Source organism: Bacillus sp. B4EP4a, from assembly GCF_006680105.1.
GTDB classification, from domain to species: Bacteria; Bacillota; Bacilli; order Bacillales; family DSM-1321; genus Peribacillus; species Peribacillus simplex_E.
The window spans coordinates 57,672-115,342 of sequence record NZ_VHIK01000003.1 but is presented as its reverse complement, the minus strand read 5'-3'; the positions used below and the strand labels follow the sequence as shown (position 1 = coordinate 115,342).

Genomic DNA, 57,671 nt, shown 5'->3' with positions numbered 1-57,671 from the left:
AGGGACGGTACTGATCCATGGAAAAGGAAAAAAGGATCGCTACGTTCCGGTTGGTAGCTATGCACAGGAAGCGATAGATTTATACATACGTACAGCCAGGATGGAATTGACTTCGTCTGACGCCAAGGCGCATGTTTATTTATTTGTTAATTTTCGTGGAGACCCTCTGACACCTAGGGGAGTTCGCTATATATTGAATGAATTGATTAAAAAGTCAGCCGCAGATGGAAGTCTTCATCCCCATATGCTAAGGCATTCGTTTGCTACACACCTATTGAATAATGGGGCGGACATTCGCACGGTTCAAGAATTGCTTGGTCATTCTAAAATTTCATCAACGCAAGTGTATACGCATGTTACAAAAGACCAATTGAAAAAAGTCTACAATGCATCACATCCGCGGCCTTAAATGTTGAAAGGGGACACTTTATGACAACGATATTTGCAGTGCATCATAAAGGTGAATGTGCCATGTCCGGTGATGGGCAGGTTACTTTAGGAAATTCAGTAGTGATGAAGCATACGGCGAGGAAAGTAAGAAAAATCTTTAATGGTAATGTCCTTGCAGGTTTTGCAGGTTCCGTTGCAGATGCATTCACTTTATTTGAGATGTTCGAAGCTAAACTTGAAGAGTATAATGGCAATCTTCAGCGCGCTGCCGTCGAAATGGCAAAGCAATGGAGAAGTGACAATGTGTTGAGAAAGCTGGAAGCCATGCTAGTCGTGATGGATAAGAACCATTTGCTGCTCGTTTCTGGCACCGGGGAAGTAATTGAACCGGATGACGGGATTCTCGCCATAGGATCGGGTGGGAATTATGCACTGGCTGCCGGCAGGGCATTAATGCGGTTTTCCAGTGACCAATTATCGGCAAAGGAAATCGCTAAATCATCTTTACAAATTGCAGCGGAAATTTGTGTATTTACGAATACGAATATAATCGTGGAAGAGTTGTAAGGAGGAGCGCAAATGTCAAAAAAAGCTAATTTAACACCGAGGCAAATCGTTGAAAAACTGGATCAGTATATCGTAGGGCAGCGTGAGGCAAAACGGGCAGTGGCAGTGGCTCTTCGGAATCGCTACCGACGTTCCCTTCTCTCGGATCAACTTCGTGATGAAGTCGTTCCGAAGAATATATTAATGATTGGACCGACAGGCGTTGGGAAAACAGAAATAGCTCGGAGAATGGCTAAATTGGTAGGTGCTCCTTTTGTAAAAGTTGAAGCAACGAAATTTACGGAAGTCGGGTATGTCGGCCGGGATGTTGAGTCGATGGTTCGTGATTTGGTGGAGACTTCCGTCCGCCTCGTGAAGGAAGAAAAGATGGCCAGCGTAAAGGAGCGGGCAGAAGAAAATGCAAATCGCCGCTTAATAGAACTTTTAGTGCCATCAACAAAAAAACAGAGTAATTTCAAGAATCCTCTTGAAGTCTTTTTTGGAGGCAATAATAATCAAGACGAACAGGATTCTGAAGAAAATTCCGAAGATTTAAGTTTGCAGGAAAAAAGAAAAACCGTCGCTGAAAAGCTGGCTAACGGTGAGTTAGAAAGTGAAATGATAACGGTCGAAGTGGAAGAACAGGCTGCTTCGATGTTTGATATGCTCCAAGGTTCGGGAATGGAACAAATGGGGATGAACATGCAGGACGCTTTAGGAAGCTTGATGCCGAAAAAAAGCAAGAAGCGCAAATTGAAAGTAAGTGAAGCAAGAACCGTTTTAACAAATGAAGAAGCGGCAAAATTGATTGATATGGATGAAGTCACTTCCGATGCAGTATACGGGGCTGAGCAAAATGGGATTATCTTCATCGATGAAATAGATAAAATTGCCAGTAAGCAATCTGGAAGTTCATCAGCGGATGTATCAAGAGAGGGTGTCCAAAGGGATATCCTGCCAATTGTTGAAGGTTCGACAGTAGTGACTAAATATGGTTCAGTTAAAACGGATCATGTCTTATTCATTGCTGCAGGGGCCTTTCACATGGCTAAGCCATCCGACCTTATCCCTGAATTACAAGGCAGATTCCCAATTCGTGTAGAATTGAAAAAACTGACTGTAGATGACTTTGTACGGATTCTTCATGAACCGGATAATGCCTTGTTAAAACAATATGTTGCTTTATTAGAAACTGAAGGTATAGAAATTGAATTTTCTGACGATGCTGTTCGTAAGATAGCTGAAGTGGCCTTCGAAGTAAATCAAAACACAGACAATATTGGTGCAAGAAGACTTCATACCATTTTGGAACGGTTGCTTGAAGACTTATCTTTTGAAGCTCCGGAAATAACGATGGAGAAGATTACAATTACGCCCCAATATGTCGAAGGTAAGCTTGGTTCTATCGCCCGGAACAAAGATTTAAGCCAGTTTATCCTTTAATTAAGAAACAATCTTGGCAATGATTTGCCTACGCAATGAACATAAAATTACGGAAATACAACTTCATAGTTATTGTGAACCATGGTATTTTTAGGAGGAACAAATCAAATGAACTTATTAGCAAAAACAAGAAAAATCAATGCAATGCTCCAAAAAGCAGCAGGTAAAGCAGTTAACTTCAAGGAAATGGCTGAAAGTTTAAGTGAAGTTATCGAAGCGAATGTATTCGTCGTCAGCCGCCGCGGGAAATTACTTGGCATAGCGGTAAGTCAGCAAATTGAAAACGAACGCATGTACAAAATGTTGGAAGATAAACAATTCCCTGAAGAGTACACAAAAAACCTGTTCAATATTCCTGAAACCTCTTCGAATCTTGATATCGAAAGCGAATATACTGCTTTCCCAGTCGAAAACAAAGAGCTTTTCGCAACTGGATTAACGACGATCGTACCGATTATGGGTGGGGGAGAACGTTTAGGAACATTGGTTCTTGCCCGATTACAAGAAAAATTTCATGATGATGATTTAATTTTGGCTGAATATGGTGCGACAGTAGTCGGTATGGAAATCCTGCGTGAAAAATCAGAAGAGATAGAAGAAGAAGCTCGTAGTAAAGCTGTTGTTCAAATGGCAATTTCCTCGTTATCTTACAGCGAATTGGAAGCTATTGAGCACATTTTTGAGGAGCTTAAAGGTAATGAAGGTCTGCTTGTAGCATCCAAAATTGCAGACCGTGTCGGCATCACCCGTTCCGTTATCGTAAATGCTCTACGGAAACTGGAAAGTGCCGGAGTCATTGAATCCCGCTCACTAGGAATGAAAGGTACTTATATTAAAGTATTGAACGATAAATTCCTTCTTGAATTAGAAAAGCTTAAAAATAATTAACATACTAAAAAAGCAGTCCTTTAAAAAGGGCTGCTTTTTTTTTGTGGTATTTGGATCTGTTGCTTTCTGGGACTAATAAGCAAAAGCGGGTGAATGTCAGGGGGAGAAAGGAAAAAGGGGTAATTCGAATTAAATGGAAATATGAATATAGGCTTGGTTTCTATTAGAATTGAAAAAATAGTTAAATTTTTCTTAAAAAGAGGAATTATATTATTATAACTGTTGCAATAGTGAAAATGAACGTTGTTATAACTTTTAGATTGCTAAAACTCTATGGATAACGGGTTTAAGCTATTAGGGAATTTTGTCGAATAAATCAGCGTTTTGAAAAAAACGTTTTTTTTCAAAAAAGAAAAAAGGCAGTAAGCCTTTGTTTTCTTATAAATCCTTTATTTTAAAGGGTGAAATCAACTAAATTGAAATAATCAATTGAAAGTAAATGTGAAAATTAGATCTAAAGTATCAGGTATATAGGTTTGTTTTTCGATATGATATAAAAGCTAATAGAAGTAAACTTTGGTTAATATGTAGAATATCATATTAAAATGTAATATTACGTAATATTAACCCTGTAATCATACTAATAAAAACGACAAACTTGAACAAGTTATGACAAATTTCGACGATAATAGGTCTAAAGTCTATGTATTGTTTATGGACATAGTTATAATGTTTCTTTAAAATTAAAAACGTAATGTACTGGGTTAATTTATTGATAATGTAATTATTTGTAAATTATAGAAAGAGGTGATCGATGTGGAGTTATTTTCAAATACTTTTCAATCACTAGAAAATGCCCTTAATTATTCTAATGTAAAACAAAAAGTCATTTCACAGAACATAGCCAACTCGGATACGCCTAATTATAAAGCCAAAGAGGTCAACAAAACACAATCCTTTAAGGCAGAGCTGGAATCTTACCTGGAGTCATATCGTACCGATGAACGGCATTTTACTTTCAAGTCAGAGGGGAGTCATACTTCTCAGGTCGTGATGCAGAAAAATGTCCGATATAACAATAATGGAAATAGCGTGGACGTTGATAAGGAAATGACGGAGCTTGCAGCCAATCAGATTTATTATAATGCAGTAACCGACAGGCTTTCAGGTAAGTTTCAATCATTGCAGAATGTAATTAGAGGAGGTAAGTGATGGGAATCTTCCAAAGTATAAACATGACCGGATCCAGCCTGACGAGCCAAAGGGTAAGGATGGATGTAATCTCTGCTAATATGGCTAATGCTGATACGACCAGGGCGGAATATGACGCGGAATCGAAAACATGGAAGCCGTATACAAGAAAATCGGTTGTGCTGCAAAGTAAGGAAAATGGTTTTTCAAGTTTCTTAAACGCAGCATCCCAAAAAACGAGCGAAGTAGGGAATGGAGTGAAGGTGACTGGAATAGTAAAAGATAAAACACCTTTTGAACTGGATTACAATCCCGAACATCCTGATGCCAATGAAGATGGTTATGTTGAAATGCCAAATGTCGACCCGCTTCGGGAGATGGTTGATTTAATGAGTGTCACACGTTCATACGAAGCAAATGTGACAGTTTTAAATGCATCAAAGGGAATGATGATGAAAGCTTTGGAAATTGGAAAATAAAAGTTTGAAAGGAGATTGTTGATATGGAGGGGATTTCTCTTTCTACAGTGAACAATGCAAGTAATGTATTGAAAAAAGATCAAAACAATACTAATACACCATACGAAGCACACCGGAATTTTGCGTCGGTATTAAAAGAATCAATTAATAAAGTCAACGAAACACAAGTGGCATCTGATGATCTTACAACCAAATTGGTTAATGGAGAGGATGTTGAGCTACATTCGGTGATGATAGCTTCACAAAAAGCCAGCGTTACCATGCAGGCTACATTAGAGGTTCGGAATAAGGTTGTGGAAGCCTACCAGGAAATGATGAGAATGAGTATATAGCATTCATTTTTTAACCTCATTATATAGAGAAAAATGACCAGGGGGAAAAAATCCCCCAATCATAAATTCATAGACTGACCGGGGGATTTAAATGAATGAAGTACTAGTGAATTTTAAAAACAAAATAACTGCTTATTGGACGGGCCGCAGTAAAAAACAAAAATTCATGATGATTGGTTCAGCAGCATTAATTATCACCATCATTACGGCAGTTTCAATTTTAACCACGCGTACGACGCTGGTGCCCTTATATTCCAACTTAACTCCATCGGAAACGGGGAGCATTAAAGAAAATTTAGACAGTCAAGGGATTATGAATGAAGTTTCTGAAAATGGAACGACCATAAAAGTTCCAGAAGAAAAACTGGATTCTCTTAAAGTGGAACTGGCAGCAGAAGGAATTCCGGAATCTGGCAGTATCGACTATTCCTTTTTTAGTCAAAGTGCTGGTATCGGAATGACTGAAAATGAATTCAATGTCATTAAACTGGACTCGATGCAAACGGAATTGGCCAGTTTAATAAAAAAGATTGATGGAGTAGAAGATGCCAGTGTTATGATCACTCTTCCTGATAAAGGAGTTTTTGTCAGTGATTCAGCTGGGGAAGCTTCAGCATCCATTGTATTGAATACGAAGCCCGGCTATAAATTTGAAGAAAGTCAAATCAATTCCCTTTATCATCTTGTCTCAAAAAGTGTTCCGAATCTCCCTACAGATAATATCGTCATTATGAACCAAGAGTTTGAGTACTTCGATCTTGAAAATGAAAATTCTTCTTTCGCGTCCGCATTTGCCACCCAAAATGAAATAAAAAAAGAAATAGAACGTGATATTCAAAGACAGGTGCAAAATATGCTTGGAACGATTATTGGGAGAGACAAAGTGGTTGTTTCAGTCACGACAGACATTGATTTTACTCAAGAAAATCGGGAAGAGAATTTAGTTGAACCGGTCGATGAAGAAAATATGGCTGGAATTGAGATTTCTGCGCAAAGGATCAATGAATCGTATAGTGGGGACGCAGCGGGTGCAGGAGGCGTTCCGCAAAGTGAGGATTCCTCAGATTCATTGGGATCCAGTTACGTTGAAGGCACTAACGGATCCGGTGATTATGAAAAAGTGGATGAAACGATAAATAGTGAAGTGAACCGAATCAAGAAAGAAATAGTCGAAAGCCCATATAAAGTTAAGGATTTAGGTATTCAGGTCATGGTCGAACCGCCCACCGCTGACGATCCGAATTCTTTATCTCAACAGAGTGTGGAGGATATTACACAAATCCTTGGTACGATAATACGCACGACAATCGAGAAAAAAGCTGAAGGGGAAGAACTGACGGACGAGGAGCTTAATAATAAAATTGCGATTTCCGTCCAGCCGTTTAACGGGAAAATGACGTTGCAAAAAGGTGAAACGAATCCTTCGTTACCAATATGGGCATACATCGTAGGCGGAGTGCTAATACTTGCCATTATCATTCTCTTAATCTTATTCCTCCGATCCCGAAAGCAAGCTGAAATGGAAGAGGAGTACGTGGTTGAAGAGGAAGAAGTCGTATTCGATGTTCCGGATTTGAACAAAGAGAAGGAAACGGAAGCATCTTTAAAAAGAAAACAACTGGAGAAGCTTGCAAAAGAAAAGCCAGATGAATTTGCAAAATTATTAAGAAGCTGGATAGCAGAAGACTAGGAGGCTTAAGAAAGTGACAGATAGAAAAAAAAAGGCCGGATTGACTGGCAAACAGAAAGCTGCCATCCTCCTTATTTCCTTAGGCCCGGATGTTTCTGCATCCGTATATAAGCATCTTTCTGAAGAGGAAATTGAGAGATTGACCCTTGAAATTTCGGGAGTGAGAAAAGTGGACTCCCATGATAAAGAAGAAATTCTGGAAGAATTCCATAATATTGCTTTAGCACAGGATTATATCTCGCAGGGCGGGATAGGATATGCGAAGCAGGTACTTGAAAAGGCATTAGGTACTGATCAGGCAACCGCCATCATTAACCGTTTAACATCATCCTTGCAGGTTCGGCCATTCGACTTTGCACGAAAGGCAGATCCTGGACAGATCCTGAATTTCATCCAGAACGAGCATCCGCAGACCATTGCATTAATCTTGTCTTATCTTGATCCCACACAGGCTGGACAAATATTGTCTGAACTTCCGCAAGAGGTGCAGGCTGATATTGCAAGAAGGATTGCTTTAATGGATAGCACTTCTCCGGAAATCATCAATGAAGTGGAGCAAATACTCGAAAGGAAACTTTCTGCGACTGTAACCCAAGATTATACACAGACAGGTGGAGTGGAAGCTGTAGTAGATGTGTTGAATGGTGTTGACCGCTCAACGGAAAGAACGATTTTGGAGGCACTTGAAATCCAAGATCCGGAGCTTGCTGAGGAAATCAAGAAACGAATGTTTGTTTTTGAAGATATCGTTACCCTTGATGGCAGAGCGATTCAGCGAGTAGTCAGGGAATCTGAAAACGAAGATCTTAAACTTTCTCTTAAAGTGGCTAGTGATGAAGTGAAGGAAATCGTTTTCAAAAACATGTCAAAACGTATGGTTGAAACCTTCCAGGAAGAAATGGAATATATGGGGCCAGTACGATTGCGTGATGTAGAAGAAGCACAATCAAGAATTGTTGCCGTCATTCGGCACCTGGAAGAAACTGGAGATATCGTGATTGCCCGCAGCGGAGGGGATGATATCATTGTCTAGGATTATCAAATCCCAGCAGGCTAACCAGGAGAAAAGCAAAAAGATTGCAATAAAAGTTCGCCCTTTCGACTTTCTTCAAAATGATGATGCAGCTGAGCGGAAAAACCTTCATTATATTCAATCTGATGAATTTCTCAATGATGCTAAACAGGAAGCGGAAACGTTATTGCTCGAAGCTAAACAAAAAGCCCAAGCAATTGCTGCTGAAATCCAGCAAGACCGAGAACAATGGGAGAATCAAGAAAAAGCAATGTTTATTGAACAAGCTCAAAAAGAAGGGTATCAGCAGGGAGTCGAAGATGGGATCCAAAAGGGTTATAACGAGATTGCAGCGGAAATAGCCTTCGCAAAAGAAGTGGTAGAGTCCTCTAAAAAAGATTATCGGCACAATATCGAATCATCTGAAACCGTTATTCTGAATCTTGCCCTGAAGGTGGCAGAGAAAATTATCGGGCAACAGTTTGAAAAAGATGAAGAGTCTTTTTTATCCATAGTCAAAAGAGCCATCAAAGAGGTGAGGGATTACCGTGAAGTGCAATTGCATATCCATCCGATCCAATATCAATCGATTCTTTCTCATAAAGATGAGTTGATGGCAATCTTTCCGAAAGATACTGAGTTGTATATCTTTCCGGATGATGAGCTTGAAGCAGGCAGCTGTATCATCGAATCGGAAAACGGAAGGATGGACGCCAGTGTCGACAGTCAGCTGAAGGAAATAAAAGTGAAACTAACTGAATTGCTGGAAGGGGAGTAAAGATGAAAACTAGAGACCTATTGCCCTTAGTTGATGAAGTTGATCCATTCAAACACTATGGACGGGTCAAATGTGTCGTGGGGCTAATGATAGAATCTCAAGGCCCTGAAAGCTCTGTAGGTGATGTTTGTTATATCTATACAGGTATACAAAAAAAGAAAAATCGAATCTTAGCTGAAGTTGTCGGTTTCCGTGATGAAATGGTTATTTTAATGCCATTTACAGCAGTTAGTGATATTGCACCGGGTTGTATCGTGGAAGGGAGCGGACGGAGCCTTGAGATAAAGGTGGGAAGCGGGCTAATTGGCAAAGTAGTCGATCCATTGGGACATCCCATTGATGACTCACTGCTTCCAAAAGGTCTCGCGACAATTTCTGTGGATCAAGATCCGCCGAATCCGATGAAACGACCTCCCATTAATGAACCGATAGATGTAGGAGTTCGGGTGATTGATAGTTTATTAACAGTTGGAAAAGGACAGCGTGTTGGTATCTTTGCAGGGAGCGGTGTCGGGAAAAGCACGTTGCTTGGTATGGTAGCAAGGAATACGACGGCTGACTTAAACGTAATCGGTCTTATTGGAGAACGCGGCCGTGAAGTTCGAGAATTCATTGAGAAAGATCTTGGACCAGAAGGGCTGGCACGATCAATCGTTGTAGTGGCGACATCTGACCAGCCAGCGTTGATGAGGATAAAGGGTGCTTTGACGGCAACTGCCATCGCGGAGTATTTTCGTGATAAGGGATTGAATGTGATGCTGATGATGGATTCGGTCACGAGGGTTGCGATGGCCCAGAGGGAAATTGGGCTTGCTATCGGGGAACCGCCGACGACCAAAGGGTATACGCCATCCGTTTTTGCCATCCTTCCAAGGTTACTCGAAAGAACGGGAACAAATCAGTTGGGGACCATTACAGCTTTTTATACGGTACTAGTCGACGGTGATGATATGAATGAACCGATTGCTGATGCTGTCAGGGGAATTTTGGATGGTCACTTCATTCTAGACCGTAACTTGGCCAATAAAGGACAGTTTCCAGCGCTCAATATATTAAAGAGCATTAGTCGTGTCATGAACAATATTGTTGGTGACAAGCATAAAAATGCCGCAGAAAAATTGCGGGCAAGTTTATCAACCTATATGGAGTCGGAAGATTTGATTAATATAGGAGCTTATAAGAAGGGTTCTTCCAAACAAATTGATAACTCGATTACACGCTATCCGGAAATCATTTCATTTTTGAAGCAAGGAACCCATGAAAAAGCTTCCAAAGATAATAGTATCAACGCCCTTGTCGAATTGATGGAGAAAGGTGATTAATAATGATTTATCAATATAAATTCGAGAAGATCCTGACCATCAAAGAAAAAGAAAAAACCGATGCACTAGCTAAATATAATGCTGCTTTAAAAAAATTTGAAGAAGTGGCAGAAAAGTTATATAAGCTTTTAAAGAAAAAAGAAGAGTTGCTTGAGTTTCAACAGGAAAAGCTGCGAAATGGATTATCCGTTCAGGAAATTCGTCATCATCAGTTATTTATGGACAACTTGGAAAAACTCTTAAGCCACTGTCAACAGGAAGTCATTGAAGCGCGATATAAGATGAATAATCAACGGGATATATTAATGGAAAGAAATATTGAGGTTAAAAAGTACGAGAAATTGAAAGAAAATGGTTTTCTTAAATTCCTCGATGTCATTAAGGAAGCTGAAAACAAACAAATGGATGAAATATCTATCCGGCAATTCTTAAGCAAAGGCGTAAGGTGATGGAATGCGTAAAAAAAGTGAATCTAATGGATTGGAAGAATTGGAAGAAAGCAAGATAAGTAAGTTTCAATGGTTTCTTGTCATCTTCATTCCATTAATCTTTGCGGTAACTGTAGCGTTGATCGTTTTTACAGTTGCAGGGGTGAATGTAGTGGAAAAGGCAAAGGAAATGTCTGCGAAAATACCCTTCATTGAATCGGATCAAAAGGATGAAGAGAAGGGGAAGCCAGCCGAGAATGATGAGAAAGTTTCCATGAAACTCGAAAAATTAGAAACCGAGATTGAAAACAAGGAAAAAGAGATAGAAAAGCTTGAGGGCATCATTGATACACGTGACAAGGCCATTGCAAAGGCAGAAGCGGAAAAACAGCAGCTTCAAACAGAAATGAATCAATTTAGGGATAGTCAGAATAATAGTAAACAAGCTTTTAAAGATATAATCCGTACTTATGAAACTATGGCTCCCAAGAAGGCTGCACCTATCATTATGGAAATGAATGATGAAGATGCAGTGGAGATTCTCTCAAGTATGAAAGCAGTCACTTTAGCTAAGGTTTTGGAGCAAATGAATACGGCTGATGCTGCAAGGTTAACGAAGAAACTAACGGAACAAAGTTCTTAAGTGGAAAGAGTGAGAAGGTGAATATATGAATTCAGCGATTAATTCTTTACTTCCCTTGGCATCATTAGGTCTAAAGGTACCAGTTAAGCCAAATCAGCAAACTGATTCAGAGTTTGGTTCAGTCCTTCAATCAACCATTGGGACAGAACCTCCCATTCCATCGGATATAGGCGCCATCACCGAAGGACGAATGTCTGTAATAAAGGATTTGCTTGGTTTTTTGAAACTTGAAAGGCTAAGTGAAACAGGGGAAGAGAGAGTTGCTGAAGCCCCTTCTGTAAATCAACAAGACCACAACCTTATTTTACAGGTCCTAAAAAATGTAGGCGGAAATGATGAGGGTGCCCTTGATGATTTCTTTGGGAGCATCGAGGATCTGGATTTAGAACAAGAAGTGGATGACTTCAGCCTGAATCCACAAAGTTTGTTATCAGCCAATGTCATGGATCTGTATACCATCCTGAAAAAAATTACTGTTTTGAGCGAAGAAAAATGGCATGACCCCTCATTATCCGGTGTGGTGAATCTTTTGAAGCTGGTGAAAATTCAAGATCTTCTCTCGGAAAATAAGGATATGACCCTAGATGAAGCGGCCATCCAGAAACAAATGAAACACCTGCTTGAAGGGTTAACGGGAAAGTTGGAGAGATGGCTGTCCAATCAGTCAAAAGCAGAACCTGATCAATCCTACACTCTGGAGAAAGGGCAAACTAAAACATTAGAAACATTGAAAAGTGCATTCTCGCAATTATCCGGGAGTGACAAGGGAAATAAAGACGGGACAGTAAGCAGCGGTGTGACTTTGCAAAGTCCGGATAGTGGTAAACATCAAGGGACTGGTATGCCTTTTCTCATGACAAAGCTGGAGCAATTCGCCTTGGCAGCTCCCAAAGGTGAGCAAACTGTCAGTCAAGAAGAGTTTGTTAAACAATTTGAAAATATTTTGAGTAAGGCGAACTTTAGCGGAACTAACGGTGTAAATAAACTTTTGATCAGAGTGACTCCTGAACATTTAGGGTCCCTAAGAATCGAGTTGATTCAAAAGGATGGTATGCTGTCAGCCAAGATTATGGCCTCTACTGCTCAGGCCAAAGATATGCTGGAGAATCAGATTCATGGCTTAAAACAAGCCTTTAGCGGACAAAACATTCAAATTGAAAGAATTGAAATATCACAGGCCTTCAATGCTTTTAACTCTGAGAAATTCAGCCATAAAGATGCTGATGAACATAATGAACAACAGGAGAGTAAGGAAGAAAGCAATGATGAAACGGAAAGCGAGTTTACGGGATCCCTTGCCGATGCTCTGTTAAATCTGGAAGTGTAGGTGAAAAAATGACGACCATCGATACGTCACTATTATTATCAAAATCTCAAACTGAAAACAGAAAAACTGGGGATGCATTGGGAAAGGATGATTTCTTGAAATTGTTGCTTACCCAGCTTCAAAATCAAGATCCGTCAAGTCCGATGGACAATACGGAATTTATCGCCCAAATGGCCACTTTTTCTTCTCTCGAACAGATGATGAATATGGGAGTCCAAATGGAAGAAATTATCGGGATCAATCAACAAAATAGTTTAATGAACTATAACTCTTTTGTCGGTAAGGAAGTCACTTGGCACAAATTGGATGAAGGCGATGATGACCTTGCGATAGAAGAAGGGAAAGGCATCGTTAAATCGATCCAATATAAGGGTGATGGTGTTTATTTTCTTTTAGAAGATGGCACAAAGCTTGAACCCGCAAATATTTCAGCAATGAAACAACCAAGTTCCACGTCGAATAGCTTGACGGCGGCAAGTGAATTAATAGGCAAGCGTGTTTCCTGGATGGACGATAAAAATGGTGAGTCGTCTGCTGTCGTAATCTCGGTATCCATGAGTAATGGCAAGCTGGAAATTGAAGTGGATGATGAAAACAACACCAAGTTATCATCAGAGCAATTGATAAAAATCGCTGAAGCTTAAGGGACGGGAATATGAATGAACTTGGTTTTCAAGCAAATTCCGCTCAGCTTTTGCCACACCTCATTGGCTTAATGCTTTTGAAAGTCTTGCTGGATCATCTGCCTTTGCCTTAACGGTAATTTGGTTAGTAAGCAAGAAAAACAACAAGGTCATCACGGTCATGGACAGGGATGAAGCAACATCACAAATCTTCACGAACATCAATGGAACCATAATTTTAGATAAATAGGCTGGACCTGTAATAGGGAGTCTGGACTGTGGAATGACGGAAGCAGTCGATATATGAAAGGGGAGCTTTTACATGCTTCGTTCAATGTATTCGGGAATAAGCGGATTGAAAAACTTACAAACAAAATTGGATGTAATCGGTAATAACGTCGCCAATGTCAATACATATGGTTTCAAAAAAAGCCGTGTGACATTCAGCGATGCGATGAACCAAACGGTATCTGGTGCAAGTGCAGCAATAGCCAATAAAGGCGGAACCAATTCTAAACAAATTGGATTGGGCTCCACGATAGCTACAATCGATACGATCCATACACAGTCAAGCCTGCAAACCACCGGCCGCGATCTTGATTTAGGAATATCTGGTGATGGCTATTTTGTCGTCAAGCAAGGCGATTCTCTTTCATATACACGTGCAGGAAACTTTTATCTGGATGATAACGGTACACTTGTCAACGCGAATGGGTTGAAAGTACAGGCTTACAAGGTTGATGAAAACGGTAAACGATCAAAAACGATTGGCGACGTTGCTGTTAACGTCAATGCGATTTTACCTGCCATTGCCACTACTAAAATATCAGTAAGTGGAAATCTAGCTGCTGACGCAATTGATGGTACCGTATTTAGCCAGCAAATGAAAGTTGTGGATGAAAATGGTAAAGAACAAACGGCAAATATTTATTTTCAAAAAAACGGTGATGATAAATGGGAGCTTTTTGATGAAGAACCTGCTGCTTTGGGAGATACATCAACAACTAAACCAAAACCGTTCACTTCGGTGAATTTCGATGCAAATGGTCAGATAGTGGCAGCTGATAAAACCCAGTCAGGTCAAACCATTAACATTTCAAGCGGCAAAGAGGATGACTCGGATACAGCAGTTGATGAAAGCGTGCAAAAAGTTAATTTGGATTTTGATTTCTCGAACCTTACTCAAGTTAAAGGTTCCACTACAGCTCTTGTCAATCCAGATGGTAATAAAGAAGGAAAACTGGAAAGCTTTAATATTGGCGCATCAGGGGAAATAAATGGCGTTTATTCCAACGGTCTGATCACAACCTTAGGCCAACTGGCCGTCGCCAAGTTCTCCAATGCATCAGGCTTGACGAAAACGGGTGGTAACACTTTTCAGGAATCAATCAATTCAGGTACTGCAAACATCAATATCGCAGGTGAGGGGCGTGGTGTGATTGCATCAGGTTCATTGGAAATGTCCAATGTGGATTTATCCGAAGAGTTTACTGAAATGATCGTTGCACAACGTGGTTTCCAGTCGAACTCCAGGATCATCACGACGTCGGATGAAATTTTACAGGAATTGGTTAACTTAAAACGATAGGTTAAGGGAGGGAGGAGCCAGGTGCTTTTGCTCTGGCTCCTAAATATCATTATCAAAGTCACAAGGCTCAATGGAAAATGCTTTCATATCAATGCATTGTACATAGACACAGTCGAGTCATTGCCAGATACGACCATTACTTTTACAAATGGTAAGAAAATCGTTGTGCTAGAGAAGGAAGAGGAACTGGTTGGAGCTATTATACAATTTTACCGTACCGTTAATATTCTCGGTCTTCGTAAGGATGTGGAGGAAAGTTCATGAAAAAAAACCTAATGACTATTATGTTGATTATACTCGTGGCTATAACGCTTGTAGGTGTCATAGCGGTCGTGGTTGTGACAAAGTTATCTGATCCCACATCTGCCGAAGATAAACCTAGCATTGACGAAATTGTCAAATCATCCGTTGAGATTCCTGAAATTACTACGAATCTTGCCGGCAATGATTATATCAAAATCTCATTTATGTTCCAAACTGAAAGCAAAAAAGCGAAAGAAGAGTTGGAAAAAAGAAATTTTCAAGTGAAAAATATAATTATTACCGAACTATCCGAAATGAAAACGGAAGAGTTAACCGGTAAAAAAGGCAAGGAAAAGCTTCAAGAAGCTTTAAAAACTAGAATGAATGAATTAATGGAAGAAGGAAAAGTTGAAAAGGTTTATATTACTTCCTCGATTCTGCAATAAGAACATCCTTGCTTCATTAAATAAGAAGGGGAAGCTTTGGAGGTGAGTGTTAATGTCCGGGGAAATATTATCGCAAAATGAAATAGATGCACTGTTATCGGCCATTTCCACAGGTGAAATGGATGCAGATGATTTAAAAAAAGAAGAAGTAGAAAAAAGAGTGAAAGTTTACGACTTTAAAAGGGCGCTTCGGTTTTCAAAGGACCAAATCCGCAGTTTGACTAGAATACACGAGAACTTTGCGAGGCTGCTGACCACATACTTTTCTGCTCAACTTAGAACCTATGTCCAAATATCCGTTGCTTCGGCAGATCAAATACCATACGAAGAGTTTATCCGATCAATTCCAAAAATGACAATCATGAATGTTTTTGAGGTACCGCCCTTGGATGGCCGAATCATTCTTGAAGTCAACCCGAATATCGCCTATTCCATGATGGATCGTGTTTTGGGCGGGCGGGGCATAAGCGTGAATAAGGTAGATAGTTTAACCGAAATAGAAACGAAAATCATGTCGAATTTATTCGAGAAGGCTTTTGAAAATTTACAGGAGGCTTGGGGAACGATTGTTGAAATCGAACCGGTAATGACAGAGTTCGAGGTGAATCCACAATTTCTGCAACTGGTTTCACCCAACGATACTGTTGTGGTCATTTCCTTGAATACACAAATCGGAGAAACGAGCGGAATGATTAATGTTTGCATTCCTCACGTCGTATTGGAACCAATCATACCAAAGTTATCCGCTCATTATTGGATGGAAAATTCCCAAAAGGAAAAAATTCCAGAGGAAATCATGATTTTGGAAAAGCGTATCCGAAACGCAGATCTTCCCATTATTTCCGAACTTGGTTCTACGGATATCACCATCCACGACTTTTTGCTGCTTGATGTTGGCGATGTCATCGATTTGAATAAGGCAATCGATGAACCTTTGACGATTACAATTGGGGGGATCCCAAAATACAGTGGGCAGCCAGGAAAAGTAAGAAAAAAACACGCTATCCAGATTCTTGATATTTTGAAAGGGGGAGACGAAGATGGTAAGTGATGGAATGCTTTCACAAGACGAGATAGATGCCCTTTTAAAAGGTACAAGTGATATAGAGGATGAGGTGTTCCCTCTCTCGATTGACGATTATTTATCAATGATGGAACTCGACGCTCTCGGTGAAATTGGTAATATCTCCTTCGGAAGCTCGGCCACTGCCCTATCCACTTTGTTGAATCAGAAAGTGGATATCACCACCCCGACGGTTACTTTAATTGAAAGGGGACATATCGCGGAAGAATTCCCGCATCCGTATGTAGCGATTCAAGTGCAATATACAGAAGGTTTTTCAGGTATAAATATGCTGGTCATCAAGCAGAGCGATGCTGCTATCATTGCAGATTTGATGCTTGGCGGAGATGGGGAGAATCCTTCTGACCTGCTTGGGGAAATTCAATTGAGTGCTGTTCAGGAAGCAATGAACCAAATGATGGGTTCCGCTGCGACATCCATGTCGACCATTTTTAGTAAAAAAGTGGATATTTCTCCACCTAGCATAGACTTACTTAATTTTTTAAACGGTGTAGGTGAAAATGCGATACCTGACGAGGATTTATTTGCAAAAATCTCGTTCCGCCTCCGTGTCGGCAACTTAATTGATTCCAGTATTATGCAATTGTTACCATTAGAGTTTGCTAAAGGGTTAGTTTCTGAATTATTAAATGGGACGAGCGAAAGCGAACCTACCGATATTAAAACGCAAAAAGTACTAAGTGATCCAGTAACAAACATTCCAAATCAGGAGCCTGCATCATTCCAGGACACCAGGTCAGATCGATCGGCAAACGAAATTTATGGACAAAGCGGTCACCAAACCCAACCTGCGAACCAAATGCCGAATGTTCCACAACATTTTGGAGTTTCATCCGTACCAACAGGACAGCCGGTAAATGTTCAGCCTGCCAGTTTCACTAGTTTTCAGCCTTACCAGCTTCAGGAGTCTGAAACGAAAAATCTCAGCATGCTGATGGATATCCCTTTGCAAGTAACTGTGGAGCTTGGAAGAACGAAACGCTCCGTCAAGGATATTTTGGAGCTGTCCTCCGGATCGATCATTGAATTGGATAAATTAGCAGGAGAGCCAGTGGATATCCTGGTAAACAGCCGCTTGATAGCAAAAGGTGAGGTAGTGGTAATTGATGAAAACTTTGGGGTACGTGTTACGGATATCATGAGTCAAAGTGAACGATTAAATAAAATAAGATAATTTGGGGGACGAGAATAATGGCTAATAGAATTTTAATTGTGGACGATGCAGCATTTATGAGAATGATGATAAAGGATATCCTTTCTAAAAATGGTTTTGAAATAGTCGGGGAAGCAGCAGATGGCGCCCAAGCAGTGGAAAAATATAAAGAAACCCATCCGGATCTTGTAACGATGGATATTACAATGCCTGAAATGGATGGGATTACAGCGTTAAAGGAAATTAAAAAGGTAAATCCTCAAGCTAAGGTCATTATGTGTTCTGCGATGGGGCAGCAAGCCATGGTCATTGATGCGATCCAGGCGGGTGCAAAAGACTTTATCGTGAAGCCATTCCAGGCAGACCGGGTATTGGAAGCCATAAATAAAGCATTAAGTTAAGAGGGTGTCTTCATATTGTTTTTAATTAAAAAATGGCTTCAGGTCTTACTGTTGATAGCAGTATTCTTCTCTGGGGCCATACAGGCCCATGCGGAAGACCTTGATAAAACAGTGAAGGATGTTTATGAGCAGCCAGATGATTTAAAGGTGGATAAAGATGAATCAATAGACTCGAAATCTACCGAACAGGCTTCTAATCCTGACAAAGTGGGGATAACCGTTTGGGAGTTTCTGAGGATGATATTTGCTACTATTTTTGTTGTGGCCCTTCTATATATCCTATTGAAATTAATCAATAAAAAAAATAAATCGTATCAAAAGGCAAATTCAGTGGAGAATTTAGGCGGTACGGGCCTTGGGGCAAATCGTTCAGTCCAGCTTGTTAAAGTAGGCGGGCGAATATTGGTGATCGGAGTTGGCGAAAATATTCAGCTCTTGAAAGAAATAGATGATCCCGAGGAATATGAACAGCTTTTGAAAGATCACAACGATAAGATCGATCAAATGATCCAGCCTGGGGAATTTGCCATGAAGTTGAAAAATAAGTGGTTGAAGAAAAGCGAATCCGAAACTGCCAGTTTCTCTGCAGAGTTCAAAAATCAACTTGATCAAATGTCCGATAGCAGGAAAAGGCTGTTAAATGAGCTTGGTAGGAAAGGAAGAGACAATGAATGAATGAGTTCATGGAGTTTTTTAATAACAGTGATCCCACTAATGTCTCTACTTCCGTAAAACTTGTTCTTCTAATGACTGTCTTATCGCTGGCTCCAAGCATATTGATCTTGATGACCTGTTTTACAAGAATCATCATTGTCCTGAGCTTTGTGAGAACATCGCTAGCCACCCAGCAGATGCCGCCGAACCAGGTGCTGGTCGGCCTGGCACTTTTCATGACTTTCTTCATAATGGCACCGACTTTTCAGGAAGTGAATGAAAAGGCATTAACCCCGTTATTTAATGAAGAGATAGATTTAGAAGAGGCATATGTACAGGCCTCGATACCATTTAAGGAATTCATGAGTGCCCATACAAGGCAAAAGGATCTGGCGTTATTCTTGGAGTATGCCAAGGTGGATAAGCCGGAAACGATACAGGACATACCCTTGACTGCCTTTGTACCAGCTTTTGCTATCAGTGAAATCAAAACGGCTTTTCAAATAGGTTTTATGATTTTCATTCCATTTTTGGTTATCGATATGGTCGTTGCAAGTGTCCTGATGTCGATGGGGATGATGATGTTGCCCCCAGTCATGATTTCCCTGCCATTTAAAATCCTCCTTTTCATTCTTGTTGACGGATGGTATTTAGTAGTGAAGTCTTTATTACAGAGTTTTTAAGCAGGTGAGAGAATATGAGTGCAGAGCTTGTTATTGATATAGCAGAAAAAGGAATTTATATGGTATTGATCATCGCTGGTCCATTGATGGTAATCGCTCTTATTGTAGGACTGCTAGTAAGCATCTTTCAGGCGACTACACAGATTCAGGAACAAACCTTGGCATTTGTTCCAAAAATCGTCGCAGTCTTATTGGGACTCATTTTGTTGGCTCCATGGATGCTGAGCCACCTATTATCATATGCAAATGAAATATTCGGTAATCTGAATCGATTTGTAGGGTAGGGCATGGAGGAACTTTTTCCGCACTTTCCCGCCTTTTTATTAATTGTGGTACGGGTCACTACGTTTTTCGTGGCCATGCCGATTTTTTCGTACCGTTCAATACCGGTACAACATCGGGTAGGGCTTGGGATTTTCCTTGCCTGGATCATGTACTACACCATCGATGCTCCGGTTCTGGAAGTGGATGTAACATTTTATTTATTGATCATGAAGGAAGCGCTGGTTGGGCTTTTCATCGGGTTTGCAGCTTATATGATTTTATCAGCCGTTCAAATCGCTGGTGGATTGATTGATTTTCAAATGGGTTTTTCAATTGCGAATGTCATCGATCCCCAAACGGGGGCACAAAGCCCATTGATGGGACAATACCTTTATACAATCGCTTTATTATTCCTATTGAGTACCAACGGCCACCATTTGCTTTTGGATGGAATTTTTTATAGTTATCAGTTCATTCCGATTGACCAATTATTTGTACCATTCGGAGATCATACACTGATAGAATATTTGGCCAAAACTTTCAGCAAAGCTTTCATGATTGCTTTTCAAATGTCCATACCTGTAGTGGGAAGCATTTTTTTAGTGGATGTCACGTTAGGGATCCTTGCCAGGACGGTCCCTCAATTAAATGTGTTCGTTGTCGGGATTCCAGTGAAAATCATTGCCGGCTTAGCGGTTATCATACTGGTGATGGGGATGATGATGACAGTTGTCACACAACTCTTCAATTTCTTGCTTTTGACAATGCGTCAACTAATGCAGTTGATTGGAGGCGTTTGATATGGAGAGTTTTCAGCTGGATTTACAGTTTTTCGCTGGAGAGAAGACCGAAAAGGCGACTCCAAAAAAACGTCAGGATTCGAAGAAAAAAGGTCAGGTGGCAAAAAGTCAGGATGTAAATACCTCTGTGAATTTAATTGCGGTGTTTTCTGTGCTATTGCTTATGGGACCATACATGTATAATCATCTGCGCGGTCTCATGAAAGAATACCTGCAACATTTTACCTTGTCTGGATTCAGCGAGGAGAATATGCAAATTATCATGATTGAGGTTTTAAAGGAGATGGGCCTTATCCTAGGACCAGTTTTCGCAGCAGCGATAGTGGCTGGGATATTGGCTAATGTCATGCAAATCGGGTTTTTGTTTTCGACTGAATCCATTCAGTTCAAACTTGATAAATTGGATCCCATTAAAGGATTCAAACGTATTTTTTCAATGAGGGCCATTGTTGAATTATTGAAATCCATTCTTAAAATATCATTTGTTGGTTTTGTTGCCTTTTATGTACTATGGCAGCGCATGGACGAGATTATGATTTTATCACAGATTTCTGTGGAAGAAGCGATGGCAACATTGGCGGATATTACGATTAAAGTGGGATTTTATGCTGCCGTGGCTTTATTGTTCATTGCTCTATTAGACTATTTGTACCAAAAATATGACTTTGAAAAAAACATCCGGATGTCCAAACAGGATATTAAGGATGAATATAAAAATTCCGAAGGGGACCCGCTCATCAAATCCAAGATAAAGCAAAAGCAAAGGCAGATGGCCGCTCAAAGAATGATGCAGGAAATTCCCAATGCGGATGTCGTCATCACTAACCCGACGCATTTTGCTATTGCTTTAAAATATGATGAAGAAAAAGCTGAAGCTCCGTACGTAGTGGCGAAGGGCGTTGATTTTGTTGCTCAGAAAATTAAATTCATTGCTAAAGAAAACGATGTGGTCATGGTGGAAAATCGGCCTTTGGCCAGGTCTTTATATGATCAAGCTGAATTAGGCCAGGCGATACCTGAAGAGTTCTTTAAGGCGGTCGCTGAAATACTGGCCTTTGTATATAAAACCAAAGGTAAACTGTAAAGAAGTAATAGGGTAACCCGCTAGTTAGGAGAGAAGAAACATGCGAGCAAGGGATTTAGTTGTTATATCAAGCGTCATCATGATCGTTGCCATGTTGGTCATTCCATTGCCAACATGGTTGTTAAGTGTTTTACTCCTTTTAAATATCTCTCTTGCGTTGCTGGTTCTATTGACTACGATGAATATGAAAGAACCCCTCGAATTTTCAATCTTTCCTTCCTTGCTCCTTTTACTGACATTGTTCAGGCTGGGGTTGAATGTTTCGACGACTCGTGCCATTTTGACCTATGGTGATGCTGGAGGAGTTGTAGAAACCTTTGGGTCGTTTGTAGTCGGCGGTAACGTGCTTGTAGGATTAGTTGTATTCATCATTTTGGTCATTATCAATTTCATCGTCATCACGAAAGGCTCCGAACGGGTCTCGGAGGTAGCGGCAAGGTTTACGCTGGATGCGATGCCAGGTAAACAGATGGCCATAGATGCAGATTTAAATGCTGGGATGATCTCCGAAAACGAAGCACGTGCCAGAAGGGAAAAAATCAGTAACGAAGCAGACTTTTATGGATCCATGGATGGAGCGAGTAAGTTTGTTAAAGGGGACGCCATAGCTGGCATCATCATTGTCATCATTAACTTGATTTTCGGTATGATTATTGGCGTCATGCAATTGGATATGAGCTTTGGAGAAGCAGCCGTCCATTTTTCCATGTTATCGGTTGGAGACGGTATCGTGAGTCAGGTACCTGCTTTATTGATTTCTACAGCTACGGGTATTGTCGTAACCCGGGCAGCCTCGAACGGAAACCTCGGAGCGGATATTGTTGAACAGTTATTCCAATTTCCCAAAATGCTTTACCTGACAGCAGCAACCATTTTCCTTTTAGGGTTATTCACTCCCATTTCCGACTTATTCACGATTCCGATCGCTGCTTTATTAGTCGTTGGAGGGTATACAATTTCAAGGATACCAAAGCAGGACGAAAGTGAATTACAAGAAATGGAAGAAGTGCTGGAAACCGATGAAATGAAAAGTCCAGAAAGTGTCGTTAACCTTTTAAGTATCGACCCGATCGAATTTGAGTTTGGATATGGATTGATTCCGCTTGCGGATGCCAATCAAGGGGGAGACCTGCTGGACCGGGTTGTCATGATCCGCAGGCAGCTTGCAATTGAATTGGGGCTCGTGATCCCTGTCGTCAGAATACGTGACAACATTCAGTTGAATCCCAATGAGTATAGGCTGAAGATTAAAGGAAGTGTCATGGCCAAGGGGGAATTGCTCCTTAATCATTTCTTGGCAATGAGTCCAGGGATGGAGGATGATTCAATAGAGGGAATCGATACGATAGAACCGTCTTTCGGTTTACCGGCCAAGTGGATCACGGATGATATGAAAGAACATGCCGAGATGTTGGGTTATACAGTTGTGGACCCGCCAAGTGTTGTATCCACTCACTTGACGGAAGTCATAAAGGCCAATGCGCATGAATTATTGGGCAGGCAGGAAACGAAACAATTGATCGATCATCTCCACGAATCGGCACCTATACTAGTAGAGGAAGTCACTCCGAATCCCTTGTCCATAGGAGATGTACAAAAGGTATTGGCAAAATTATTGAAGGAAAAAGTTTCAATAAGGAACTTACCGATCATTTTCGAAACACTTGCTGATTATGGCAAGCTATCGACTGACACAGATTTGCTTACTGAATATGTAAGGCAGAATTTAGCCAGACAAATAACGAATTCTTTTATTTCGGATGAAAATAGAATTAAAGTCATAACATTATCGGGGAAAGTGGAAAAGACCATCGCGGATGGTGTACAGCAAACCGAACATGGTAATTTTTTATCATTGGATCCAACTATATCGCAATCCATATTGGAGGCAATTGCAGCCAAATTGGAAGAGCTGACCCTAATGGATCATCAACCGATCTTACTCTGCTCTCCAGCAGTAAGGATGTATGCCCGGCAATTAACTGAACGTTATTTTCCTCATGTACCGATTCTTTCATACAATGAACTCGAATCCAATGTAGAAGTACAAAGTGTAGGGGTGGTGAATTTCGATTGAAGGTAAAGAAATATTTGGCACAATCAATGAACGAGGCAATAAAGCGAATAAGGGAGGAACTAGGCAGTGATGCGGTAATCTTAAGTTCAAAGGCTGTATATACTGGTGGTTTCTTAGGATTATTCAAAAAGAGGAATATTGAGGTCATTGCAGCCATAGACCCCGTGTCCCAGCCTGTCCAAACCGTAACCAAACAAAAATCGAAGAAGTTGCCATCAAAGCTGGAAGTGGCAAGTGATGCCTCTGAACCTAATGAAGGCAATAGGGAAAGTGCTGTCTTAGTAAAAGAAATCGAAGGTTTGAAAGATATGATAAAGAGTTTGCAAATCTATTCACCTGATAGAAAATATCCGGGGAAACTGCAGAAAATCCACGAATACCTAACCGAGCAGGAAGTGGATATATCACTTCGGTGCCAAATCATGGATGAACTACTTGAAAAATGGTTCGTTTTTAAACAGCAATCCACTGATGAAGAGGTTCAAGTTTGGTTGGAAGAAGCCATGTTCGCGATTTTGGAAAAGGTCGAAAATGGAAAAAACAGGCTGCAAAAAAAGTATATTAATATTGTTGGCCCAACAGGTGTGGGAAAGACAACGACTCTGGCAAAAGTAGCTGCGGAAACCATGTTGAAGCATGATAAAAAGGTGGCTTTCATTACGACGGATACGTACAGGATCGCCGCAATAGATCAACTTAAGACATATGCCAAGATTCTAAACGTTCCCATTGAAGTCGCTTATAATCTGGAAGACTTCAAAAGGGCGGCTGAACGTTTCTCCCATTATGATTTTGTTTTTATTGATACGGCAGGAAGGAATTTCCGTAACCCGCAATATGTTAAGGATCTTAATGAAATCATCCATTTTACAGATGAGATGGAAACCTATTTAGTGTTGTCATTGACTTCTAAACAAAAGGATATGGAAGATATTTATCGACAGTTTGCTACCATACCGATTAAACAGGTCATTTTTACAAAAGCGGACGAAACCTCCACTTTCGGGCCGATATTCAATTTTATACACACTCATAAATTGGGAGCGGCCTATATAACAGATGGACAGAATGTGCCAGACGATATTGAAATAGCTACATCATCACAGCTATTGAAAATGGCTTTCGGGGCTAAAAAATATGAAAGATCAAGCTGAGAATTTACGAAAAAGATTGGAAGCTCGCCAAAATAAATTAATCGCCAAAACGATTGCCGTTTTAAGCGGTAAAGGTGGAGTGGGAAAATCAAACTTTACTTTGAATTTTTCCATTGCCTTATCCCAAAGAGCCAAAAAGGTACTGTTGTTCGACATGGATATCGGTATGGGGAATATTGATATTTTGATAGGTGAACACTCTCCCTGCAGTATTATTGATTTTTTTGAAAAAGATTGTAGTTTGAAGGATATCATCATGCCAGGACCGGGAAATATTTCAATCATTACAGGTGGAACAGGGTTGACGGATCTCTTTTCACTTGATGAAGATAAGTATACCCGTTTTAATGAAGAATTCAGTTTATTGTTGGCGAATTACGATTATATCTTATTTGATATGGGGGCAGGCATCACTAAGGATTCCATGAAATTCCTGTTATGTGTGGATGAATTAGTCGTTATCACGACGCCTGAACCTACTTCTATCATGGATGCATATTCCGCAATGAAATATATCCATTCAGTAAATAAAGAGATTCCATTGTTCCTAGTTTGCAATCGGGTTTTCACGAGTAAGGACGGCAAAGAAACGATTAAGCGGCTCCAAAATGCACTAGTGAAATTTTTGGGACTGGAAACTGTAGCTCTAGGGTACTTGCCAGATGATAGAACCGTTCCCAAGTCTGTTACCAAACAAATGCCCTTTCTCCTTTTCGATTCTGAAGCCGATGTATCCAAAGCCATTGTGGACATTGCTTCGAGATATGCAAATCATTCATTTGGGGAAGAATTGACTTTGCAAAAAAGCCATTTCCTCCAAAATATGAAGAGATATTTTTTTGGAAAGTAGGTCTCCTTATATGGGTAAAGTAAAAGTGCTGATAGTGGACGATTCTGCGTTTATGAGAAAGTTAATTTCAGAGTTTTTAGCAGAAGATAGCAGGGTGGAAGTCATCGGGACTGCCAGGAATGCAAGAGATGCCATTGACAAAATAAAGGCTTTAAAACCCGATGTCGTGACTTTGGATGTGGAAATGCCGATTATGGACGGATTGGAAGCATTAAACCGGATAATGAATGAATGTCCAACCGCTGTAGTCATGTTATCAAGCACCACGAAAAAAGGAACGGAAAATACATTTGCCGCCATGAACAGTGGAGCCTTTGACTTTGTGGCTAAACCTTCGGGAGCCATTTCATTGGATTTACATAAAATCAAGAAAGAACTCCATGAAAAAGTTATGGCTGCCAGCAGGGCAAATGTTCACAAACTAGAAAAAAATGCGAAAAATATTGAAAGAAGCTCATCCGTTTGGGAAAAATATAGTAAAATAGATTCAACTGAATTGTCAAAAAACGAAAAAAACCAAAAAAAATGGTCCTATGGATACAAGAAGATAATAGTCATCGGTACATCAACGGGAGGCCCGAGAGCTCTGCAGACTGTCTTGACAGAACTCCCAGAAGAAATTGATGCACCCATACTCATTGTCCAGCATATGCCCCCCGGTTTCACAAAATCCTTGGCAACACGCCTGAATTCATTATGCAAGATTAAAGTGAAGGAAGCTGAAGAGGGAGAACTGATTCAAAAAGGTGTCGCTTACATCGCACCTGGAGGTTTTCACTTGAAAGTGAGGAAGGTAGGGATGAGCTGGGCAATCCTTTTGGATCAATCCGAAGTGCGTCATGGACATCGCCCGTCGGTTGATGTGCTATTTGAATCGGTAAGTGAAATGAATGATTCTGCGAAAATAGCCGTTATCATGACCGGGATGGGGATGGACGGGTCGAGGGGGCTTACCAATCTTAAACAAAAGGGTCCTTTAAAAGCGATAGCCGAATCACAGGAGACATCAATCGTTTTTGGTATGCCTAAGGCGGCAATCAATACCAAGTTAATAGATAGCATAGAGGATGTAGAAAAAATAGCTAAAGCGATAATAAGCTATTGTTAACACGTGGAGGTGTGAGATTGTATGGATATGAATCAATATTTAGAGGTATTTATAGAAGAAAGTAAAGAACATCTTCAAACGTGCAGCGAACAGTTGCTGGTACTCGAAAAGAACCCGGAAGACCTCTCGATCGTAAACGAAATCTTTCGTTCCGCCCATACCTTAAAAGGGATGTCGGCAACTATGGGATATGAGGATCTAGCCAATTTAACTCATAAAATGGAGAATGTGCTGGATGCGATCCGAAACAGTCAAATCGCCCTTTCGCCTGAATTGTTTGATGTGATATTTTTAGCGGTTGATGATTTAGAAGCAATGGTCATGTCCATTGCTGAAGGTGGAGATGGAAAAAGAAATGTGAAGGATGTTGTCCATCAGCTGGAAATGATTGAAAAAGGGGAGTCGCCCTTTTCTTCCACCATTGCAGAGATTGCAGCAGCTTCTGCCATCCTAGAAAAGAAGGAAATGTTTGCGGGAGAGTACGATGAATTTGAATGGACAGTACTTCAACAGTCCAAAGATCAAGGCTTTAACAGCTTCGAAATTTCGATAGGGTTGCGTGAGGACTGTCTTTTAAAAGCTGCCAGGGTGTTTATGGTTTTCGAAGTGCTTGAAAAGTCAGGTGAAGTAATCAAGTCACACCCACCCGTCGAACTTTTGGAAGAAGAGCAATTCGATCGGCAATTTATGGTCACGATGGTAACAACAGAATCGGGTGAAGAGATAAAGAAAAAAATCATGAAGGTTACCGAAGTGGATCAAGTTGTTGTAAATGCACTTGATCTAGAAAGCATGCTGCATGCAGCCAATTCTAACGAGGATAAAGTTACTGAAATTCTAAAACAAGAGTCAAATAATGCCTTGCTTCCAACTGATAACGATGATAAGAAAAAACAGGCACCCGTTAAGCCGGCATCAAGCAAGACCATTCGGGTGAACATTGAGCGGCTTGATATATTAATGAACTTATTCGAGGAACTAGTAATCGATAGAGGCAGACTTGATCAAATTTCCAGCGATTTGGATAATCAAGAGTTGCATGAAACAGTAGAAAGAATGTCCCGTATAACAAGTGATTTACAAACAATCGTATTGAATATGCGGATGGTGCCCGTGGAAACTGTATTCAATCGTTTTCCTAAAATGGTTCGTCAATTGGCAAGGGATTTAAACAAGAAAGTCAATTTGGAAATCAACGGTGCCGAAACGGAACTTGATCGTACAGTCATTGATGAAATCGGTGATCCTATCGTCCATTTAATAAGAAACGCCATGGATCATGGAATTGAAACAACTGAAGAACGTTTGGCGAAAGGAAAGAATGAAGAAGGTAAAATCCTGTTAAAAGCATATCACAGCGGTAATCATGTTTTCATTGAAATCGAGGATGACGGCGCAGGCATCAATAAAGATAGAGTCTTGAACAAGGCCCTATCCAATGGAATATTAACTAAGGAAACTGCCGCCACCCTAACGGATAAGCAAATCTATGAATTGATATTCGCTTCTGGTTTTTCGACAGCGGAAACCATTTCAGATGTATCGGGACGGGGTGTGGGGCTGGATGTGGTTAAAAATACTATTGAGTCCCTCGGTGGATCTGTCACGATTGATTCCAAAGAGAATGAAGGATCCATCTTCCTTATTCAACTTCCGCTTACATTGTCCATTATTTCTGTCATGCTGGTTGCAATCCAAAACGAAAAATATGCCATACCGCTTTCTTCCATTATTGAAACAGTAATCATAAAAAAAGCAGATATCATGAATGCCCATAATCAACAAGTTATTGACTACAGGGGGAAGGTTCTACCGCTTCTGTTCTTGAAAGATATATTCGAAGTGCCTATCAGTCAGGAAGAAGAAGAGTCCCTCTCTGTGGTCATTGTAAGAAAAGGCGATAAATTAGCTGGATTAGTCGTTGATTCATTTATCGGGCAGCTGGAAATCGTTCTGAAGTCACTAGGTAATTATTTAACTAGTGCATTTGCAATATCGGGGGCAACGATACTTGGTGATGGTCAAGTTGCTTTAATCATAGATTGCAACACATTGATTCATTGAATGATAGATAAATGGGGCAGGGTCATGGGACGTTGGTTCGACCGTGCCGATTCGTATTTCGTCAAGGCTTCACAATCATCATGAGTTTTTTTAAAAGGAGGGGAATAGATGTCGGAGGATATGAAAGTCATCGTATTTCAAATTAAGGATAAAGAATATGCAATTCCAGTGGATAAGGTCAGTGGTATTGAAAAGCTTCTGCATATTACCAGAGTTCCAAAGGCAGTAAAATTTGTTAAGGGAGTCATAAATTTAAGGGGTGTAATCACTCCAATTATTGATTTACGGGTTCGTTTTGGTTTCGAAGAGGTGGAATACGATGAATCAACAAGGATTATCGTCGTCATTCTGGATGATATGGAAGTGGGGCTAATAGTGGACTCTGCCAATGATGTTTTGGATATTCCAGTGGAGAGTATCGAACCTCAGCCTGAAGTTGTGGGCCATTTGGCTTCAGAATACATTAGCGGAGTGGCTAAAATTGAGAAGCGACTGCTAGTCCTAATTAATTTGGAGAAGGCCTTAATTCTGGAAATGACTGAAAATATGTTAAGAGAAGGATAATCTTATGTCATTCATTGAGAAAATCACCCCTCTTCACCTCGATATTTTGAAGGAAATCGGTAATATAGGTGCAGGGAATGCAGCAACCGCGCTTTCTGCCATCCTTAATAGGAAAATTGATATGAATGTTCCTAATGTCCGAATCGTTTCCTTTGATGAAATGATGGAAATGGCTGGCGGGGCCGATCAAGTCGTTGCCAGCGTTTTCCTTAGAATAGAAGGTGATGCTTCAGGGAGTATGTTTTTTATCCTTTCGCTACCTGTAGCTGAATACTTGATTCGTAAGATGACTGGTGATGTGACCTTTTTGATAGATTCAGCACCCTATACTGAATTGGCACTCTCTTGCCTTCAGGAATTAGGGAATATTTTATCGGGATCCTATCTCTCTTCCCTTTCTGATTTCACCAGATTGAATATCTATCCATCCGTTCCATCCTTGAGCATCGATATGGTAGGGGCAACGATCAGTTATGGATTATTGGAAGTATCTCAAGTAAGTGACGCAGCCATCGTCATTGATACAGTACTTGAAAAAGACCAGCTTTTTGCTGACTCCATTAATGGTCATTTCTTTCTATTACCTGATCCCGAATTTTTTGATATCATTTTTTCCGCTTTAGGAGTGTCACCTAATGACTGAATTGTTAAAGGTCCAGGTTGTTAAGGTTGGAATAGCGGAAATGAATATAATAAAACCTCCCCATACGATTCGTACTTCCGGATTGGGGTCGTGTGTTGGTGTTGTGATTTATGATGAAAAAAAAGAAATTGCAGGTTTGGCCCATATCATGCTGCCTGACTCTTCACTCGCTAAATCGGGACAGATCAACATTGCCAAATTTGCAGATACGGCGATAAAGGAATTAGTGCAGATCTTAGTAAAAGAAGGCGCAAGAATGCCATTCCTAAAAGCGAAGTTAGCTGGCGGAGCGCAAATGTTTCAATTTGCCTCCGGAGGAGATTTAATGAGAATAGGACCCCGGAATGTGGAATCTGTCCGGAAAGAGTTATCTGACTTGCGGATTAGAGTCGTTGCCGAAGATGTTGGCGGGAATAGCGGAAGAACGATCGAATTCAATTTAAATGATTGTTTGCTAAATATTCGTACCGTTACTAAGGGGACTAAAAACATATAAGATCGGATTTGGCTTTTGAAAAGCCAAAAATATGACAGGTACACTTGCTACTGAATTATTATTGCATTTATGGCTTTAGGGGCCGTTTTGATCACAAATCGTATATAACAATGTTAGGAGGATGTCCAATGTCTCATCTGACCATCGAAGAAGAGCGGTTATGTTGGAAAAATTGGGTGGATTGCAGAGATCCGCTAGCCGGGGACATTTTGGTAAAGAAATACATACCTCTCGTATCGTATCATGTTCAACGTATTTCAGTAAGTCTTCCTAAAAATGTGAGCCGGGATGATATAAGGAGTTTAGGGATGATGGGGTTATTCGATGCCCTGGAACGCTTTGATACGAAGCGTGACCTGAAGTTTGACACATATGCATCTTTTAGAATTCGTGGTGCTATTTTAGATGGATTAAGGAAAGAGGATTGGCTTCCACGGAGTGCAAGAGATAAAGCCAAGAAAATTGAATCAGCAATAGAACAGCTGGAGCAGCAATACATGAGGAACCTTTCGCCAAATGAGATTGCCACTGAATTGAATATCCCGGAAGATGAAGTATATGCTGCATTAAATGAGAATTTCTTTGCCAATGTACTATCTATTGATGAAAGTCCCCAAGAGGACGATAAAGAAAGCGCGAATTTTCATATTAAAGATGAAAAGGCGGATTTACCTGAGGAACATGTGTTAAGGGAAGAACTGTATGTGGAATTAGCCAAAGTCATAGAAACGCTTAATGAAAAAGAACAGTTGGTTTTACAGCTTTTTTATAAGGAAGAACTAACATTAACCGAAATAGGACAAGTGATGAGCCTATCTACGTCCCGGATATCCCAAATACACTCGAAAGCGATATATAAATTAAGAAACACGATGCAAGATCAAAAGATTTAATCATGATATTTTGACTAAAGGGGGCTTTGGAGAACGAAGAATGCCCCTATAAGTCAACTTGAAAGAATTCTTACGGGTATCAGCATCAATAAATGTTTCGAAATCACAGAATGTTCGAACTGTACTTTGTCATGAAAGCATAGAGAAAGTAATCAAGAAAAAACAACAGTGAAAAAAGATCCCCATCCGTATTAAGGTAACAGGATTGACTATTCCGGTTAATTAGGAGGCAACATGTCAGCGTTTTTTATATTTCTGTTGTTTGTATTAAACATATTCACCATTTTTGCCATCATCGTTTTATATCTTCGCCAAAATCGTTTAAGTAAGTTGGAAAAAGACCAAAAAGCCATCGTCGGAGAAATGGAACAACTTTTGTCTGGTTATTTAATGGAGATGAAAGAGGACAACGAGACATTGGTAAAGGCATTCACCAATTCGGTGGCATTGAATCACGATCATGGACAAAAAGGACAAGAACATGGTTCAATCAAGGAAACAAAGGAAGATAAGGAAGAAAAACAAGAACAAAACATTGAGTATGAAGAGGGAAGTCGTGCCGCAGCTAAAATGCAGGTGATTAACGCTTATAAAATAGTGCCTGAAGAAAATGAGGCCAATGCTTTACTCGTAAAAGTCGAGGACAAATTGGAGCTTTCATCGGCAGTCACTTCCCCTAAAATCGAGGGGAAGCCGGCTGGCATGGAATTTTCGGACATGCTGCAGGCTTCTTTAAATGAACGGTCATTTAATGAAAAAGTGGATATGTTAGCGGATCAAGGGAATTCAGTAGAGGAAATCGCCAAAAAGTTAGGTCGCGGTCAAACGGAGATAGAGCTATTACTAAAGTTTCGCAAGAATAGATAAAGTTATCTCTTGATTGTACAGAGCCATTATGATATATTATGAAATGGTGTTAATACACACGCCCCGTGATTCTTGCAGATGGTGCTGTTACGACAGTTTCTGTATGAAAATGATCGGTGCGGAGGAAAAACAAAACCATTTAGGAGGAACTAAAATGTCAGTCATTTCTATGAAACAATTGCTTGAAGCTGGTGTGCATTTCGGACACCAAACACGTCGCTGGAACCCGAAAATGAAGAAATATATCTTCACTGAGCGTAACGGCATCTACATCATCGACCTTCAAAAAACAGTTAAAAAGGTTGAAGAAGCTTATAACTTCGTGAAAGAACTAGCTGCTAACGGTGGTACTGTTCTTTTCGTCGGAACTAAAAAACAAGCTCAAGAATCTGTTAAAGAAGAAGCTATCCGTTCTGGTATGTACTATGTAAACCAACGTTGGTTAGGTGGAACTTTAACAAACTTTGAAACAATCCAAAAACGTATCACTCGTCTTAAAAATATCGAAAAAATGGAAGAAAACGGAACTTTCGAAGTCCTTCCTAAAAAAGAAGTTATCCAACTTAAAAAAGAATGGGATCGCTTAGAAAAATTCTTAGGCGGTATTAAAGATATGAAGACTCTTCCAGATGCGATCTTCGTTATCGACCCTCGCAAAGAGCGTATTGCTGTTGCGGAAGCACACAAATTACACATTCCACTTGTTGGTATCGTTGATACAAACTGTGACCCGGATGAAATCGATGTAGTTATTCCTGCGAATGACGATGCAATCCGTGCTGTTAAATTATTAACAGGTAAAATGGCAGATGCTATCTTAGAAGCTAAACAAGGCGAAGAAACAGCAACTGAAACAACTACTGCTTAATAAGTAAAAAAGGTTGCTTATTCAGTAAGAAAAAGGTGATAAGAGGATAATGCCTTTTATCCCTTTTTTTTGCACTAAATAAACATACATAAAATCACTGTACGTAATGTCTTTTTAAAAAGGTATGGTCGATTTTTAAGGGATGAAAATCATCAGCTAGTTTAGTTCCGTCAAATTGACTGAAAAAGTGGATGTTTTTTCGGAAAAATTGTCAAGACTCGTTATTTTCTTTGATGATAACAAGTATTTTTTGGCAATAATGGGTAAAGATTGAATAAACTGCATTTAATTTGAGGAGGATATATATTATGGCAATCACTGCACAATTAGTTAAAGAATTGCGTGAAAAAACTGGTGCCGGTATGATGGACTGTAAAAAGGCACTTGTACAAACAGAAGGCGATATGGAAAAAGCAATCGATTTCCTACGTGAAAAAGGAATTGCAAAAGCTGCTAATAAAGGCGACCGTATTGCTGCTGAAGGTTTAACTTCAATCGTTGTAGAAGGAAACCAAGCGGTTATTCTAGAAGTGAACTCAGAAACTGATTTCGTTGCTAAAAACGAAGGCTTCCAAAATCTTGTTAAAGAATTAGCTGCATTCCTTCTTGCTAACAAACCTGAAAGCGTTGAAGCAGCTCTTGAGCAAACAATGGAAAATGGAGCAAAAGTTGCAGATCATATCAATGCTGCTGTTGCTAAAATCGGGGAAAAATTAACTCTTCGTCGTTTCCAAGTCGTTTCTAAAACAGATAACGACGCATTTGGTGCATACCTTCACATGGGTGGACGTATCAGCGTACTATCAGTTCTTGAAGGTACAACTGACGAAGAGGCAGCTAAAGGCGTTTCAATGCATATCGCTGCAATTAACCCTAAATATATCTCTCGCGACCAAGTAGATGCTAGTGAATTAGACCGCGAACGCGAAGTTCTTACGCAGCAAGCACTTAATGAAGGAAAACCTGAAAAAATCGTTGCGAAAATGGTTGAAGGACGTATCAATAAATTCTACGAAGAAATCTGTGTTAACGAACAAGCTTTCGTTAAGAACCCTGATCAAAAAGTGGGACAATTCGTTGAATCAAAAGGCGGAAAAATCCAATCATTCGTTCGTTATGAAGTAGGGGAAGGTCTTGAAAAACGTCAAGAAAACTTTGCTGAAGAAGTAATGAACCAAGTTAAAAAAGACTAATTGTCAGATAATTAATAATGGGGAACACTCTTGTGTTCCCTATTTTTTGAAATATCATGAATTTTTGGTAGTATTGCAAGAAAGCATGATGAACGAATGAAAAGATTACATAGTTGGAGGTTCTCATGAGTAACGCTAAATATAAACGTGTCGTTCTAAAACTAAGTGGCGAAGCATTAGCCGGTGAAGAAGGATTTGGAATTAACCCTGCAGTAATTAAATCTATTGCTGAACAAGTCAAGGAAGTGGCTGAGCTTGATGTGGAAGTGGCTGTTGTTGTCGGCGGCGGAAACATTTGGCGCGGGAAAATAGGCAGTGAAATGGGCATGGATCGTGCTAATGCCGATTATATGGGTATGCTGGCTACAGTCATGAACTCATTGGCATTACAAGACAGCCTTGATCAGCTTGGAATTGAAACGCGCGTGCAAACTTCCATTGAAATGAGACAAGTCGCAGAACCTTACATTAGACGCCGTGCAATCAGGCATCTAGAGAAAAAGAGAGTGGTGATTTTTGCAGCTGGTACAGGTAATCCATACTTCTCAACGGATACCACTGCCGCCCTGCGTGCTGCTGAAATTGAAGCTGATGTCATCTTGATGGCGAAGAATAATGTGGATGGCGTTTACAATGCAGATCCGGTTAAGGACAAAAATGCAGTGAAGTATGATGAACTTTCCTATCTTGATGTGATTAAAGAAGGGTTAGAAGTAATGGATTCAACTGCGTCCTCATTATGCATGGATAATGATATTCCATTGATCGTCTTCTCGATCATGGAAAAAGGTAATATTAAACGGGCCGTTTTAGGCGAAACGCTTGGAACTATTGTAAGGGGGAAATAAAAGATGCCGAAACAAGTTATTTCGAATGCGAAAACGAAAATGGAAAAAGCCATTGGAGCGTACACACGTGAATTAGCAAGCATCCGTGCCGGAAGGGCAAACGCCTCATTGCTAGATAGAATCTCGATTGATTATTATGGTTCGCCGACACCAGTTAATCAGGTGGCTGGTATTTCTGTCCCGGAAGCTAGACTATTAGTAATTCAACCATATGATAAAACGGTATTGGGTGAAATCGAAAAGGCGATTTTGAAATCAGACTTAGGCTTAAATCCTTCTAATGATGGATCGATCATCAGGATAGCCATCCCGGCGTTAACTGAAGAGCGCAGAAAAGAGCTTGTGAAAGTTGTGAAAAAAGAAGCGGAAGAAGCGAAAATAGCTGTCCGTAATGTGCGTCGCGATGCTAATGATGATTTGAAAAAGCTTGAAAAAAGTGGTGAAATCACTGAAGATGATTTACGTGGCTATGCTGATGACATCCAAAAGATGACAGATGGAAATATCACGAAAATCGATGAAATTACAAAAGATAAAGAAAAAGAAATTTTGGAAGTATAATTTCCATTGAAGAATTGATTAAATAAAGAGGGCCGAATCCATACTGGGTCATGTCTTGGTTCTAACATATAGGTGTGCTTAAAGGAGAAAACTGTTATAATAAGGTTTCTCCGATAATGATTACTCCTTGAGTTAGTATGTTGCATGCAAACGTTGGAGGTGGTCCTTTTTTTGCATTTTTCATGGTAATCATAACCGGTTTTAGAAAAAAAGAAGTAATGATTTCTCCCTTTCTAGCTTCTAATGAAGAAATAATTTTCATAATAATAATATGAGAACCAGTTTTTTTTTGATATTATAATATAGATTCTTTTTAAGCGGCAGAAAGCTTGATATACATAGTGCACGAAAAACTTTGCCTTTGTAGAGAGATAAGTACAACCTGATGGGGGACTAACATATGTATTCACTTTGGAAGCGTTTCGTTAAAAAAGATGCTTCTTCCGATGTAACAAATAGGATTCAGCATATTAAACAGTTTGATGTTCCTCAGCATATCGCCATCATTATGGATGGGAACGGCCGTTGGGCCAAAAAGCGTGCATTGCCACGTGTGGCGGGTCATCATGAAGGTATGAAAACCGTTCGTAGAATTACGAAAGTTGCCAATAAATTAGGGGTCAAAACTTTGACAGTCTATGCGTTTTCCACTGAAAATTGGAAACGTCCGAAAAGTGAAGTCGACTTTTTGATGAAGCTTCCACAGGAATTTCTTGGGACATTTTTACCCGAGCTCATTTCCGAAAATGTAAGAGTTGAAATGATAGGGGATTTGTCTCTCATTCCGTCACATACTCAAAGTGCCGTTAAACGGGCAATGGAAGACACGAAAGGCAATGATGGGATGATTCTGAATTTTGCCCTGAATTATGGAAGCCGCGGGGAAATTGTATCTGCAGTGAATAGCATCATTCAAGATGCTAAGAATGGTATAATAAAGGGAAATGTAACTGAGGAAATGCTATCCAGTTACCTGATGACCAAACATTTGTCGGATCCTGATTTACTGATCCGTACAAGCGGTGAAATCCGTTTAAGTAATTTCATGCTTTGGCAGGCGGCTTATACTGAAATGTGGTTTACTGAGGTGTTATGGCCGGATTTTAGTGAAGAGCATTTATTGCAGGCAGTTGAGGAGTATCAAAAGCGTTCACGAAGATTCGGTGGCGTTTAATGTAGAAGGCGAGGAAAATGGAATAATGAAACAACGAATTATTACGGCGGTCGTAGTTGCCGCTATCTTCATTCCACTAGTCATTTTAGGGGGCACTCCCTTTTTACTGACGGTTTATCTGTTAGGGTCAATTGGTTTGTATGAACTGATGAAAATGAAAAAGTTACGTGTACTGTCTTTTGAAGCATTTCTTTCACACATATTATTGTGGGTGCTTTTATTGCCTAATGAGCATACTGCTTTTTTAGCAGAAATAAATTACGATAAAGTTCAAGTCTTCTTAATCGGGGTTTTGCTGCTGTTACTTTATACAGTCGTTTCAAAAAACCGTTTCACTTTTGATGACGCAGGCTTTCTAGTGATTTCAATCCTATACTTGGGGATAGGTTTCTACTACCTATTTGAAACACGTGACTCTTTGGGGTTGGGGCTGATCTATATCCTGCTTACCCTATTTACGATCTGGGCAACCGATTCCGGAGCCTACTTCATTGGTAAATCACTTGGTAAAAGAAAGCTTTGGCCAGAAATAAGTCCAAACAAGACGGTAGAAGGATTTATCGGCGGGTTATTTTCCGCTATGGTAGTGGGTGTTCTATTTTACGTCTTCTCCAACCTTGACTACACGTTATTACAATTATTATTGATTTCATTAATCATTGGGGTATTCGGGCAATTGGGTGATCTGGTCCAATCGGCGTATAAACGTCATTATGGCGTTAAAGATTCAGGGAAGCTTCTCCCGGGACATGGAGGAATTTTGGACAGGCTTGATAGCGTGATATTCATTTTACCGATTTTGCATTTATTGCATGTTTTATAATATAAATATAGGCAAGCGTTATTGAATTAGGAGATGAACAATTTGAAAAATATCAGCCTTTTGGGCGCGACAGGATCGATTGGTCAACAAACAGCGGATGTAGTTAGGTCCCATCCTGATCAATTCAAGATCGTGGCGCTTTCTGCTGGAAAGAATATAGAATTGGTCAGGACTTATATACAAGAGTTTGAACCGAAACTGGTTTCAGTCCAGACGGAAGAAGATTATCATGTTTTGAAAAGTGAATTCTCCAGCCGCAAAGATATCGAGTTCATGTATGGAGATGAGGGATTGACTGCTGTTGCCGTTTATGGTCAGGCTTCGATATTGGTCAATGCTGTCATCGGAAGCGTGGGTCTTTATCCGACACTTCAAGCAATAAAGGCTAAAAAAGATATTGCTATCGCCAACAAGGAGACTTTGGTGACGGCAGGTCATTTGGTCATAAGTGAAGCAAAAAAAGCGGGGGCCAGATTGCTGCCGGTTGACAGTGAGCATTCCGCTATTTTTCAGGCATTGCAAGGTGAAAAGGAAAAAAATATAGAACGCCTAGTCATTACCGCTTCGGGAGGCAGTTTTCGAGATCGGACCAGGGAAGAATTGAAGGATGTAACGGTGGAAGAGGCACTGAACCATCCGAACTGGTCAATGGGAGCTAAAATCACGATCGATTCAGCATCAATGATGAATAAGGGATTGGAAGTAATTGAGGCCCACTGGCTATTCGATCTTCCCTACGATAAAATTGATGTATTGCTACATAAGGAGAGCATCATCCATTCCATGGTTGAGTTTCATGACTCCAGCGTAATAGCACAACTGGGGACACCGGATATGCGGGTGCCGATACAATATGCACTTACTTATCCAGACCGTATTCCGCTAGCAGGACGCAAACGACTTAATCTTGCTGAAGCAGGCAAACTGCATTTTAGCGATATGGATTTCACCAGATACCCTTGTTTGCAATTCGCCTATAAAGCAGGTAAAATGGGCGGAACGATGACTACTGTGTTGAATGCCGCCAATGAAGCCGCAGTCTCTGCATTCTTATCTGGAAAGATAACCTTCCTTGAGATTGAAACGTTAATTGAAAAAGCGCTGAATCAGCATTCCGTCATAGCCCTTCCAGATTTAGAAACGATTCAGGAAGTCGATAATATGACAAGGCAGTATATAGAATCTTTAGTGAAAGATAGGTGACCGGAACATGCAGACTTTAGAAACGATTATAGCGTTCATCATCATTTTTGGAGCTCTAGTATTTTTCCATGAGCTTGGGCACTTAGTGTTTGCAAAGCGAGCAGGAATTTTATGCCGTGAGTTCGCAATCGGTTTCGGGCCAAAAGTATTCACATATAAAAAGAAGGAAACCGTATATACCATTCGATTGCTCCCTCTTGGCGGGTACGTGCGTATGGCTGGTGAAGACGCAGAAAATATTGAATTGAAGCCCGGCTATCGGGTGGGATTAATGTTTGATAATGAAGAGAATGTTACAAAAATCATTTTGAACAATAAAGATAAATATCCTGATATTCGTCTTGTGGAAGTTGAAGTGATCGACCTTGATCATAAACTTATCCTTACTGGTTATGAGGAGGGCGAGGAAGATACACTAAAAACGTTTGCCATTCATAAAGAAGCGGTGATCGTTGAAAATGGTGTAGAGAACCAGATTGCTCCTTTTGACCGGCAATTTGCCTCAAAGTCGCTTGGACATCGTTTCCTGACGATTGTAGCTGGACCGGCAATGAATTTCGTTTTGGCTTTTGTCATTTTTGTGTTGATTGGCCTGTTTCAAGGAGTCGTGGTGGATGAAGCGAAACTTGGTGAGTTGACTCCAGATGGTTCGGCAGTAAATGCCGGCTTAAAATCGGGGGATGTCATTCAATCCATAGAAGGGACGGAAGTCTCCACTTGGGGAGATGTTCAGGAAAGCATTCAAAAGAATCCTGGGCAAGAGATCGAGTTCGTCGTTGACAGGGACGGGAAAACATTAGAAGTTCCGGTTGTTCCACAAGAAGTGGAGAGGGAAGGGAAGAAAATCGGCATTATCGGTGTTTACCCTCCGGTTGAAAAAGCACCGATTAAAGCTATACAATATGGTTTTACAGAAACGTATTTTTGGACAAAACAAATCTTCATCATCCTTGGTGACCTCGTAACGGGTGGATTTACGATCGACAGTTTATCTGGTCCTGTAGGAATATATAAATCAACTGAGGAAGTAGCGAAACAAGGTTTATTCACGTTAATGAAATGGGCAGGGCTGCTCAGCATTAACCTGGGAATCATGAACCTGCTTCCGCTGCCGGCATTGGATGGGGGAAGGCTGTTATTCTTTGTGGTCGAATTCTTAAGAGGGAAACCAATTGACCGTCAAAAAGAAGGAATGGTTCACTTCATCGGCTTTGCGTTGCTGATGTTATTGATGATTGTCGTTACATGGAATGACATCCAGCGGTTCTTCCTGTAAGACATGTTTGGACAGTGCAAAAAAGGCCAGCAGATTTATCTGTTGGCCGTTTTCTTATCTGAAGGGATTTCCTAGTTTTTTAACCGTTTTGGGGAAATTGTTTGTTTTCTAGGGAAATCGTAAGTATAATCGAGAATGAGTATATTAAATTAGCTTTTCTGAATAACGCGGAAAGTCTTTTTTGTATGAAATGACCGTATTCAAGTTACGGTATGAATTTTACCGTAGCCGCAATTAATTTAAAGGAAATATTGAAGAGGTGCAGATATGAAACAAAGTATGACGTTGATCCCTACATTGAGGGAAGTGCCTGCAGATGCTGAAATCAAAAGTCATCAGCTGCTATTACGTGCAGGATTTATGAGACAAAACTCCAGCGGGGTTTATAGTTTTATGCCGCTTGGAAAGAAGGTGCTTCAAAAGGTTGAGGCTATCGTTCGGGAAGAGATGGAAAATGCTGGAGCAGTAGAACTATTGATGCCGGCTTTACAACAAGCCGAATTCTGGCAGGAATCTGGACGCTGGTATACTTATGGTCCAGAGTTGATGCGGCTTAAGGATCGTAACAACCGTGAATTTGCGCTTGGTGCCACACATGAAGAAGTGATAACCAGCTTAGTTCGTGATGAGGTGAAATCATATAAGCGTCTTCCATTAACGGTTTACCAGATCCAAACCAAATTCCGTGATGAAAAAAGACCGCGTTTCGGATTGTTGCGTGGACGTGAGTTCATCATGAAGGATGCTTATTCTTTCCATGCTAATCAAGAAAGCCTGGATGCTGTTTATAAAAATTTATATGCGGCATATTCGAATATATTCAGCCGTTGTGGGTTGAACTTCCGTGCCGTCATTGCCGATTCGGGGGCAATGGGTGGTAAGGATACACATGAATTCATGGTCCTGTCTGAAATAGGGGAGGATACCATCGCTTATTCGGATAGTTCCGATTATGCAGCTAATATTGAAATGGCACCTGTGAGCGTAAAATATGAAAAAAGCTCCGAAGAACAAATTGCACTTGAAAAAATCCATACACCAGGTCAAAAAACGATTGAAGAAGTTGCTTCATTCTTGAATACTAGTGCAGAGAAACTAATTAAATCGTTATTGTTTAAAGTGGATGAAAAGTATGTGCTTGTTTTGGTACGAGGAGATCATGAAGTCAATGATATCAAGCTGAAGAATTTCTATAACGCTTCAATCGTTGAATTGGTCGATCCAAATGAGACGAAAGAAGTCTTAGGATGTACAATTGGATCTCTTGGACCAATCAATGTCACTTCTGAAGTTGAAGTGATTGCGGATGTTGCCGTCGAGGCCATGGTTAATGGAATTTGTGGTGCAAATGAGGAAGACCACCATTATGTGAACGTAAATCCCGCTCGTGATTTTAACGTGGCCAATTATATAGATCTTCGTTTCATCCAAGAGGGTGACCCATCACCGGACGGAAACGGAATAATTAAATTTGCCAAAGGGATTGAGGTAGGCCACGTATTCAAACTGGGAACTAAATATTCCGAAGCTATGAATGCGACATTCCTGGATGAGAATGGACGGACGCAGCCTATGATCATGGGCTGTTATGGCATTGGTGTTTCCCGTACACTTGCCGCTGTTGCTGAACAATTCAACGATGAAAAAGGATTGGTCTGGCCAACGAATTTGGCGCCATACCAAGTCCATTTGATTCCAATCAATATGAAGGATGAGGCTCAGGCTGCCCTTGCAGAAGATTTATATAATGATCTAAAGGCACAAGGCATGGAAGTTCTTATGGATGATCGTCAAGAACGTGCGGGCGTGAAATTCGCAGACTCTGACTTGATCGGTCTTCCTGTCAGGGTGACTGTTGGTAAAAAGGCATCCGACGGAATCGTCGAAGTGAAAATTCGTAAAACGGGTGAGGTTCTTGAAATTGAAAGATCTGAACTGACTCAAAAGCTTCACGAAATAATGGCATAATTTAAAATAGCGGAATTAGGCATCATTCACTTGGATGATGCCTTTCCTTTTCATGGATTTGGATACTAGTGAAACATTCATGATATGTTATAATAGCCTCTGGTATCAAAAGAAAATGATAGTGAAAAATAAGAGATAGTAGATAGGGGAGAGAGGGAATGGATCAAAATCCAAATAGCGGTAGAGAGAGATTTCAACTCTTGCTCCAGCAAATGGACTTGACTGAGGATGCCTTTGTGAATTATTTCATAGGTGCCGAAATTGATAAGCTCTCAATCGAGAGGGAGTCCAAAACATGGCATTTTGCTTTTAATATACCTGCATTAATTCCTTGCAGTGTTCATACAAGACTTGCTACTCATCTAGCAAGTACGTTTTCCCATATTGCGAAGGTCACATTCAACTTGAACGTAGCTAATCCGCAAGTGACGGAACAATTGGTAAAAGAGTATTGGAAAAACTGCATCGGCGAGCTTGAAGGCATGTCTCCGGCACTGTTATCACTTCTAAATGAACAAGTGCCAACGGTGAATGGATATAAGGTTATCGTTAGCGCCCGAAATGATACGGAGGCTGGTCAGTTGAAACGAAAATACTCCGGCATCATTTCGAATATCTACCAAACATTCGGTTTTCCTCCGTTGACACTTGAAGCGGAAGTGAAGGAAACGGTTTCGAATCCTGATTACCAGAAGTTTTTAGAAGAGAAACAAAAGGAAGACGCAGAAAAGGGACTTGCTGCCCTAGTGGAAATGCAGAAAAAAGAATCGGAAAAAGGCGGCGACGATGCCGTCTACGACGGACCGGTTAAAATTGGCTATACGATTAAAGAAGATGCGGATTTCCGCAGAATTGAACAAATTATTGATGAAGAGCGCAGGATTGCTATCGAAGGCTTCGTATTTGATGCAGAAGTGCGTGAGTTACGAAGCGGACGAAGCCTGTTGACTTTTAAAGTCACTGATTATACGAGCTCGATATTGGTCAAAATGTTTTCGCGTGATAAAGAAGATGCTGCAATACTTGCCCGAGTGAAAAAAGGGATGTGGGTACGTGCCCAAGGCAGCATCCAAAATGATACATTCGTACGTGACCTTGTAATGATCGCAAATGATATAAATGAAATTTCTAAACAAGGACGGCAGGATAAGGCTCCAGAAGGGGAAAAGCGTGTAGAACTGCATATGCATACCCCAATGAGCCAGATGGATGCAGTGACACCTACTTCTGCACTTGTTGCCCAGGCTGCAAAGTGGGGGCATAAGGCCGTGGCCATTACAGATCATGCGGGAGCACAATCATTCCCTGAAGCTTATAGTGCCGGGAAAAAGAATGGTATCAAAATCCTTTATGGTGTCGAAGTGAATCTTGTAGATGATGGTGTACCCATTGTTTATAATGAGGCTCATATCGCTTTGGCAGATGCCACCTATGTTGTATTTGACGTAGAGACGACAGGCCTGTCAGCCGTTTATGATACGATCATTGAATTTGCTGCAGTGAAAATTCGTGACGGTGACATCATTGATCGATTCGAGTCATTTGCGAATCCGCATCACCCACTATCCAATACGACGATAGAATTGACTGGAATCACTGATGATCTTGTAGAAAATGCTCCGGAAGTCTCGGAAGTACTAGAAAAGTTCAAGGAATGGGCGGGCGATGCGATTCTGGTTGCCCACAACGCAGCCTTCGATATGGGGTTTTTGAATATAGGCTATAAAAACCTTGGTTATCCTAAAGCTTCCAATCCTGTTCTTGATACATTGGAACTTGCCCGTTTCTTATACCCGGAGTTTAAAAATCACCGGTTAAATACATTATGTAAAAAGTTCGATATTGATTTGACCCAGCATCATAGGGCCATTTATGACGCCGAAGCTACAGGTTACCTTATGCTGAAGATGCTAAAGGATGCAATGGAAAAGGAGATTACCCATCATGATCAACTTAATGACAATATGGGTAAAGGAAATGCTTATCAGCGTTCCCGGCCGTCCCATTGTACGCTGATCGCGCAAACACAGGCTGGCTTAAAAAACCTTTTCAAATTAGTTTCAATATCACACATCGATTATTTCTATCGTGTGCCCCGACTACCACGCTCACAACTTAAAAAGTATCGTGAAGGAATCTTGGTCGGATCGGGATGTGATAAAGGGGAAGTTTTTGAAGGGATGATGCAGAAGGGTTTTGAGGAAGTCGTCGATATCGCCGAATTCTACGATTATCTTGAAATCCATCCGAAGGAAGTGTATCAGCATTTGATTGAGCTTGAATATGTACGGGATGATAAATCATTAGAAACGATCATCTCCAATATCGTCAAGCTTGGTGAAAAATTGGATAAGCCAGTCGTAGCCACGGGAAATGTGCATTATTTGGATCCGAATGATAAAATTTACCGTAAAATCCTAGTGAATTCACAAGGTGGCGCAAATCCGCTGAATCGTCATAAGCTTCCTGACGTACATTTTCGGACAACAGATGAAATGCTACGGGAATTCTCCTTCCTCGGTACTGAGAAAGCCAAAGAGGTCGTGGTAACCAACACGAATAAAGTCGCTGATATGATTGAGGAAATCAAGCCAATCAAGGATGAGTTATACACACCTAAAATTGAAGGTGCAGAAGAAGAGATGCGTGAAATGAGTTATGGCATGGCAAGGAAGATTTATGGAGAGAACCTGCCGGAAATCGTGGAAGCCCGTCTTGAGAAAGAATTGAAAAGCATCATTGGCCACGGTTTTGCCGTTATTTATTTGATTTCTCACAAACTTGTTAAAAAATCCTTGAATGATGGTTATCTAGTTGGCTCAAGGGGATCGGTTGGATCATCTTTCGTAGCCACCATGACTGAAATTACAGAGGTGAATCCGCTTCCGCCGCATTATGTATGTCCGGAGTGCAAGAAATCCGAATTCTTCAATGACGGTTCTGTAGGTTCCGGGTTTGACCTGCCAGATAAAGACTGTCCCGATTGTGGCATTGCTTATACAAAAGACGGGCATGATATCCCGTTTGAAACTTTCCTTGGATTTAAAGGGGATAAGGTTCCGGATATTGACTTGAACTTCTCTGGTGAATATCAGCCGAAGGCCCATAACTATACGAAGGTCTTATTCGGTGAAGAATATGTATATCGTGCCGGAACGATTGGTACGGTCGCTGAAAAAACGGCTTATGGATATGTAAAAGGGTATTCCTCTGATAATAACATCCATATGCGTGGAGCCGAGACTGATCGCCTTGTTGCCGGTTGTACTGGTGTGAAAAGGACGACTGGACAGCACCCGGGCGGAATTATCGTTGTTCCGGATTATATGGATATCTATGATTTCACACCAATTCAGTTCCCTGCGGATGACAGGAATTCTGAGTGGAAAACAACTCACTTTGATTTCCATTCCATTCACGATAATATTTTGAAACTTGATATACTTGGTCACGATGATCCGACTGTAATCCGGATGCTTCAAGATTTAAGTGGCATCGATCCAAAGACCGTTCCCACCGATGATCCAGAAGTAATGAAAATATTCAGCAGTACTGAATCTTTAGGAGTTACCGAAGAACAGATCATGTGTAAAACGGGTACGCTTGGCATTCCGGAATTTGGTACGCGTTTTGTCCGGCAGATGCTTGAAGATACGAAACCAACGACATTTTCCGAGCTTGTTCAGATTTCAGGGCTTTCCCACGGTACGGATGTATGGCTGAGCAATGCACAGGAACTGATCCACAACCGCATATGTACACTAAGTGAGGTTATAGGCTGCCGGGATGATATTATGGTCTATCTGATATACCAAGGTCTAGATCCTTCCCTAGCGTTTAAAATCATGGAATCTGTACGTAAAGGGAAAGGGCTCTCGGAGGAATTCGAAGAGGAAATGAGGAAAAATGAGGTGCCGGAATGGTATATCGATTCATGTAAGAAGATTAAATACATGTTCCCGAAAGCCCATGCTGCAGCTTATGTCTTAATGGCTGTCCGGATTGCCTATTTTAAAGTGCATCTGCCTTTATTGTATTATGCAGCCTATTTCACAGTACGTGCCGATGATTTTGAAATCGACGCCATGACACGGGGATCGCAAGCGATCAAATCAAAAATGGAAGAAATCATGGTAAAGGGATTGGATGCATCCACAAAGGAAAAGAATACATTGACGGTCCTTGAACTTGCTTTGGAAATGTGTGAACGCGGATTTTCATTCGCTAAAGTGGACTTGTACAAATCCAGTGCAGATCAATTCTTAATTGAAGGAAATACTTTGATACCGCCTTTCAATTCGATACCTGGTCTCGGAACGAATGCGGCGATCAATATCGTCAATGCGCGGAAAAATGGTGAATTCCTCTCAAAAGAAGATCTTCAACAACGGGGGAAGGTTTCGAAGACCATCCTTGAATATCTTGATAAACAAGGCTGTCTGGAGTCATTGCCTGAACAAAATCAGTTATCTTTATTTTAAAGAGGAAACTGATTTCAAAAAGGAAGAAACAGACAAGGTATTTGCATAAAAATCTTGATTATGGTATATTTTTATTGGAAATACTAAGAGGAACCAATGGCAAGAGTGGGGAAACCCACTCTTTCGTGTTGTATTGACCATTTAATTTTGAATCCGAAACCAAGCGCATACAACGCACGTATGGAGGAAACAAATGAGTAAAAAGGTAACGGAAGTCGTAGAGGAATTAGCATTACCAATTCTTGAAGAATTGCAGCTTGAATTAGTCGAAGTGGAGTATGTGAAGGAAGGTAAAAGCTGGTTCCTTCGAGTGTACATTGATAAAGAAACAGGCGTAGATATTGATGATTGCGGAAATGTGAGTGAAAAACTCAGTGAAAAGCTTGATGAGGTTGATCCGATTCCACAAAATTATTTTCTCGAAGTTTCATCACCCGGAGCTGAAAGGCCTCTGAAAAAAGAGAAGGATTTCCTTAATGCTATCGGTAAAAATGTTTACATAAAAACATACGAGCCCATTTTAGATGAAAAAGAATTCGAAGGAATCTTAACCAGTTTCGATGGTGAAGAAGTGACACTCGAAGTCAGAATCAAGACAAGAAAGAAAACGATCGTCATACCATTCGAAAAGGTAGCCAAAGCAAGATTGGCGATTACCTTCTCATAAGTCAAGCAAATCATTAATTTAAATATCCGTAAGGGGGATCACCATGGGCAATGAGTTATTGGATGCTCTCTATATTTTAGAACACGAAAAAGGAATTTCCAGGGAGGTTTTGATCGACGCGATTGAATCTGCCCTTATATCGGCATATCGCCGTAACTTTAACCAAGCACAAAATGTACGTATCGACTTGAATCTTGGTAAAGGAACTATGCGTGTATTTGCCAGAAAAGACGTTGTTGACGAAGTGTTCGATTCGCGTCTGGAAATTTCTGTTGAAGAAGCAAGAGCAATTGATCCCAACTATCAGTTAGAGGATATTGTCGAAATGGAAGTAACACCTAAGGATTTCGGCCGTATTGCTGCACAAACAGCAAAACAAGTCGTTACTCAAAGGGTGCGTGAAGCGGAACGAGGCATCATTTATGCCGAATTCATCGATCGTGAAGAGGATATCATGACTGGCATCGTTCAACGCCAGGATTCCCGATTCATTTATGTCAGCCTAGGTAAAATCGAAGCTTTGCTCCCGGTGAATGAGCAAATGCCGAATGAACAGTATAAACCTCATGATCGCATTAAAGTTTTCATCACTAAAGTTGAAAAGACTTCCAAGGGCCCGCAAATTTTTGTATCCCGTTCACATCCTGGCCTTTTAAAACGTTTATTCGAAATCGAAGTGCCTGAAATTTTTGATGGAACAGTAGAAATTAAGTCAGTTGCCCGCGAAGCAGGCGACCGTTCAAAAATCTCCGTGCATTCCGATAACGAAGAAGTCGATCCTGTCGGTTCCTGTGTAGGACAAAAAGGTCAGCGCGTTCAAGCCATCGTCAACGAATTGAAAGGTGAAAAGATCGATATCGTTAAATGGTCGGAGAATCCGGTCATTTTCGTTGCGAATGCTTTAAGCCCTTCAAAAGTACTTGAAGTTATTGTTAAAGAAGAGGAAAAGGCGACGACTGTAATCGTTCCGGATTATCAACTTTCCCTGGCAATTGGTAAGCGTGGACAAAATGCCCGTTTAGCTGCCAAGCTTACAGGCTGGAAAATTGATATCAAGAGTGAAACGGAAGCCCGCGAAGCTGGTATTTATCCTGTGGAAGAACAGGAATTCCTTTTGAGCAGAGATAGTTATGTTACTGAAGAGGAAACAGATTTCGAAGAGGATAACGAGTAATTCGAGGTGAAAAAAGATGAATAGCCGAAAAAAAATCCCGATGCGTAAATGTGTGGCTACAGGCGAAATGAAGCCGAAGAAAGAACTCATTCGCATCGTTCGATCTAAAGAAGGGGAAGTCAGCCTTGATCCGACCGGAAAGAAATCGGGAAGGGGAGCTTATTTGACTCTTGATCGGGATGTTATCGAGCTGGCCAAAAAGAAAAATGTGCTGGCTAATCACCTTAGTACCCAAATCGATTCTTCCCTTTATGAACAAATGCTTGAATTAGTGAATAAGGAGAAAAACTAACATCATGACCCAACAACAACAATGGATGTCTCTATTAGGTTTGGCCAATCGAGCACGCAAGCTAATTTCGGGTGAAGAATTAGTGGTTAAAGAGATTAGAAGCGGTAATGCCAAAGTTGTTATTTTATCCGCGGACGCTTCAAAAAACACTGAAAAAAAAATATCTGATAAGTGCGCATTTTATCAGGTTCCTTTAAAAAGAGTCGAAAGCAGGTCAATGCTCGGCCATGCGATAGGTAAGGATGCTAGAGTTGCCGTCGCAGTTCTGGATGAAGGTTTTGCACAAAAACTCCGAACGCTGCTCGATTAAATTTTACGGGGGTGAACGTATGACAAAATTGCGTGTATATGAATATGCAAAACAGAAGAACGTTTCAAGCAAGGATGTAATAAATAAACTTAAAGAAATGAATATAGAGGTAACAAACCATATGACAGCATTAGACGATTCAACTGTAAATAAATTAAACGATTCAATCAAACCTAAAAACGAAGATAAAAGCCAAGCTGCTGAACCAAAAGCTAACGCTACGGTCGCAAAGTACGAAGCTGAAGCGGATGAAAAGAGCACAGTCAATAAAGAAAAACTGAAGAAGAAACCACCAGTTAAACCTGTAGGGACGAAAAAACCAACAGGTCAGTTCAACAAGGGTCGCAATAACAAGAATAAAAATAATAAACAAAGACAACAAGCGCCTCAGGCACCTGTTACAAAACGTAAAGAAAGAGAACTTCCAGAGAAAATTACGTTTTATGAGTCTTTGACGGTTATGGAACTTGGAAAAAAACTTCACCGTGAACCTTCTGAAATCATTAAAAAGCTCTTTATGCTTGGTGTTATGGCTACAATCAACCAAACTTTGGATAAAGATGCAATAGAATTGATTTGTGCGGAATACGGTGTAGTCGCCGAAGAAGAGATTCGTGTCGACCTAACAGACCTTGAATCACTTGTCACTGAGGACGCTTCTGAAGATTTGATTGAACGTCCAGCTGTCGTGACGATCATGGGGCACGTTGACCATGGTAAAACGACATTGCTTGATTCTATACGCCATACAAAAGTTACTGAAGGCGAAGCGGGCGGAATCACTCAGCATATCGGTGCTTATCAAGTTAAAGTTAACGATAAGAAAATAACATTCCTGGATACACCAGGCCATGCTGCGTTTACAACAATGCGTGCCCGCGGTGCACAAGTTACCGATATCACCATTCTTGTCGTTGCTGCGGATGATGGCGTTATGCCTCAAACGATTGAAGCGATCAACCATGCTAAAGCGGCAGAAGTTCCAATTATCGTTGCTGTCAATAAGATGGATAAAGAAGCTGCCAATCCGGACCGTGTCATGCAAGAATTGACAGAACATGGTTTAGTTTCTGAAGCATGGGGCGGAGACACAATTTTCGTACCAATTTCAGCTAAAAACGGTGAGGGTATCGATAGCTTGCTTGAAATGATTCTTCTTGTCAGTGAAGTGGAGGAGTATAAAGCGAATCCAACTCGTAAAGCAAATGGAACGGTTATCGAAGCGCGTTTGGATAAAGGGCGCGGATCGGTTGCCACTTTGCTTGTTCAAAACGGAACGTTGAAAATCGGTGATCCGATTGTTATCGGTAATACATTCGGACGTGTTCGTGCTATGGTTAACGATCTTGGACGCCGTGTTAAGGATGCAGGTCCTTCAACGCCGGTTGAAATCACTGGATTGAACGAAGTGCCACAGGCCGGCGATCGTTTCATCGTCTTTGAAGATGAGAAAACGGCCCGTCAAGTTGGGGAAGTGCGTGCACAGAGACAACTTGCTTCACAACGTAATGAAAAATCCCGTGTAACCCTAGATACATTGTTCGAGCAAATGAAAGAAGGGGAAATTAAAGAATTAAACATCATTTTAAAAGCTGATGTTCAAGGTTCTGCGGAAGCAGTAGCCGCTTCCCTGAATAAAATAGAAGTAGAAGGCGCTAAAGTGAAAATCATACACATTGGCGTCGGTGCCATTACAGAGTCTGACATCATCCTTGCTACAGCTTCGAATGCAATCGTCATCGGATTTAACGTCCGTCCTGACGTGAATGCGAAGCGTGCAGCTGAATCAGAAAATGTTGATGTCCGCCTTCACCGCATCATCTATAAAGCAATCGAAGAGATCGAGTCGGCTATGAAAGGGATGCTTGACCCTGAATTCGAAGAAAAAATTATCGGTCAGGCTGAAGTTCGTACGACTTTCAAAGTATCCAAGGTAGGTACGATTGCCGGTTCTTACGTTACAGAAGGAAAAATTACACGTGATAGCGGAATTCGCTTAATTCGTGAAGGTGTCGTCATTTACGAAGGTGAAATTGATGCATTGAAACGTTTTAAAGATGATGTAAAAGAAGTAGCAACGAACTATGAGTGCGGTATTACGATTAAAAATTACAACGACCTTAAAGAAGGCGATGTAATTGAAGCGTATGTAATGGAAGAGATCGAACGTAAATGATCGTTGGCTCTGTCCAATGTGAATGCATCATCCATGACACCCATTCTTTGAAAGAAAAAAGGGCCGTGCTTCAGCGTGTCATGACACGGCTTAAGCAGAAGTTCAATATTTCTGTAGCAGAGACCGATTTTCAGGATTTATGGCAGCGGACAAAGATTACTATCGTAACCGTAACATCATCAAGGAAGGCTACTGAACGGGAACTTCAAAATGCCCTTAAATTTCTAGATTCTTTTCCGGAACTAGAGCGAACAATAACAGATATAGACTGGCTTTAGGCTATCGAGGTGATATTATGAGCCTTCGTTCAAATCGTGTTGGCGAACAAATGAAAAAAGAGCTGAGTGAAATTATCGGCCGAAAAATTAAAGATCCAAGAATCGGATTTGTAACAGTCACGGATGTCGCGGTTACAGGCGATTTACAACAGGCAACAGTTTATATTTCCGTTTTGGGTGACCAGGAACAAAGGGAGAAAACCCTTCAAGGTCTAGCTAAGGCGAAAGGATTCATGCGTTCAGAAATTGGGCAGAGAATCCGCCTGCGCAAAACCCCTGAGCTGTTTTTTGAATTTGATGAATCGGTCGATTATGGTAATCGTATCGAGTCGTTGATTTCCCAAATCAATTCAGAGGATAAACCGGCTGAAAAAGACGAGGAATAAGCAAGCAGTAAAAGGAGGCCGACTCAATAAGTGCTTTGCACTTCTTGAAGTCGGTCTCTTTTTTTTGAAAACTGAATATGTAAAAAAGGAAAAACACCTTTCGGAATTGGAATTCATTTTGCTTTATGATAGTAGTTTAGGGTGTTTTATAAATGATGAGGTGAAAGCGTGAACGGTATTCTTCCATTATGGAAACCCAAGGGATTGACATCCCATGATTGTGTTTTTAAATTAAGAAAGATTTTAAAGACAAAAAAGGTTGGGCACACAGGTACTTTAGATCCTGATGTAACAGGGGTTTTGCCTATTTGTATCGGCAGGGCAACTAAGATAGCCGAATATTTGACAGAAGCCGGTAAAGCGTATGAAGGGGAAGTGACCCTTGGTTTTTCAACGACAACTGAAGACGCAAGCGGTGAAAAAGTGGAAGAGAAAAAGATTGATCAAGTGATTCAGCGTAAACGGATTCTTGAAGTGCTGGAATCATTGACTGGAAAAATTGAACAGACGCCGCCGATGTTTTCAGCGGTAAAAGTAAACGGGAAGAAGTTATATGAATATGCCCGTGCAGGGATAGAAGTGGAGAGGCCTACAAGGGAGGTCACCATCTATGAAATAACCCTTCTCGATGATCGTTCTGAATTTAAAGGGGAAACCATTTCTTTTCGTTTTCGCGTCAAATGCAGCAAGGGAACGTATATTCGAACGCTTGCAGTCATGATGGGTGAAGAACTGGGTTTTCCTGCCCATATGTCAGACTTGACACGTATTGAATCAGCAGGTTTTAAGCAGGAGGACTGTTTCACATTTGCTGAAGTGGAAGAGTTCATGGAAAGTGGACAAACGGATGAATTTCTGTTGCCTTTGGAGCGGGGATTATTTCATTTGCCCAAATTTCAGATTAGTGATAAAGTAGCAAAGAAAGTACTTAACGGTGCGGTATTGGAACAAACAAAGGATGTTGATGTTGAAAAAGGGAAGCCTTTTGTGATGGTCGATCCAGCTGATAAGGCCATTGCCATTTATCAAATACATCCGACAAAAGTGGGATTAATTAAACCTGTAAAAGTATTGGCACAAGAATTATAGACCGTTTTACCGCCGGAAAGAGGAGATTGAAAGGTGAAAGTGATCGCAATAGAGCATCCTCATCAATTTAATTCGGATGATTTTCCCGAGCTTGTAATGGCGCTTGGATTTTTTGATGGTATACATAAAGGTCATCAGATTGTTATTCAAACCGCCAAGAAAAAAGCCGATGAAATGAATCTTAAGTCAGCAGTCATGACATTTGACCCGCATCCTTCTGCAGTACTGGGTAGGAAAACGGAAAATATCCGCTATATCACTCCACTTGAAGATAAGGTGGATATCATAGAGTCGATGGAGATCGATTATTTATTCATTGTCCATTTCAGCAAGGAATTTGCTTCCGTACTGCCGGAACGGTTCGTTGACGAATACATTGCCGGGCTGAATGTCCGTCACGTAGTTGCAGGCTTTGATTATTCATACGGTCGCTATGGTCAAGGATCGATGGAAGATTTGCCTGTTTACGCACAGGGAAGGTTTTCGCAGACGGTCGTTGAAAAACAGACACTCGAAGATGAAAAGGTTAGCTCGACGAGAATCAGGGAAACTCTCGGTAATGGCAACTTTTCCGACTTTTATCATTTGGCTGGCCGCCGCTATTTAACGAAAGGTCATGTCGTTCATGGTGAAAAGCGGGGCAGGAAGCTGGGTTTCCCCACCGCTAATATTGAAGTAAGTGACGATTATATCTTCCCTGCTGCAGGCGTATATGCCGTCAGGATCAAAATAAGCGGTAAATGGTATAATGGAGTTTGCAATGTCGGCTACAAACCTACGTTCCACGAAGAAAAACCTAAGTATCCCACTGTAGAGGTTCATGCATTGGAGTTCTCGGGAGATATTTATGGCAACCAGGTATCGGTGGAGTGGCACACAAGACTTCGGAGTGAACAAAAATTTTCCGGACTTGAAGCATTAGTCGCTCAGATCGAAATAGATAAGCAAAATGCAATAGCCTATTTTGCAAAGCTTGAAGCATAAAAGACAAGACTTGCAATTTTAATGAAAAACATGTATTCTATTGTATGTATGAAAATAACCATTGCTTGGCTAGTCGAGACTCCGACGCTGGCTCGGTAATAGGTGATTTTACAGAATTTTAGGAGGAATAATAACATGGCAATTACACAAGTACGCAAAAACGAACTAATCGCTGAGTTCAGAACTCACGATACTGACACTGGATCTCCAGAAGTTCAAATCGCAGTATTAACAGAAGAAATCAACAACTTGAACGGTCACTTACGCACACACAAAAAAGACCACCATTCACGTCGCGGTCTTCTAAAAATGGTAGGTAAACGTCGTAATCTTTTAACTTACCTACGTAACAAAGACGTTACTCGTTACCGTACACTAATTAACAAATTAGGTCTACGTAGATAATTTTTTCAGGAAGGCGGGAAATTTCCCGCTTTTTTGATGTTAATCAAATGATTTGGACGTGTTCTACTTAAGGCTGGGCCTTCGTCCTTGGGACTCGGCAGGAGCCGGGTCCTTTTCCATTTATAAATGATCAGAATATACATAATCAAATGAATGAAATTTTTATTCATTTTACTGTTAATGCTTGTTTTTTTCGTGCATAATAGGAATAGTTTGGTTTTAACTCGAGTTCAGTTACTTTCACATATAAATGATTTAATCCAATACAGGTTTAGGTAAACTAAGCCTCTAAGTGAAGATTCAGAGAGGGGTTTAATAAATGGGACAGGAAAAACATACGTATTCATTTGACTGGGCCGGCCGTAATGTAACGGTAGAGATAGGGCAATTAGCCAAACAAGCGAACGGGGCAGTTTTAGTCCGTTATGGAGAAACTGCTGTATTAAGTACTGCGACAGCTTCAAAGGAACCTAGAAATGTCGACTTCTTCCCTTTGACAGTGAACTATGAAGAAAGACTTTATGCAGTCGGTAAAATTCCGGGAGGCTTCATCAAACGTGAAGGACGACCAAGTGAAAGGGCAATTCTTGCAAGCCGTTTAATCGATCGTCCTATCCGTCCGCTTTTCGCAGATGGCTTCAGGAACGATGTTCAGATCATCAGCATGGTCATGAGTGTCGATCAAGATTGTTCTACGGAAATGGCAGCCATGCTAGGTTCTTCCCTTGCACTTTCAGTTTCCGATATTCCGTTCGAAGGTCCAATTGCTGGAGTTGTAGTGGGGAGAATCAATAATGAATTCATTATTAACCCTACTGTTGACCAACTAGCCAAAAGTGACATCAATCTGACGGTTGCCGGCACTAAAGATGCTATCAACATGGTTGAAGCCGGAGCAAATGAAGTACCAGAGGAAACCATGCTTGAGGCAATCATGTTTGGACATGATGAAATCAAGAAGATCATTGCATTCCAAGAGAAAATCGTTGCTGAAATCGGTAAGGAAAAAATGCAGGTCACTTTATATCAAGTGGATGCTGAACTGGAAGCAGAAGTGAAGGGCCTATGTGAAGCAGACTTGAACAAAGCTGTACAAGTTCAGGAAAAACATGCTCGTGAAGACGCCATCAAAGCAGTAAAAGATCGTGTGTTGGTTCATTATGAAGAAGAAACTGATGAAGAAAAATTAAAGCAAATCAAAGAAATCCTGAATAAATTGGTCAAATCCGAAGTCCGCCGTTTAATCACGGAAGAAAAAGTGCGTCCGGATGGCCGTAATCCTGACGAAATCAGACCATTATCATCAGAAGTTACCATTCTGCCTCGTACTCATGGTTCCGGATTGTTCACACGCGGACAAACCCAAGCGCTATCCATCTGTACATTAGGTGCACTTGGTGATGTGCAGATTCTGGACGGACTTGGTACCGAAGAGTCAAAACGTTTTATGCACCACTATAATTTCCCGCATTTCAGTGTTGGTGAAACTGGCCCTATCCGTGGGGCAGGACGCCGTGAAATCGGTCATGGTGCACTTGGTGAAAGAGCATTGGATCCTGTCATTCCAAACGATAAAGACTTCCCATATACAATCAGACTTGTTTCTGAAGTCCTTGAATCAAACGGTTCAACATCACAAGCAAGTATCTGTGCAAGCACTTTGGCAATGATGGATGCCGGTGTTCCATTGAAAGCTCCAGTTGCTGGTATTGCTATGGGTCTTGTCAAAACAGGTGAGCACTATACAATCTTAACGGATATTCAAGGTATGGAAGATCATCTGGGAGACATGGACTTTAAAGTCGCAGGGACTTCAAAAGGTGTTACTGCCCTACAAATGGATATTAAGATTGAAGGTCTTTCAAGAGAGATTCTTGAAGAAGCTTTACTACAAGCCAAACATGGCCGGATGCATATTTTGGAATCAATGATGTCAACAATCAATCAACCGCGTGAACAGTTATCCAAATATGCTCCAAAAATCGTTACATTGTCCATAAATCCGGATAAGATTCGTGATGTAATTGGACCGAGCGGAAAACATATCAACAAAATCATTGAAGAAACTGGCGTGAAAATCGACATCGAACAGGATGGAACGGTATTCATTTCTTCTACTGATGAACCAATGATTCAAAAAGCGAAGAAAATCATTGAGGATATCGTACGTGAAGTCGTAGTTGGCGAACTATACTTAGGTAAAGTTAAACGTATCGAAAAGTTCGGTGCCTTCGTTGAAATCTTCAATGGTAAAGACGGTTTGGTACATATTTCTGAACTGGCTGAAGAAAGGGTCGGAAAAGTGGAAGATGTCGTTTCACTTGGCGATGAATTATTGGTCAAAGTTACTGAGATCGATAAGCAAGGAAGGGTAAACCTTTCCCGTAAAGCGGTCTTGAAAGAGCAAAAAGAGGCAGCCAACCCTTCTCAATCGTAATTGAAAATGAAAATCCGGCATGCGATTCCTTGTGAATCTGCATGCTTTTTTTGTTTGAAAGTATTGGAATATCCATATTGCGAATGGCGTTATAAGCAGGTCATGTTCTACCTTGTCCGTTTTCTTCATACATTTTGGTATGAAGGGGGCGTAAAAAATGAATAATAAATGGAAGCAGATAGTTGCGATAAGTGCCATTGCAGGTATATCATGGTTATTAGTGCAAAATCCATATACACAAGTTTATTTGACCCAATTAACCAATGATTCAGTTGCTTCAATGAAGCAAGAAGACGAGCTTCTTTTACAAATAAAAGAATCAACAAAAAAATATGAGATTGCACCACAGGATGCACGAATAGATTCTGTTTGGAAAACCGTTCCTGCATATAACGGCCTGAAGGTAAATATTGATGAATCGTATAAAGCCATGAAGAAGGAGGGCGTGTTCGATAAGGATAAGCTGGTATTTCAGCAGGTCCCTGCAAAGATTCATATGGAGGATCTGGATCCGGCTCCGATTTACCGGGCCCACCCCGAAAAGCCAGTTGTTTCATTTTTAATCAATGTGGCCTGGGGAAATGAGTACTTACAAGATATGTTGGCCGTGTTAAAAAAGAATAATGTCAAGGCCACTTTTTTCCTCGAAGGGAATTGGACCAAGAAAAATCCTGATTTGGCCAAGATGATTAAGGGCGGCGGGCATGAAATTGGAAATCATTCTTATTCACATCCCGATATGAAAAACATATCCGCACAAGCTACACGTGAGGAAATTCGGAAAACGAATGAAGTCATTGAAGCGGTGACAGGTTTGAAAATGAAATGGTTCGCACCACCAAGTGGAAGCTACCGGGATGAAACGGTGAAAATCGCGGATTCTTTCGGTATGGAGACCGCCATGTGGAGTGTGGATACGATCGACTGGCA

At 40.7% G+C, this 57,671-nt stretch carries 58 protein-coding genes and 1 pseudogene (2 of these 59 cut by a window edge); all 59 read left to right on the top strand.

Annotated features, from left to right (window positions below):
- Window positions 1–409 carry the end of a tyrosine recombinase XerC gene (gene xerC, locus FNK51_RS01020; RefSeq protein ID WP_098371028.1) on the top strand. The gene continues 494 nt to the left of window position 1, outside the view, so 409 of the gene's 903 nt are visible here — the last part of the coding sequence; its start codon lies off the left edge, out of view; the stop codon is at window positions 407–409.
- A 20-nt stretch (window positions 410–429) separates the two neighbouring features.
- Entirely contained in the window at window positions 430–957 is a 528-nt protein-coding gene (hslV, locus tag FNK51_RS01015; protein WP_141992185.1) for an HslVU peptidase proteolytic subunit, read from the top strand.
- 12 nt (window positions 958–969) lie between these two features.
- On the top strand, window positions 970–2,379 hold the full coding sequence (hslU, locus tag FNK51_RS01010; protein ID WP_141992184.1) for an ATP-dependent protease ATPase subunit HslU: 1,410 nt from the start codon (window positions 970–972) through the stop codon (window positions 2,377–2,379).
- A 108-nt stretch (window positions 2,380–2,487) separates the two neighbouring features.
- Window positions 2,488–3,267, top strand: a complete 780-nt coding sequence (gene codY / locus FNK51_RS01005) for a GTP-sensing pleiotropic transcriptional regulator CodY (RefSeq protein WP_057278408.1) — start codon at window positions 2,488–2,490, stop codon at window positions 3,265–3,267.
- 756 nt (window positions 3,268–4,023) lie between these two features.
- On the top strand, window positions 4,024–4,419 hold the full coding sequence (gene flgB / locus FNK51_RS01000) for a flagellar basal body rod protein FlgB (protein ID WP_141992183.1): 396 nt from the start codon (window positions 4,024–4,026) through the stop codon (window positions 4,417–4,419).
- On the top strand, window positions 4,419–4,877 hold the full coding sequence (gene flgC / locus FNK51_RS00995) for a flagellar basal body rod protein FlgC (RefSeq protein WP_141992182.1): 459 nt from the start codon (window positions 4,419–4,421) through the stop codon (window positions 4,875–4,877). The genes flgB and flgC overlap by 1 nt, the downstream gene beginning before the upstream one ends.
- A gap of 23 nt (window positions 4,878–4,900) precedes the next feature.
- Entirely contained in the window at window positions 4,901–5,209 is a 309-nt protein-coding gene (gene fliE, locus FNK51_RS00990; RefSeq protein ID WP_141992181.1) for a flagellar hook-basal body complex protein FliE, read from the top strand.
- A gap of 91 nt (window positions 5,210–5,300) precedes the next feature.
- The gene (gene fliF / locus FNK51_RS00985; RefSeq protein ID WP_141992180.1) at window positions 5,301–6,899 is read left to right on the top strand and encodes a flagellar basal-body MS-ring/collar protein FliF; all 1,599 of its coding nucleotides are present in this window, start codon (window positions 5,301–5,303) and stop codon (window positions 6,897–6,899) included.
- A gap of 13 nt (window positions 6,900–6,912) precedes the next feature.
- Window positions 6,913–7,932 (top strand): flagellar motor switch protein FliG, encoded by a 1,020-nt coding sequence (fliG, locus tag FNK51_RS00980; RefSeq protein WP_141992179.1) that lies wholly within the window; start codon window positions 6,913–6,915, stop codon window positions 7,930–7,932.
- On the top strand, window positions 7,916–8,689 hold the full coding sequence (gene fliH, locus FNK51_RS00975) for a flagellar assembly protein FliH (protein ID WP_141992178.1): 774 nt from the start codon (window positions 7,916–7,918) through the stop codon (window positions 8,687–8,689). The genes fliG and fliH overlap by 17 nt, the downstream gene beginning before the upstream one ends.
- Before the next feature lie 2 nt (window positions 8,690–8,691).
- Complete coding sequence (gene fliI, locus FNK51_RS00970) at window positions 8,692–10,011, top strand: flagellar protein export ATPase FliI (RefSeq protein WP_141992177.1); 1,320 nt, start codon at window positions 8,692–8,694, stop codon at window positions 10,009–10,011.
- A gap of 2 nt (window positions 10,012–10,013) precedes the next feature.
- Entirely contained in the window at window positions 10,014–10,460 is a 447-nt protein-coding gene (gene fliJ / locus FNK51_RS00965; RefSeq protein ID WP_141992176.1) for a flagellar export protein FliJ, read from the top strand.
- Window positions 10,461–10,464: 4 nt separating this feature from the next.
- Window positions 10,465–11,082, top strand: coding sequence for a MotE family protein (locus FNK51_RS00960; RefSeq protein ID WP_141992175.1), 618 nt, complete (start codon window positions 10,465–10,467; stop codon window positions 11,080–11,082).
- 25 nt (window positions 11,083–11,107) lie between these two features.
- Window positions 11,108–12,409: a flagellar hook-length control protein FliK gene (locus tag FNK51_RS00955; RefSeq protein WP_141992174.1), complete on the top strand. Its 1,302-nt coding sequence runs from the start codon at window positions 11,108–11,110 to the stop codon at window positions 12,407–12,409.
- Window positions 12,410–12,417: 8 nt separating this feature from the next.
- Complete coding sequence (flgD, locus tag FNK51_RS00950) at window positions 12,418–13,053, top strand: flagellar hook assembly protein FlgD (protein WP_141992173.1); 636 nt, start codon at window positions 12,418–12,420, stop codon at window positions 13,051–13,053.
- Between the two features lie 124 nt (window positions 13,054–13,177).
- Window positions 13,178–13,282 (top strand): annotated as a pseudogene (locus FNK51_RS00945) (TIGR02530 family flagellar biosynthesis protein); the annotation flags it as partial.
- A 72-nt stretch (window positions 13,283–13,354) separates the two neighbouring features.
- A complete protein-coding gene (locus FNK51_RS00940) occupies window positions 13,355–14,620 on the top strand; it encodes a flagellar hook protein FlgE (RefSeq protein WP_141992172.1) in 1,266 nt (421 codons plus the stop codon).
- Window positions 14,621–14,668: 48 nt separating this feature from the next.
- On the top strand, window positions 14,669–14,884 hold the full coding sequence (locus tag FNK51_RS00935) for a flagellar FlbD family protein (RefSeq protein ID WP_098371378.1): 216 nt from the start codon (window positions 14,669–14,671) through the stop codon (window positions 14,882–14,884).
- Window positions 14,881–15,309 (top strand): flagellar basal body-associated protein FliL, encoded by a 429-nt coding sequence (gene fliL, locus FNK51_RS00930; protein ID WP_141992171.1) that lies wholly within the window; start codon window positions 14,881–14,883, stop codon window positions 15,307–15,309. Before FNK51_RS00935 ends, fliL begins: the two co-directional genes overlap by 4 nt.
- Window positions 15,310–15,361: 52 nt before the next feature.
- Window positions 15,362–16,360, top strand: coding sequence for a flagellar motor switch protein FliM (fliM, locus tag FNK51_RS00925; protein WP_141992170.1), 999 nt, complete (start codon window positions 15,362–15,364; stop codon window positions 16,358–16,360).
- Window positions 16,350–17,567 (top strand): flagellar motor switch phosphatase FliY, encoded by a 1,218-nt coding sequence (fliY, locus tag FNK51_RS00920; protein ID WP_141992169.1) that lies wholly within the window; start codon window positions 16,350–16,352, stop codon window positions 17,565–17,567. Before fliM ends, fliY begins: the two co-directional genes overlap by 11 nt.
- 17 nt (window positions 17,568–17,584) lie before the next feature.
- Window positions 17,585–17,947, top strand: coding sequence for a chemotaxis protein CheY (locus tag FNK51_RS00915; protein WP_063231856.1), 363 nt, complete (start codon window positions 17,585–17,587; stop codon window positions 17,945–17,947).
- A gap of 15 nt (window positions 17,948–17,962) precedes the next feature.
- On the top strand, window positions 17,963–18,622 hold the full coding sequence (locus FNK51_RS00910) for a flagellar biosynthetic protein FliO (RefSeq protein WP_141992168.1): 660 nt from the start codon (window positions 17,963–17,965) through the stop codon (window positions 18,620–18,622).
- Window positions 18,619–19,284, top strand: a complete 666-nt coding sequence (gene fliP, locus FNK51_RS00905) for a flagellar type III secretion system pore protein FliP (protein WP_063231854.1) — start codon at window positions 18,619–18,621, stop codon at window positions 19,282–19,284. The genes FNK51_RS00910 and fliP overlap by 4 nt, the downstream gene beginning before the upstream one ends.
- A gap of 14 nt (window positions 19,285–19,298) precedes the next feature.
- On the top strand, window positions 19,299–19,568 hold the full coding sequence (gene fliQ, locus FNK51_RS00900) for a flagellar biosynthesis protein FliQ (protein ID WP_141992167.1): 270 nt from the start codon (window positions 19,299–19,301) through the stop codon (window positions 19,566–19,568).
- A 3-nt stretch (window positions 19,569–19,571) separates the two neighbouring features.
- Window positions 19,572–20,348: a flagellar biosynthetic protein FliR gene (fliR, locus tag FNK51_RS00895; RefSeq protein ID WP_141992166.1), complete on the top strand. Its 777-nt coding sequence runs from the start codon at window positions 19,572–19,574 to the stop codon at window positions 20,346–20,348.
- Between the two features lies 1 nt (window position 20,349).
- A complete protein-coding gene (gene flhB, locus FNK51_RS00890; RefSeq protein ID WP_098371006.1) occupies window positions 20,350–21,432 on the top strand; it encodes a flagellar biosynthesis protein FlhB in 1,083 nt (360 codons plus the stop codon).
- Window positions 21,433–21,472: 40 nt separating this feature from the next.
- Window positions 21,473–23,509: a flagellar biosynthesis protein FlhA gene (flhA, locus tag FNK51_RS00885; protein ID WP_141992165.1), complete on the top strand. Its 2,037-nt coding sequence runs from the start codon at window positions 21,473–21,475 to the stop codon at window positions 23,507–23,509.
- A complete protein-coding gene (gene flhF / locus FNK51_RS00880) occupies window positions 23,506–24,663 on the top strand; it encodes a flagellar biosynthesis GTPase FlhF (protein WP_141992164.1) in 1,158 nt (385 codons plus the stop codon). The genes flhA and flhF overlap by 4 nt, the downstream gene beginning before the upstream one ends.
- Complete coding sequence (locus FNK51_RS00875) at window positions 24,647–25,513, top strand: MinD/ParA family protein (RefSeq protein WP_141992163.1); 867 nt, start codon at window positions 24,647–24,649, stop codon at window positions 25,511–25,513. The genes flhF and FNK51_RS00875 overlap by 17 nt, the downstream gene beginning before the upstream one ends.
- Window positions 25,514–25,523: 10 nt before the next feature.
- Window positions 25,524–26,621: a protein-glutamate methylesterase/protein-glutamine glutaminase gene (locus FNK51_RS00870; RefSeq protein WP_141992162.1), complete on the top strand. Its 1,098-nt coding sequence runs from the start codon at window positions 25,524–25,526 to the stop codon at window positions 26,619–26,621.
- A gap of 21 nt (window positions 26,622–26,642) precedes the next feature.
- Window positions 26,643–28,685: a chemotaxis protein CheA gene (locus FNK51_RS00865; protein WP_141992161.1), complete on the top strand. Its 2,043-nt coding sequence runs from the start codon at window positions 26,643–26,645 to the stop codon at window positions 28,683–28,685.
- A 108-nt stretch (window positions 28,686–28,793) separates the two neighbouring features.
- Window positions 28,794–29,249: a chemotaxis protein CheW gene (locus FNK51_RS00860; RefSeq protein WP_141992160.1), complete on the top strand. Its 456-nt coding sequence runs from the start codon at window positions 28,794–28,796 to the stop codon at window positions 29,247–29,249.
- A gap of 4 nt (window positions 29,250–29,253) precedes the next feature.
- Window positions 29,254–29,892: a chemotaxis protein CheC gene (locus tag FNK51_RS00855; RefSeq protein WP_141992159.1), complete on the top strand. Its 639-nt coding sequence runs from the start codon at window positions 29,254–29,256 to the stop codon at window positions 29,890–29,892.
- Window positions 29,885–30,388: a chemotaxis protein CheD gene (locus FNK51_RS00850; protein WP_141992158.1), complete on the top strand. Its 504-nt coding sequence runs from the start codon at window positions 29,885–29,887 to the stop codon at window positions 30,386–30,388. The genes FNK51_RS00855 and FNK51_RS00850 overlap by 8 nt, the downstream gene beginning before the upstream one ends.
- 128 nt (window positions 30,389–30,516) lie before the next feature.
- Entirely contained in the window at window positions 30,517–31,281 is a 765-nt protein-coding gene (locus FNK51_RS00845; RefSeq protein WP_141992157.1) for a FliA/WhiG family RNA polymerase sigma factor, read from the top strand.
- Window positions 31,282–31,515: 234 nt separating this feature from the next.
- Window positions 31,516–32,148, top strand: a complete 633-nt coding sequence (locus tag FNK51_RS00840; protein ID WP_141992156.1) for a hypothetical protein — start codon at window positions 31,516–31,518, stop codon at window positions 32,146–32,148.
- 154 nt (window positions 32,149–32,302) lie between these two features.
- On the top strand, window positions 32,303–33,016 hold the full coding sequence (rpsB, locus tag FNK51_RS00835; protein WP_095678842.1) for a 30S ribosomal protein S2: 714 nt from the start codon (window positions 32,303–32,305) through the stop codon (window positions 33,014–33,016).
- 308 nt (window positions 33,017–33,324) lie between these two features.
- Window positions 33,325–34,209 carry a translation elongation factor Ts gene (gene tsf / locus FNK51_RS00830; RefSeq protein ID WP_141992155.1) on the top strand — a complete coding sequence of 295 codons (885 nt, stop codon included), beginning with the start codon at window positions 33,325–33,327 and terminating at the stop codon, window positions 34,207–34,209.
- A gap of 125 nt (window positions 34,210–34,334) precedes the next feature.
- Complete coding sequence (gene pyrH, locus FNK51_RS00825) at window positions 34,335–35,057, top strand: UMP kinase (RefSeq protein ID WP_057913387.1); 723 nt, start codon at window positions 34,335–34,337, stop codon at window positions 35,055–35,057.
- 3 nt (window positions 35,058–35,060) lie between these two features.
- The gene (frr, locus tag FNK51_RS00820; RefSeq protein WP_034313637.1) at window positions 35,061–35,618 is read left to right on the top strand and encodes a ribosome recycling factor; all 558 of its coding nucleotides are present in this window, start codon (window positions 35,061–35,063) and stop codon (window positions 35,616–35,618) included.
- 400 nt (window positions 35,619–36,018) lie between these two features.
- The gene (locus tag FNK51_RS00815) at window positions 36,019–36,792 is read left to right on the top strand and encodes an undecaprenyl pyrophosphate synthase (protein WP_141992154.1); all 774 of its coding nucleotides are present in this window, start codon (window positions 36,019–36,021) and stop codon (window positions 36,790–36,792) included.
- A 25-nt stretch (window positions 36,793–36,817) separates the two neighbouring features.
- Window positions 36,818–37,615, top strand: a complete 798-nt coding sequence (locus tag FNK51_RS00810) for a phosphatidate cytidylyltransferase (RefSeq protein ID WP_098371376.1) — start codon at window positions 36,818–36,820, stop codon at window positions 37,613–37,615.
- A 42-nt stretch (window positions 37,616–37,657) separates the two neighbouring features.
- Window positions 37,658–38,818, top strand: coding sequence for a 1-deoxy-D-xylulose-5-phosphate reductoisomerase (gene dxr / locus FNK51_RS00805; protein ID WP_098370993.1), 1,161 nt, complete (start codon window positions 37,658–37,660; stop codon window positions 38,816–38,818).
- A gap of 7 nt (window positions 38,819–38,825) precedes the next feature.
- Complete coding sequence (gene rseP / locus FNK51_RS00800; RefSeq protein ID WP_063231839.1) at window positions 38,826–40,094, top strand: RIP metalloprotease RseP; 1,269 nt, start codon at window positions 38,826–38,828, stop codon at window positions 40,092–40,094.
- Between the two features lie 267 nt (window positions 40,095–40,361).
- The gene (locus tag FNK51_RS00795; protein WP_098370992.1) at window positions 40,362–42,062 is read left to right on the top strand and encodes a proline--tRNA ligase; all 1,701 of its coding nucleotides are present in this window, start codon (window positions 40,362–40,364) and stop codon (window positions 42,060–42,062) included.
- A 158-nt stretch (window positions 42,063–42,220) separates the two neighbouring features.
- The gene (locus FNK51_RS00790; RefSeq protein WP_141992153.1) at window positions 42,221–46,543 is read left to right on the top strand and encodes a PolC-type DNA polymerase III; all 4,323 of its coding nucleotides are present in this window, start codon (window positions 42,221–42,223) and stop codon (window positions 46,541–46,543) included.
- A 193-nt stretch (window positions 46,544–46,736) separates the two neighbouring features.
- The gene (gene rimP, locus FNK51_RS00785; protein WP_063231836.1) at window positions 46,737–47,210 is read left to right on the top strand and encodes a ribosome maturation factor RimP; all 474 of its coding nucleotides are present in this window, start codon (window positions 46,737–46,739) and stop codon (window positions 47,208–47,210) included.
- A gap of 43 nt (window positions 47,211–47,253) precedes the next feature.
- Entirely contained in the window at window positions 47,254–48,384 is a 1,131-nt protein-coding gene (gene nusA / locus FNK51_RS00780) for a transcription termination factor NusA (protein WP_063231835.1), read from the top strand.
- A gap of 16 nt (window positions 48,385–48,400) precedes the next feature.
- A complete protein-coding gene (gene rnpM, locus FNK51_RS00775; RefSeq protein WP_141992152.1) occupies window positions 48,401–48,676 on the top strand; it encodes an RNase P modulator RnpM in 276 nt (91 codons plus the stop codon).
- A gap of 4 nt (window positions 48,677–48,680) precedes the next feature.
- Complete coding sequence (locus FNK51_RS00770; RefSeq protein WP_061144653.1) at window positions 48,681–48,986, top strand: YlxQ family RNA-binding protein; 306 nt, start codon at window positions 48,681–48,683, stop codon at window positions 48,984–48,986.
- 19 nt (window positions 48,987–49,005) lie between these two features.
- The gene (gene infB, locus FNK51_RS00765) at window positions 49,006–51,162 is read left to right on the top strand and encodes a translation initiation factor IF-2 (RefSeq protein WP_141992151.1); all 2,157 of its coding nucleotides are present in this window, start codon (window positions 49,006–49,008) and stop codon (window positions 51,160–51,162) included.
- Window positions 51,159–51,440, top strand: coding sequence for a DUF503 domain-containing protein (locus FNK51_RS00760; protein ID WP_057913375.1), 282 nt, complete (start codon window positions 51,159–51,161; stop codon window positions 51,438–51,440). The genes infB and FNK51_RS00760 overlap by 4 nt, the downstream gene beginning before the upstream one ends.
- A gap of 17 nt (window positions 51,441–51,457) precedes the next feature.
- Entirely contained in the window at window positions 51,458–51,826 is a 369-nt protein-coding gene (gene rbfA / locus FNK51_RS00755; RefSeq protein WP_034313607.1) for a 30S ribosome-binding factor RbfA, read from the top strand.
- Between the two features lie 168 nt (window positions 51,827–51,994).
- Window positions 51,995–52,915, top strand: coding sequence for a tRNA pseudouridine(55) synthase TruB (gene truB, locus FNK51_RS00750; protein WP_141992150.1), 921 nt, complete (start codon window positions 51,995–51,997; stop codon window positions 52,913–52,915).
- Window positions 52,916–52,948: 33 nt separating this feature from the next.
- Window positions 52,949–53,899: a bifunctional riboflavin kinase/FAD synthetase gene (ribF, locus tag FNK51_RS00745; RefSeq protein WP_141992149.1), complete on the top strand. Its 951-nt coding sequence runs from the start codon at window positions 52,949–52,951 to the stop codon at window positions 53,897–53,899.
- A gap of 135 nt (window positions 53,900–54,034) precedes the next feature.
- Window positions 54,035–54,304: a 30S ribosomal protein S15 gene (gene rpsO, locus FNK51_RS00740; protein WP_053345367.1), complete on the top strand. Its 270-nt coding sequence runs from the start codon at window positions 54,035–54,037 to the stop codon at window positions 54,302–54,304.
- Between the two features lie 319 nt (window positions 54,305–54,623).
- Window positions 54,624–56,741: a polyribonucleotide nucleotidyltransferase gene (gene pnp / locus FNK51_RS00735; protein WP_141992148.1), complete on the top strand. Its 2,118-nt coding sequence runs from the start codon at window positions 54,624–54,626 to the stop codon at window positions 56,739–56,741.
- A gap of 157 nt (window positions 56,742–56,898) precedes the next feature.
- Window positions 56,899–57,671, top strand: partial view of a polysaccharide deacetylase family protein gene (locus tag FNK51_RS00730; RefSeq protein ID WP_076366451.1) — the 5' portion only. It continues 187 nt past the right edge of the window; the window shows 773 of its 960 coding nt (coding positions 1–773); the start codon lies at window positions 56,899–56,901; the stop codon falls past the right edge of the window.

What these genes read in the sequence shown, in the direction of transcription:
- hslV (WP_141992185.1), top strand. Translation starts at nt 430, where the DNA reads ATGACAACGATATTTGCAGTGCATCATAAAGGTGAATGTGCCATGTCC.
- hslU (WP_141992184.1), top strand. Translation starts at nt 970, where the DNA reads ATGTCAAAAAAAGCTAATTTAACACCGAGGCAAATCGTTGAAAAACTG.
- codY (WP_057278408.1), top strand. Translation starts at nt 2,488, where the DNA reads ATGAACTTATTAGCAAAAACAAGAAAAATCAATGCAATGCTCCAAAAA.
- flgC (WP_141992182.1), top strand. Translation starts at nt 4,419, where the DNA reads ATGGGAATCTTCCAAAGTATAAACATGACCGGATCCAGCCTGACGAGC.
- fliE (WP_141992181.1), top strand. Translation starts at nt 4,901, where the DNA reads ATGGAGGGGATTTCTCTTTCTACAGTGAACAATGCAAGTAATGTATTG.
- fliF (WP_141992180.1), top strand. Translation starts at nt 5,301, where the DNA reads ATGAATGAAGTACTAGTGAATTTTAAAAACAAAATAACTGCTTATTGG.
- fliH (WP_141992178.1), top strand. Translation starts at nt 7,916, where the DNA reads ATGATATCATTGTCTAGGATTATCAAATCCCAGCAGGCTAACCAGGAG.
- fliI (WP_141992177.1), top strand. Translation starts at nt 8,692, where the DNA reads ATGAAAACTAGAGACCTATTGCCCTTAGTTGATGAAGTTGATCCATTC.
- fliJ (WP_141992176.1), top strand. Translation starts at nt 10,014, where the DNA reads ATGATTTATCAATATAAATTCGAGAAGATCCTGACCATCAAAGAAAAA.
- FNK51_RS00960 (WP_141992175.1), top strand. Translation starts at nt 10,465, where the DNA reads ATGCGTAAAAAAAGTGAATCTAATGGATTGGAAGAATTGGAAGAAAGC.
- FNK51_RS00955 (WP_141992174.1), top strand. Translation starts at nt 11,108, where the DNA reads ATGAATTCAGCGATTAATTCTTTACTTCCCTTGGCATCATTAGGTCTA.
- flgD (WP_141992173.1), top strand. Translation starts at nt 12,418, where the DNA reads ATGACGACCATCGATACGTCACTATTATTATCAAAATCTCAAACTGAA.
- FNK51_RS00940 (WP_141992172.1), top strand. Translation starts at nt 13,355, where the DNA reads ATGCTTCGTTCAATGTATTCGGGAATAAGCGGATTGAAAAACTTACAA.
- fliL (WP_141992171.1), top strand. Translation starts at nt 14,881, where the DNA reads ATGAAAAAAAACCTAATGACTATTATGTTGATTATACTCGTGGCTATA.
- fliM (WP_141992170.1), top strand. Translation starts at nt 15,362, where the DNA reads ATGTCCGGGGAAATATTATCGCAAAATGAAATAGATGCACTGTTATCG.
- fliY (WP_141992169.1), top strand. Translation starts at nt 16,350, where the DNA reads ATGGTAAGTGATGGAATGCTTTCACAAGACGAGATAGATGCCCTTTTA.
- FNK51_RS00915 (WP_063231856.1), top strand. Translation starts at nt 17,585, where the DNA reads ATGGCTAATAGAATTTTAATTGTGGACGATGCAGCATTTATGAGAATG.
- fliP (WP_063231854.1), top strand. Translation starts at nt 18,619, where the DNA reads ATGAATGAGTTCATGGAGTTTTTTAATAACAGTGATCCCACTAATGTC.
- fliQ (WP_141992167.1), top strand. Translation starts at nt 19,299, where the DNA reads ATGAGTGCAGAGCTTGTTATTGATATAGCAGAAAAAGGAATTTATATG.
- fliR (WP_141992166.1), top strand. Translation starts at nt 19,572, where the DNA reads ATGGAGGAACTTTTTCCGCACTTTCCCGCCTTTTTATTAATTGTGGTA.
- flhB (WP_098371006.1), top strand. Translation starts at nt 20,350, where the DNA reads ATGGAGAGTTTTCAGCTGGATTTACAGTTTTTCGCTGGAGAGAAGACC.
- flhA (WP_141992165.1), top strand. Translation starts at nt 21,473, where the DNA reads ATGCGAGCAAGGGATTTAGTTGTTATATCAAGCGTCATCATGATCGTT.
- FNK51_RS00875 (WP_141992163.1), top strand. Translation starts at nt 24,647, where the DNA reads ATGAAAGATCAAGCTGAGAATTTACGAAAAAGATTGGAAGCTCGCCAA.
- FNK51_RS00870 (WP_141992162.1), top strand. Translation starts at nt 25,524, where the DNA reads ATGGGTAAAGTAAAAGTGCTGATAGTGGACGATTCTGCGTTTATGAGA.
- FNK51_RS00865 (WP_141992161.1), top strand. Translation starts at nt 26,643, where the DNA reads ATGGATATGAATCAATATTTAGAGGTATTTATAGAAGAAAGTAAAGAA.
- FNK51_RS00860 (WP_141992160.1), top strand. Translation starts at nt 28,794, where the DNA reads ATGTCGGAGGATATGAAAGTCATCGTATTTCAAATTAAGGATAAAGAA.
- FNK51_RS00855 (WP_141992159.1), top strand. Translation starts at nt 29,254, where the DNA reads ATGTCATTCATTGAGAAAATCACCCCTCTTCACCTCGATATTTTGAAG.
- FNK51_RS00850 (WP_141992158.1), top strand. Translation starts at nt 29,885, where the DNA reads ATGACTGAATTGTTAAAGGTCCAGGTTGTTAAGGTTGGAATAGCGGAA.
- FNK51_RS00845 (WP_141992157.1), top strand. Translation starts at nt 30,517, where the DNA reads ATGTCTCATCTGACCATCGAAGAAGAGCGGTTATGTTGGAAAAATTGG.
- FNK51_RS00840 (WP_141992156.1), top strand. Translation starts at nt 31,516, where the DNA reads ATGTCAGCGTTTTTTATATTTCTGTTGTTTGTATTAAACATATTCACC.
- rpsB (WP_095678842.1), top strand. Translation starts at nt 32,303, where the DNA reads ATGTCAGTCATTTCTATGAAACAATTGCTTGAAGCTGGTGTGCATTTC.
- tsf (WP_141992155.1), top strand. Translation starts at nt 33,325, where the DNA reads ATGGCAATCACTGCACAATTAGTTAAAGAATTGCGTGAAAAAACTGGT.
- pyrH (WP_057913387.1), top strand. Translation starts at nt 34,335, where the DNA reads ATGAGTAACGCTAAATATAAACGTGTCGTTCTAAAACTAAGTGGCGAA.
- frr (WP_034313637.1), top strand. Translation starts at nt 35,061, where the DNA reads ATGCCGAAACAAGTTATTTCGAATGCGAAAACGAAAATGGAAAAAGCC.
- FNK51_RS00815 (WP_141992154.1), top strand. Translation starts at nt 36,019, where the DNA reads ATGTATTCACTTTGGAAGCGTTTCGTTAAAAAAGATGCTTCTTCCGAT.
- FNK51_RS00810 (WP_098371376.1), top strand. Translation starts at nt 36,818, where the DNA reads ATGAAACAACGAATTATTACGGCGGTCGTAGTTGCCGCTATCTTCATT.
- rseP (WP_063231839.1), top strand. Translation starts at nt 38,826, where the DNA reads ATGCAGACTTTAGAAACGATTATAGCGTTCATCATCATTTTTGGAGCT.
- FNK51_RS00795 (WP_098370992.1), top strand. Translation starts at nt 40,362, where the DNA reads ATGAAACAAAGTATGACGTTGATCCCTACATTGAGGGAAGTGCCTGCA.
- FNK51_RS00790 (WP_141992153.1), top strand. Translation starts at nt 42,221, where the DNA reads ATGGATCAAAATCCAAATAGCGGTAGAGAGAGATTTCAACTCTTGCTC.
- rimP (WP_063231836.1), top strand. Translation starts at nt 46,737, where the DNA reads ATGAGTAAAAAGGTAACGGAAGTCGTAGAGGAATTAGCATTACCAATT.
- nusA (WP_063231835.1), top strand. Translation starts at nt 47,254, where the DNA reads ATGGGCAATGAGTTATTGGATGCTCTCTATATTTTAGAACACGAAAAA.
- rnpM (WP_141992152.1), top strand. Translation starts at nt 48,401, where the DNA reads ATGAATAGCCGAAAAAAAATCCCGATGCGTAAATGTGTGGCTACAGGC.
- FNK51_RS00770 (WP_061144653.1), top strand. Translation starts at nt 48,681, where the DNA reads ATGACCCAACAACAACAATGGATGTCTCTATTAGGTTTGGCCAATCGA.
- infB (WP_141992151.1), top strand. Translation starts at nt 49,006, where the DNA reads ATGACAAAATTGCGTGTATATGAATATGCAAAACAGAAGAACGTTTCA.
- FNK51_RS00760 (WP_057913375.1), top strand. Translation starts at nt 51,159, where the DNA reads ATGATCGTTGGCTCTGTCCAATGTGAATGCATCATCCATGACACCCAT.
- rbfA (WP_034313607.1), top strand. Translation starts at nt 51,458, where the DNA reads ATGAGCCTTCGTTCAAATCGTGTTGGCGAACAAATGAAAAAAGAGCTG.
- rpsO (WP_053345367.1), top strand. Translation starts at nt 54,035, where the DNA reads ATGGCAATTACACAAGTACGCAAAAACGAACTAATCGCTGAGTTCAGA.
- pnp (WP_141992148.1), top strand. Translation starts at nt 54,624, where the DNA reads ATGGGACAGGAAAAACATACGTATTCATTTGACTGGGCCGGCCGTAAT.